Below are 44,476 nucleotides of genomic sequence, written 5' to 3' on the forward strand. Positions count from 1 at the left end.
GTCCGCGAACTCCACTGGAAAGGAGTGGACTGTAGCGAATGGAATATCCAAACCAACAAAGTTAGAATTCCATATTAGTCTAATACACTTATTTTCAGAGTAGACTCCATAGTATCTCAGTAATCTCTAATGACAACGGCGCTATGGTCATGATGTTGCATGTTTGCGTCAATAAAGGGAGGATGCCAAATAAATAAAACAGTAACCCCTAGTAAATAGCACATGGTTATGAAATGGAAAAAAATAACTTTACTTGTTTTATCATACAAGTATCCTTTCCTCCAAAAATGAAGACTCCAAAATGCCCCTAATCCAATTAAAAGAAAGAATAATAACAAGACAATCCGGAGCTCTGGAATGGATAACATCTCTGCAGTCATTGCACCCATTAGCCCTGCCATTCCTCCTGTAAACAACCCTTCCACTATTTCTATGTTTCCATGAGGAATTCCAATATAAATTCCGACAACGGTGGATAATATCACACTGAGTATCAATGAAGTTAAAAATGATCCGTGGAAAATCCCACCGATAAATAAACCTAATGTAAATCCAACTAGCATGGAACCTCCCATGGCTAACATCATTTTCTCCATTTTCGTTCTATCCTTGTTGCTATTTTTCATGCCAATATAATAAAGAAGTAATGGGATAATAAATAATAAGCTATAGCTGAGCACGCAAAAACCTCCAACGTATGACTTAATCAAGGTGTAACTCTTCTAAAGCATATTCTATTTGGACAAGAGTTAGAAGTTTAATTTTACTCATTTATTTGTCACATGTTATGCGTTACGATCATTTACAAGGAAACCCATATTTGGTATTCTTAAAAAAGTGTATTTAATTAGGGTTTCGAAGGATTACAGGAGGCTAGTATGAAAAACACACAACTACCGTTAAAAGTACCATTTTTCTATGGTTGGGTAATTGTCTTTATCTCAGCAATGACTGTGTTTTTCTCTGGACCAGGTCAGACTTATTCTATTTCAATATTTATTGATGCGTATATAAAAGATTTTGGCTGGAGTAGTACGCTTGTATCTACAATGTATATGTTTGCTACAGTAGCTGCAGGTTTTTTATTGTTTCTCGTTGGCCGTGCTGTAGATAAATATGGTCCAAGAAAAATGGTAGTGATTGTTTCTAGTTTATTAGGTTTCGCTAGTTTATTTAATAGTTTCATAACAGGGCCTGTTATGCTCTTCCTCGGCTTTTTTATGTTACGGTTGTTTGGTCAAGGGTCTATGACGCTAATTCCAGGCACCCTAGTGCCACAATGGTTTCTCCAAATGAGAGGAAGAGCGTTAAGTTTTATGGCTATTGGTGGCTTCGCCAGTTCAGCACTTTTGCCTCCCTTAAACGCATGGATGATTGATACATTTACATGGCCAGTAGCGTGGAGAATATGGGCAGCGTTATTATTACTTTTTTTCGTACCAACAGCTTTATTTTTTGTTCGCAATAAACCTGAAGATGTGGGGCTGTTGCCTGATGGGGTTTCAGAAAATAGTGACAGTGATTCATCAAAGGAATCCGATGTGCAGGAAACAGTAAAGGAAGATAACTGGACGTTAAAAGAAGCAATGAGAACAAAGTCTTTTTGGTTTATTTTATTCTGTGTCGGTGTTCCATCGATGGTGAATACTGGCATTGTTTTTCATTTCATTAGTATTATGGGTGACCAAGGGATTTCGAGACAAACTGCAGCATTTATTTTAAGTTTGATGGCATTTATCTCCTTCCCAATTTCGTTAGTTGCGGGAGTTGTGGTGGACAAAGTAAAAGTAAATTATGTTCTTGGGTGTACGTTTATTGGTCAAATTCTCATTATGGTATTATTGGCATTCACGGTTAATGAGGGGATGGCTATTGCATTTGGAATTGCGCGAGGGTTGGTAGGCGGATTTGAAATGATCTGCTTAAACATGATCTGGCCAACCTATTTTGGCCGTAAGCATTTAGGTAGTATAAAAGGTATTGCTGTTACATTAACAGTTTTAGGGTCAGCCTTTGGCCCACTCCCGTTAGCATTAGCTTTTGACTACTTGGGTGGATTTAAAGAAATGATCTTGTTAATGATGATTTTTCCGGTAATTGCAATGTTTTTAGCTTTTTTCTCCTCTAAGCCAGACCGAGACTCTTTGAAAACAAGAGTAGAGGGAACTTCAAAGTAAAAAGTATTAGGGATCAGGTATGTTAACTGACTCCTAATACTTTTATGTGTAACTCCAGTGCCGACTTATTCGAAAGAAGTTAGTGCTGGAGTTTATTTGTAGTTATTTTTTCAATTCAACTTGTTCAATTGTACATGTTTTATCACCGATTAAGTATTTGGACTGACCTAAATAAAGTGGAATTTTCAACTCATTAAAATTAGGTAATCTGTCATCTCCAAACTTACTTTCATCTTTATGAAATTTCGTTATTTTTCCTACAATCCAATCATGATCACCGTAGGTTTGGATGTCCATAACTTCACATTCATATGCTACATATGCTACATCTAAAATTGGAGCAGAGACAGTTTCTCCCTTTTTCCAAGTAGCTTTCAGTTGTTCGAACTTATTCCCATTAGCTCCTGTTAACTTACCGGAACCTTCGATTAAGTAGGCGTGTTCTGCAGCTACAAAATTAATGGCGAATGACTTACTTTTTTCAATTAAATGATGCGTAAAACGTTCTTTTGCTACAGCAACTCCATATATAGCTGGACTGTATGAAATATAGGAATGCCATCCTGCAGCCATAATATTCTGTGTATCCCCATCGTTTGCTGTGACTAATGCAACTAACCCTGGATAACTATGCATAACTGTTTGATCAGTACTTTTTAACATAATGTAAAACCCCTTTCAAAACTTGTAGCTTCATTCCCTATATAAGTATAAAGGAAAAGTGGAGTAATGGACATGTTTGCGTGTGATAGGTTTGTGTCGATGAGGAGCTCCCCTCCAAAAATGGAAAGTGCACATATATTTGAAGAATTCGCACATAAAAGTGGGCAACCCGCACATATATTCTTGGAATTCGCACATAAAATCGACCAACCCGCACATATATTCCCCCAACCCGCACATATAAACAAAAACTAATTAGCTAACATGTTTTTTAATGACACAGATCATGGTGAAGGACGAATGGATTAAGATAAAACCATAAATGATCAAAACTGTATCCAAATTCAGTAGAAAAATGTGTTAAAGTTAAATTGGAATTACATGGTTTATTCGCATATATAGAATAAATATAGACAACTAGTTGATGTGACTTAGTGGAGGGGGATATGAAAAAGAAAAATATAGATAAATCGTTGTTAGAAATAGTTTACGAAAGTGCCATGTTTGTTTTAGCATTTATTGCAGTAGCTACTATTTGGTATCAAACACAGCATGATTCTCTTATCGTATGGGGAACGTGGGTAATCTTCTTTGTAGACTTCCTCTATCGTTTTATAAATACAAAAAGGAAATGGCAGTTTATAAGATCAAACCCATTTATGGTAATTGCCATTGTTCCTTTAGATGCCATATTTCAGTTAGCTCGTATAGCAAGGCTACTACATTTTATGAGATTGAAGGTAATAACAAAGTATTATGCAGAGCCTATTATTGAAAAGCTCGAGAAACAACGGGTTATTTTATTAGTTCCTATCAGTTTTCTCGTAATATTCATAAGTGTCGTGCCTTTGTATCTGTTAGAACCGAAACTACAAACATACTATGATGCTTTTATAGGGGGAATGGCATCCATCGTCTTTTTCGGCTATACGAAAATTTCGCCAGTGACAACAACAGGAACGGTAATTATTACGATGCTTACTATATTAGGAGTTATTATTCATGGGTTAATTATTCGATTTTTATTATTAACTTTTCTAGATTTACAGTTTGTAAAAAGTGTACGAAAGAAGTGGGGAAAACAACGGAGTCACCACGATGCATAAGCATTTGAAAAAATTAAAAGAAAGAAGCGTGTAAGAATGGAAAAAATTGGTAGGTGGACTGCTGGTATCTTCTTTATTTTGATTGGCGTTTTGTTCATTTTTCAAAGCTGGCTCAATATCTCTATCTTGAGCATGCTATCTTTTCTATGGCCAATTATCTTATTCTCATTAGGTGTGGAATTTATCTATCAATATCGTATAAAAGAGGTCGGAGAATCGCTTAAGTTTGATCGACTAGCAATGACACTTTTGGTTAGTATAGTGTTGATCAGTAGTGCACTACATTCCTTCCAAAACTCAGGGCTTGCTAATGCCATCCCTTTTTTTGGAGAGAATACTTCAATGGAGGTAAATGAAATCTATTCTGCGAAAAATATAGATAGCTTTTCCTTTGAAACAGTTAATGGAGCAATTGAACTGGAAGGTACTGATACAGATGAAATTCAAATTATTGGAACAGTTAAATCGAGACACAGAAATGAAAAAGAATTAAAAAAAGCATTTGAATCTGCTTTGGAAGTGAAGGATTCTCAGCATGAGTTTCAATATAATTTAAAGGGGAACTCGTCCTTTTTTTCCAAAACTAATAATTTCACTGTTGATTTAAAGATTTTTGTTCCAAAAGAGTTGGACAATGTAAAGATGAGGGTAACGAACGGGGCTTTACAAACTACTTCCGTTGATGGAAACGTTGAGTTAACTTCTGTAAATGGAAAAATTTCAATGGATCAAATCAGCGGTAATGTGCATGCCCGTACCACCAATGGTGCCATTAATCTTACTGATATCGGTGGTAGCGGTGAAATTACCACAACTAATGGGAAAATGAAACTGAAAAATATGAAATCCGACCTTATGGTGAAAGGAACAAATGGAGCTATTGAAATTAATAGTGAAGTGGCAGGGAATTGGGATATTCGGACAACGAACGGAAGGATTTCCATTGATATTCCTACAAATTCAGACGCTGCCATACAAGGGAAGACAACCAATGGGTCGGTTGATGGAAATGTGCAGTGGGTGAGAAGTGGTGATGGTGCAAGAAGAAATAAGGAAGGCACTGCTATGTTGAATACTGGTTCGTTTACCATAGATGTGAATAATACGAATGGATCTATACATGTGAATACTAGATAATGAAGTGAAAAAAAGCTACTCACAATAATTCGTGAGTAGCTCGTATTTATTGATAGCGAGGGGTAGTCGCGAATCAAAAAATTAATAAATTATTACTCTACACCAGCTGTCCATTCAGATACTCTATCTGCATTCGCTTCAACCCAAGCAGCAGCAGCGTCAGCAGCAGATGTACCTTCTTGAACGTTTAGCATTACTTCTTCCATATCAGCAGAAGTCCAGTTGAACCGGTCTAATACTGTATAAGCATCTAGATCATCTTCCTGTAATCCTTGACGAACCATTGTTGAAATATGTTGTGCTTCACCAAATGTTCCTTCTGGATCATCAAGATATTTTAAGTCATAAGAAGCAAATTTCCAGTGTGGATCCCAACCTGTGACAACGATTGGCTCTTCATTGTTAATAGCTTCTCCTAAAGCTGTAGCCATTGCACCACTTGATGAAGGAACTACATCCCATCCAGCTAGGTTTGCGTAATCAGTATCTACTGCAGCTTCTGCAGCAGTAACAACTCCAGATCCAGCTTCAATACCAGTAATTGTCGCTCCAAGCTCATCAGCATATGCATCTAAATCTGCAATGGAGTCAACAGTCATATAAGCTGGAACAACTAAACCAGTTTTTGCACCTTCTAAGTTTGGACCTAAATCAACAACACTATCACCATACTCAGCTATCTGCTCAGCATGCGTGGCAGGTAACCATGCAGCAACCATTCCGTCTGCTTCACCATTAGCGACTGCGCCCCACATTGGTGCGTTGTCAATAGGTGTTAATGTAACATCGTAGCCAAGATCTTCAAAAACCTTACCAATAACATGAGTAGAAGCAATTTCTGAATCCCACTCAACGTATACTAATTCAATAGACTTTCCGTCATTTCCACCACAAGCAGCTAGTAGCATTGTTAATGAAAGTACCGCAGCGAGCGATAGATTTTTCCAGTTAAGTTTAGACATAACGTAAATCTCCCCTTTATTTTGTTTGATTATTTATGGAAACTTTTCGAAAAGAAAAGATACCAACTTAATTAAAAGCTTTCTAACTCTAGTAATTTACTTCTTTGTGTTCATGCTTTGAGTAAATCGGTCAATAATAATTGCTAAAATTACGATAGATAAACCAGCAACGAATCCAGGTCCAACTTGAGACCGTTGTAATGCGGAAACAACTTCTCGACCTAGTCCAGGCGCACCAATCATGGATGCGATAACTACCATTGATAAAGCAAGCATTACTGTTTGATTAATACCAGCCATGATGGTGGTTTTCGCCATTGGTAGTTCTACTTTAAATAGTTTTTGAGTAGGAGTACTTCCGAATGCATCAGAAGCTTCTACCAATTCATTTGGAACTTGGCGAATACCTAAATTCGTAAGCCTTACTGTTGGTGGTATCGCAAAAATAAGTGATGCGAATACACCTGGTACCATACCAATTCCAAAAAACGCTACAGCAGGAATTAAGTATACAAACGCTGGCATTGTCTGCATAAAGTCAAGAACGGGTTTCATAATTGCTTCTGCTGTTTTACTCTTCGACATTAAAATACCTAATGGTACACCGATTGCTATAGATAGTAAACTACCAATTAAAACTAAGACAAATGTTTCAATTAATCGATCCCATAAACCTTGGTTGTAAATTAACCAAAGTCCAACTAGAGAAAATGCTGCAAGACCTAATTTTTTCCCGGTTATAAAAAAGGCAAGTATTGCAACAAATAGAATAACAACCATTGGTGGTATAAATTCGATAGCGTCAATACTAAAATCCATGAACATCCCAAGATACGTACGGATTGGTTGAAATATAAATGAGAATGTATCTGTTATCCAACGGATGAACCAACTCATTGCTTCGGCAATCTGTATTCTAGGAATAAAACCTAATTGAATATTAAACATCTAATTTCACCTCGCCATCTCGAGCAAGAGCACCAATAACAGCACCACGAACGATAACGCCTACCAGTTTATTATTATCAATAACGGCAACTGGTACAGGAGAATTATAAATGATGTTAAATATATCATGCATCGGTGTATCTTTTTCGACTTTAGGTATGTTGTTTTGCATTATTTCATTAAGATTTTTAATATCATTTTTTCGTGCCTCGGATGCATCATCAGCGGTAATATAACCTTTTAATACACGGTTACTATCTACCACGAAAATACTGGATAAGCCTTCTTTCTGCATTCTTTCCAGTGCAACACGTGGACCGTGTTTCTCGATATTAACTGTTTCCGGTCGTTTCATAATGTGTTGAGCTGTTAGGACCTTCGAGCGATCTACGTCTTCTACGAATCTTTCAACATATTCGTTTGCAGGATTTACCAAAATATCCTCTGGAGTACCAATTTGAACAATAGATCCATCCTTCATTAATGCAATACGATCACCAATTCTTAGTGCTTCATCTAAATCATGTGTAATAAAGATGATTGTCTTCTTCATTGTCGTCTGCAAATCTAGTAATTCATCCTGCATATCTTTACGAATAAGAGGATCGAGTGCAGAGAAAGCTTCATCCATTAATAAAACCTCAGGATCATTTGCTAATGCTCTCGCTAATCCAACACGTTGTTGCATACCACCAGATAATTGATCAGGATATTGATCTTCATATCCTTTTAAACCAACTAGATTTAATGATGTTAATGCTTTTTCTGTACGTTCCTCTTTCTCCATGTCTTGTACCTCTAGACCATATTCTACGTTCTGTAAAATAGTACGGAATGGAAAAAGTCCGAATTTTTGAAATACCATACTCATTTTCTTTCTACGGACTTCTCTCAGTTGAATAGGGTTCATTTGAGATAAGTCTTCACCATCAATCCAAATGTTCCCGGATGTTGGTTCTATCAGTCTATTTAATAATCTTACGAGAGTGGATTTACCACTACCGGACAACCCCATAATGACGAAGATCTCGCCGTCTTCTACTTCAAAAGATGCTCTATTAACCCCAACCGTCATTCCAGTTTCTTTTAAAATTTCGTCCTTTGATTTTTTCTCTTCTAACATTTGTATCGCTATTTTTGGGCGTTTGCCAAATACTTTAGTTAAATTTTCAACTTTAATACTTGCCATTTAGTACACCTGCCTCTCTAAATAATACAGCTGTGTATAAACTAAATTTAATGATAATAAGCTGTTTCTAGAAGTAACGTAATCTATTGGTTTTTTTGTCGAATGAAAGCATTTATTTTGTAGTCTACCGATAAAGGTATTTTGTAAATAATAAAACATTGATTTGAGGTATGTTGTTGCAACAGCACTTGTTCGACTTATTAACTATATCCTTTTTATCAATTATGATCAAACTGTATATATCTGATAAATTGTATATAAAGTTTGTTCAGTAAAAACTGTACAAAGTTACCTGCGATAATACTATTAAATACTTCGTTTTACGTAAGATTAGGCATACATCCATTACTTTTCAATTAGAAGTTACATTGCTACTATTAATAATAGCGAGGATTGTTTAGGAGGTTTGCGATGCGTAGCGAAAGTAAGAAGGATATGGATAAACTTGAAGAAGCACGCAATCGGTTTATTTCAGAAATAGCTAAGAATATTCACCTTTACAATATAACTCCATCTGCTGGACGTCTCTATGGAACAGTGTTTTTCTCAAAAGAACCAATGACATTAGATGAGATGAGTAAAGAGATGGGAATGAGCAAAACAAGTATGAGTACAGGTATCCGGTCATTGCTTGAGGCAAATATGGTCGAACGTGTTTGGGAAAGAGGTATCAGAAAAGATCTTTATAAAGTGGAAGATGATTGGTATAAATCCTTTTCGAACGTGTTTATTAATCGCTGGCGAAACGCTACAGAGCTAAATATGGATGCCATACAGGAAACAAAAGAAATGTTACACAATCTAATTGAACAAACAGAAGATGAAGATGTAAAAGAGTTAGCAGAGCATGATTTAGAAAAACTTGTTTATGCGGAAAACTACTATAACTGGTTAACCGATGTAATAGCGTTGTTTGAAACAGGAGAAATATTTGATATTGTTCCCAAGAATACAGAGAAACATGAATAGTTTTTCAAGCCACTACAGGAATGTTTACGTGTTTACTTGTGAGGTGTAAAACGTCAAATCACAGACGAATTCCCACGCTAAATCACACAACTTTCACAACTAGATTCGCAGTTTAATTCGCATATTACAATGGCACGAAGGTCCTTCGTGCCATTGTTTTAATATTTGCTTATTTCACTAAATGAGATTTTCTTGGGAATTTATTAGATAAACTTAGCATATCGCCAAGTCCATGTATTCCTATCCTTACCAGTGAAATAAAATAAGCGGAGAATTTCCGTTTAAAATCAAAATTCACCTAATTTCGTGGAAAATAAGTGGAGTTTTTCCGCCTATGCAAAGGAAATTCCCCTTTTTTTAATAGATTTGAGTCAATAAGCGGAATTTCTCCGTTTATTCATACTATTTTCCGTGCTATTTATTAAATAAGGGAAAATTCTCCGTTTATTTATTCCATTGAGCATGTCTCCTCATTTCTTTCATTACATTGCTTGAAAAATTTTATATATCCTTTCATTTGCTTTAATATAAATATCCAAGTCCTTCCCTTTCACATTAGAATTCACTTGGAAATTCACATCGAAATCACAATAAGGATATATTTATTTCCACCTATGTGAATAGGCCTGTTAATTACTTTGTGATTTCACATATATTTATCAATAAAAAACTGATAGAAAAAGCAAAATCACATGTAATTTTGCTTGCGAATGGCTTGTTTGCACCTCTGAAGTAAACCCGTTACAGGGGTGTATAGTGGCTTTTTTCTGTTATAATTAGCTTACATACAATCGAAAAAGGATGAGTAATGTGAGAAATAAAAATATAAAGCTAGCATTATATCTACTAATTCTTGGTTTTATAGGCGCTTCCCTGTTTTGGTTCTTGCTCCTTATAAAATAATGAGATGAAGAAGTGACATACGTTGATGAGGAATTGGAAAAGAACAAAGTCATCTTTTTAATTTCCTTGAAAATGTTTGGCACTTTTTTTAAGGAAGTTACATTCTACTGTAACGAAACTAGTAAAAGATCGACAAATACTTTAGAGAAGGAGGGAAGAGCGTGAGAGAGGAATTTGATCGTCTATACGATACCTACCACAACACACTTTTCCAGTATTTATATTACATGGTTCGAAATCGTGAAGTGGCAGAGGAACTTGTTCAAGAGGTTTATATTAAAGTCCTTCACTCCTATCAATCCTTTGAAGGGAAAAGTAGTGAGAAAACGTGGCTCTATTCTGTGGCGAAACATGTTGGGATTGATTATATTCGTAGTCAAAGCCGAAAGAAAAGAAAGTGGGAAGGGCAAAAGTTTGAATGGAGCGAAAAAGAGTTTGAGATTCCTGATCATGCTCTTTTGCCGGAAGAAGTTCTTGTACAAAAAGATGAGCTCCAACAAATATATAACGTATTAAAACAGTGTTCAGAGGATCAGCAGCAAGTAATTATTCTTAGATATATTCAAGCACTAAGCATTACTGAAACCGCCGATGTTTTAGGTTGGACGGAAAGTAAAGTGAAAACAACACAACACCGTGCCATCAAAGCACTTAAACAACACCTGAACTATATAGACAGTTACCAGGTAAAGGAGGTTGGCGAATGACACGTTGGGATGACAAAAAGGTGGAGGACCATTTGCAACAACTTCCACCAATTAAGGATAGGCAATCAAAAGAAGAATTATTCCAAGCGATTCAGAAAAAGATGGCTGATCGAGGGGATCTAGACTCTAAGCCCATCAAGATAAAAAGAAGAAAAACATGGGTTTATCCTGCGATAGCATCTGTTGCTGCTTTATTCTTAATAGTTTTGCTTCTACCATCCATGTTAAATGGAGGAGGTCAACAACATTTAACAGGAGAAGATAACAATGGCGTAGATGAAGTAAATGGAAATATGGGGATAATGACGGAAAACGATGATCAAAATAATATGAATATAGCTGGAAGCAATGAGACAGATGAAGATCAAGCAGGAATGGCCGGGATAACTGGTATTCCAGATGAAGAGGCGTTTATATCTTTACCTGTGCCACATTTATTTCATGTAAATAAATTAACGGAAACAGGCACTGGAATCTTTCCGATAGCCACCATCATTAGTAAGCAATTTGATCCAGCTGCAATTGAAAAAGCTAGTTTGGAAGAAACTCTTTATTACACTTTAACGTCAGGGGAAGTTATTTGGGCATCTTTCCCATTAGAAGAAGTCATTCAATCTGTTGAAGTAAATGAAGAAGAAACTATCGTGACCTTAGATTTTGTTAACGAGAGAAGTATTGAGAGACTCGCTTCATCAGAATCTGACTATCTATGGCAAGCGTTTGAACAGTTTTTTGGATTCTATGGATTTGAAACATTACAATTTACAGCTAACGGCGATCCTGGGGTATATTGGGGGCAAAGTGGCATTCTCGAAACAGAGTGGTCGCTTCCTAATGAAAATAGAGGATACTATCGTTTCCGTGATGAGGATGGAGCACAGTATTTAGTAAGAGCTACTGTGGCAGAAGAGCCAATCGAAGAGAACGGGGATTTACTTTCGTTTTCTGAAACGATAGAAAAGATGAGAGTTGTAAGTGAAGGCGCGTGGTATGAATCCGTTATACCAGTAAGTGTTGTAATCGAAGATGTAGTTGTTCAAGGGGAGCATGCATTCGTTACGTTAACAGATGATAGCGAGTTTTCTGATGTAGAAGAGTATCATTTGTTTATAGAAGCTCTCTTATTAACAGCATCTGATTTTTCTATAGATTACTTAACAATAGAAGGTGGGCAGTCTGACAGCATCCGAGAAACCATATATACAGAAATGATGGATGTAATCGATGTACCAACTATTTATTAAATATGTAGGTGTCTCCTTGGTATAGTAACCAAAGGAGGCACTTTTTTTATACATGAGATGCTTGAAATCCCGAATGGGTGCGAGGAAGAAAGCAACGGGAATTGAAGAGTTTGAATTCTGTCACCTCAACCCCAAAGATTTTGCTATATACCTTATATAATTTGATTAACCATGAAAGAATTGGATATAGTAATGTTAGTATTTTTTGTACTTTAAGTTTACCTACGCTAAAGGGCTAAAGTGTAAGAAAACTAAGACTTTCGCCAATAAGAACATGGCGGTAACCCAATTTTTTCTAAAAAGGGTGTTACGAATGGATACAATAACACATACAGTATTTGGATTAGCATTATACGGAGCAGTAGATAAGCGGAATTTTTCAAAACAAGAAAAAAGAGCTCTTCTCTTTACTGCAATTGTTGGAAGTCAAATCCCAGATATTGATGTAGTCTCTCAATTTTGGGATACAGAAGGTCAATATCAAATGTGGCACCGTGGTTTAACTCATTCCATCTTCGTGGCACCGGTTTTTGCTGCCCTTATTTATTTCGTTAGTAAATGGATTTGGAAAGTGAAGAGTCCTTTCTATTATTGGATAGGGTTATTAGCTGTATTTATACATAGCACATCGGATTTATTTAATGCTTGGGGAACTGGATATTTGGAACCATTTTCCTCAGTTCGGATAACATTTGGCACGATCCCAATTGTTGATCTCGTTATTTGGACGATATTACTTGCCAGTTTTATTATAAGTAGACGGAGCAAACGATATCCGAAGCACGTGGTTTTCAAATTGGCGTGGGCACTTATCGTTCTACATATTGTCATTCAGACTACACAAGGCTATCTAATATATAATGATTACAGCGATCGGTATGAACAGGTTGCCTTATCTGCAGGGTTCATTCCAACACAGTATTCTGTTATTACAAAGGAAGATGATGTTGTCTCTATTTACAATGCATCATTATGGAGACAAGATGACTTACAATATACGATAGAAAGTCAGGTAAATGCAGATTTATCTACTTTGTTTGAGTATCGACCAGAAGCAGAGACCTTATATGAGTGGTCACCTTTTGTTGTAATTGTGGAGGACGATGAAAGAATTGGTATTTACGATCCCCGTTTTTACAGAAATGGACAATCTTTCTTATTTGAATACATTAAGTGGGAAGAATTAGAGGAAATCAGTTAGTAATTGGTATGATTCGTCGAGGATTGTTTCCCGGGAAATGAGATTTTGTTGAAAAATAATGTTTTATTAGTTAAATAAATCTAGGCTTTTATTTTGAAGAGTGAGCGGAAAACTGTATCACAGATTCCTATGGGGAATTGTAAAACAAAAGGAAATAAAGAGGGTGTATCTAACCAAAGCATGCGTCAGATACACCCTCAAACTTTATAAATAGTTGGATGTCTTCAAATGAAACTTCTTCATTCTGTACTGCAAACTCTGTCGACTAATTCCTAATGATTTCGCTGATGTTGTAATATTGCCGTTATAATGAGATAAAACCTCCTCTAAATACTTCTTTTCCACATTCTCCATGACGTTTTGTAGTGGTTGGTGAATGTTGTCTTCTACTGCTATTGAATCTACATGTATTGTTGGTTCACCATAAGAAGGGAATTTCGTTCTAACATGAGTTGGTAGGTGCGAATACTCTATTTTTTCGTCAAAATGTATTAAATTCATAGCTCCTTCAATCATATGTTCTAACTCTCTTATGTTTCCTGGCCAATCGTAGTGGAAAAATAAGTCCATTACTTCCTCGCTGATAGTTGGAACTTGTAACTGGAACAATTGATTGTATTTAGATATAAAATGCTCAATAAGATAAGGAATATCATCTTTCCTTTCCCGTAACGGTGGAACCACTATGGAAACTACACTTAATCGATAGTAAAGATCCTCTCGAAGTTCATTTTTTGAAATAGCTTTTAGAGGATCCTCATTCAAAGTAGCGATTATCCGAACATCAATTGGTCGGTCTTTTGAATCCCCAATTCTCCTAATTGTTTTTTCTTGTATCGCCCGTAATAATTTCGCTTGAAGTGGAGCGCTAAGGGAGTTTATCTCATCGAGCATTAACGTGCCTCCATTTGCTTGTTCAAATAAGCCGATATTATCTGTTGCTCCAGTAAATGCTCCCTTTACGGTACCAAATAAAATGCTTTCTATTAATGTTTCCGGAAGTGCGGCACAATTTTGACTAATAAAAGGTTTTGCAGAACGAGAACTTCCGTTGTGAATACTTTGAGCAAAAAGTTCTTTCCCAGTACCAGTTTCTCCATAAATTAAAACGGAGGAAATTGTTCTAGTAGCCCTTTGTGCATTTTCTTTCACTTCAAGAAGTGGTGTACTATTTCCTATAATATGCTCAAAGGTATATCGAGCTTTTTCACGAGTAGTTTCTCTTGTAAGGCGTTCCAATTTTGTGATATCTTTTGCGATCTCCACTGCACCAATAATGCTTCCATCATGGGTCAGTGGAAAGGTATCATTAATTGTTGTGATTTCTTGTCCTTTAAAATTAAAGTATGTTTGTCTTTCATTTTTTCTTGTTTTTCCACTTCGTAAAGCTTGAAGTAGACGACTTTCCTCTTCATTAGTAAAAAGGAATATTTCCATAATATTTTTGTGTATTACGTCTGATTTCTCCATGTCTTCCATTTCAGACATTTTCTTGTTATAGATTACAGACTTGCCTTCTTGATTTACTACGTGAATCCCCACATCTATTGAATCTAATAATTGATTATAAATGGTATGTAATTGAGGTAATGTAATAAATTGCTTCATTGAAACCTCTCCCTTAATAGATACTGTAAGAAAGTAATACGTGTTGTATGCGGTTACAAATGTGAAAAGGCTATCTATTTATGAAAATATACTGTTATTTTATCATAGGTGCAAAAGATTTTTGCGGATTAGCTGCAAAATATTTTTTCATGTGCAAAAATATTTTGCTTAGTTGAGTATTGAAACTAGTGTAGGAAAAGGTTTCGGTTTTTGGCATGAATCTTGCAACTATAAATAATGTAAATAAATATATTATTTAAGTTTATAAAAGGAGATGATCAGTCCATGGTAGTACCATACAAACACGAACCATTTACTGACTTTACGGTAGAGGAGAATCGTAAAGAATTTGAAACGGCATTAAAATTAGTCCAAGGTGAACTTGGTAAAGAATATCCTCTTATCATTGGTGGAGAAAAGATTATGACAGAAGACAAAATTGTCTCTGAAAACCCAGCTAATAAGTCAGAGATTGTCGGTTATGTATCAAAGGCTGATCAGGAACTTGCAGAAAAAGCTATGCAAGCAGCTGATAAGGCATTTCAAACTTGGAAAAAGTGGGATCCATCAGCACGAGCTAACATTCTTTTCAGAGCAGCAGCTATGATCCGTGCTCGTAAGCATGAATTCTCTGCTTATTTAGTATATGAAGCAGGTAAGCCGTGGAGAGAAGCGGATGCTGACACAGCGGAAGCTATCGACTTCTTAGAATACTACGCTCGTCAAATGATTCGTTTAAAAGACGGTATAGAAATTAACTCCCGTGAAATTGAACATAATTCATTTTCTTATATTCCTTTAGGCATTGGTATAACTATATCCCCATGGAACTTTGCCTTTGCTATTATGGCTGGAACTGTTATTGCACCAGTCGTTGCAGGAAATACAGTTTTACTTAAGCCAGCTAGTACGACACCAGTCGTTGCATATAAATATATGGAAGTATTAATGGATGCAGGTCTTCCGGATGGGGTAGTGAACTATGTTCCAGGAAGTGGTTCGGTTGTAGGTGATTATCTAGTTGATCATCCGAAAACTCGTTTTATTAATTTCACAGGTTCAAAGGAAGTAGGTCTTCGAATCTATGAAAGAGCTGCGAAAGTACATGAAGGTCAAATTTGGCTTAAGCGTGTTGTTGCAGAAATGGGCGGGAAAGATACAATCGTTGTTGATAACGATGCAGACTTAGAGCTTGCTGCAGATGCAATCACTCAATCCGCATTTGGTTTCTCAGGACAAAAGTGTTCAGCTTGTTCTCGCGCTGTCATTCATGAGGATGTGTATGATGAAGTTCTTGAAAAAGTAGTAGCTCGTACAAAAGAATTAACTGTTGGACCTACGTACAATGATAACTCTAATTTTATGGGGCCAGTGAATGACCAAGCGGCATTCGATAAAGTCTTAAGTTATGTAGAAATTGGTAAAGAAGAAGGACGTCTAATGACTGGTGGAGAAGGGGATTCTTCTCAAGGATATTTCGTTCAGCCTACAGTATTTGCTGACGTTGACCCTAATGCACGTTTAATGCAGCAAGAAATCTTTGGACCTGTTGTTGCCTTTTCAAAAGCAAAAGACTTCAATCATGCTCTAGAGATTGCAAACAACACAGAGTATGGATTAACAGGAGCAGTTATTTCGAAGAACCGTGCACATTTAGAACAGGCCCGTGAAGAATTCCATGTAGGAAATCTTTACTTTAACCGTGGATGTACAGCGGCAATTGTTGGGTATCAACCTTTTGGTGGATTTAATATGTCTGGTACAGATTCAAAAGCAGGTGGTCCAGATTATTTACTTCACTTCCTACAAGCGAAAACCGTAAGTGATATGTTTAAGCCTTCTATATAAGTCACTTTAATCTAGCGATGAGATTTAACTACGTGTATTAATAAGCTAAAATCCGCCACATTCTTTCTCATAAGGTGGGGCGGGTTTTAGCCAATATCAATACAATGATAGAAAGGGGATTTCACATGAGCGGTACAAAGGAAATAATCAGTCAAACAGAAAAATATGGTGCAAAGAATTATCATCCCCTACCTATTGTTATATCAAAGGCAGAAGGAGTTTGGGTGGAGGACCCTGAAGGCAATCGATACATTGATATGTTAAGCGCATATTCAGCGGTAAATCAAGGTCATCGTCATCCGAAAATAATTCAGGCACTTAAAGATCAAGCTGATCGAATTACGCTGACTTCTCGAGCTTTTCATAATGACCAACTAGGTGGGTTTTATGAAAGCGTTTCAAAATTAACTGGTAAAAATATGGTTCTTCCTATGAATACAGGTGCAGAAGCAGTGGAGACTGCAGTAAAAGCCGTAAGACGATGGGCGTATCGTGTAAAAGGTGTGCCAAAAGATCAGGCAGAAATTATTGTTTGTGAAGACAATTTTCATGGTCGGACTATGACTGCTGTTTCCTTATCTTCTAATGATGATTATAAAAATGATTTTGGTCCAATGTTACCTGGGATTAAGGTGATTCCGTTTGGCGATTTACATGCCTTAAAATCTGCAATTACCCCAAACACAGCTGCATTTCTTTTTGAACCCATTCAAGGAGAAGCGGGAATTAATATTCCTCCTACAGGATTTTTACAGGCTGCTTATGATGTATGTAAAGAAAATAACGTTCTATATGTTGCCGACGAAATTCAAGCAGGACTCGCACGCACTGGAAAATTATTTGCTTGTGATTGGGAAGATGTGACTCCAGATATGTTTATTCTCGGAAAAGCACTTGGTGGGGGTGTCATGCCAATATCGGTTGTTGCTGCAAATGATGATATTTTAGGTGTATTTGAACCTGGTTCACACGGATCTACATTTGGAGGAAACCCCCTTGCTTGTGCTGTATCAGTTGCAGCCCTTGCAGTCATTGAAGAAGAAGGGTTAGTTGAACGCTCTCGCTCTTTAGGAGATTATTTTATGAGCGAATTAAAGAGCATTAAAAACGATAAGATTAAAGAAGTTCGAGGGAGGGGCTTATTCATAGGTGTAGAAATGCGTGAACCAGCTCGCTCTTATTGTGAAAAGTTGAAACAGGAAGGGTTACTATGCAAAGAGACACATGAGAATGTGATTAGGTTTGCACCACCACTAGTTATATCAAAAGAAGACTTAGACTGGGCAATTGCAAAAGTGAAAAAAGTATTATCGAACTAAATGGTGGAATCCTCAAGAAAATATCCTAGTACTAGAAGACATCTCGCCAAAAGAGGAGACCTCGTGATAAACGAGTCTTCTCCTTTTTAACATAATGACCAAAAGAATAGCTATTACGGGGAAAAATAGGACGAAGGAGTGAAGAAGATGATAACAAGAAATTTTTTCCTGTTCTTATCTAATAATAAATTTATGAAAAGTAAGGCGATGAAGTGGGGTCCGAAGTTTGGAGCGAAGCATGTTATTGCTGGTGAAACAATGAAAGAAGCAATGGAAACGGTTCAAAAATTAAATGAAGACGGTCTTCTATGTACTGTGGACCATCTTGGGGAGTTCGTATATACCAAAGAAGAAGCAACTCAGGCTGCGGATCATTGTATTCGTGCATTAGAGGCAATTGCTAATACAGGAGTAAATTGTAATCTTTCAGTAAAATTAACATCTTTAGGACTAGATGTAGATAGAAATCTCTGCCGTGATAATATGGTTCGAATTTTAACAAAAGCGAAGGAATGTAATAATTTTGTTCGCATTGATATGGAAGATTACTCTCATTTAGATGCAACGCTAGATTTATTGAATGAATTAATGCAATCTTTCGATAATGTGGGAACGGCTATCCAATCCTATTTACATCGTGCAGAAGCGGATCTCAGAAGGTTAAAAGGTGTGAATTTACGCTTAATTAAGGGAGCATATAAAGAGTCTCCTGAGGTAGCTTTTCAAAAGCAAGAGGAAGTAGACGGAAATTATTTAAATATTATTAAAGTGCATTTATTGAATGGCAGCTATGCGGCAGTTGCAACACATGATCATCGGGTTATTGAAGAGGTTAAGAAATTTGCAAAAGAAAATGGAATTACAAAGGATCAATTCGAGTTTCAAATGCTGTATGGTTTTAGAACAGAGCTTCAGAAAGAGATTGCAGAGCAAGGGTATAAAATGCGTATCTATGTACCGTTCGGAGAAGATTGGTACGGCTTTTATATGAGACGACTAGCAGAACGCCCTCAAAATATTCGATTTGCATTACAAGGGTTGTTTTCAAAATAACCTAGATTCATATAATAAAGGGGGATCATCATGAAAAAGAAAATATCATTAATTGGAGTACCCATGGACCTTGGTCAAACACGTCGTGGTGTAGACATGGGACCAAGTGCCATGAGATATGCTGGACTTGTTCAACGACTAGAAAAATTAGGATACGAAGTAGAAGATCGTGGGGATATTGAAATAGGACGTCCTCCTAAGTTTGATATAAAAAATGAATCAAATTTGAAAGATTTAGAGGAAGTAGTAAAAGCTAATCAACTTTTAGCTGATAAGGTTTCTATTGTTATAAATGAAGGACACTTTCCTCTAGTATTGGGTGGAGATCATAGTATTGCTATAGGTTCATTAGCGGGAGTCGCAAACAAATATACTAATCTTGGTGTCATTTGGTATGATGCCCACGGTGATTTAAACACAGGTGAATCCTCTCCTTCTGGGAATATTCATGGAATGCCACTTGCTGTAAGCTTAGGAATAGGGCATCCTAGTTTGACGAAAATAGGTGGCTATGCTCCAAAAATAAAACCAGAAAATATTGTTCTTATCGGGGCTCGTTCCTTAGATGAAGGGGAAAAAGAGCTTATCCGAGAAATGGGAATAAAAGTGTACACAATGCATGAAATTGATCGATTAGGAATGACTAATGTGATGGAAGAAGCGATAGCTCATGTTAGTAAAAATACCGATGGAATCCATCTAAGCCTTGATTTAGATGCATTAGATCCACACGATGCTCCAGGAGTAGGTACACCAGTTATAGGAGGTACGACATATCGAGAAACACATTTGGCTATGGAGATGCTGGCAGAAAGAAAAATTATTACCTCTGCTGAATTTGTGGAAGTCAATCCTATTTTAGATATGAAAAATCAGACCGCAGAAGCTGCTGTTGGTTTGGTTGGCTCGTTATTTGGGGAAAAGTTATTATAATGAATAAAGTGGCTAGGTCATAATGAAAAGTGGAGAATGAGGAGACGAACGGTGTGTAAGCTTAGCGGAGGAAATATACGAAGACTTCGGCGGGATCAAAAGGCAAGGGTGAACCCCAGGAGTGCTTTAGCACTCGACGGCTCACCAGCCGCCCGCGAAAGCGGAGTATATTTCCGTAGCGAATACTATTTACAAGTATCATTTTGATCGGATTCCTTAGTACCGAAAACACTTTTGACCCAGCCAATTTGCCATTTAAATTAAGTAATGAATTAAGCTAGTTGCAATTCCAAAATAGATCAATAAAGAGAAAATGTCATTAAGGGTTGTAATAAGTGGCCCAGAAGCAACAGCAGGGTCAATTCCTATACGGTATAAAATCAATGGAATAATTGTTCCAGCCATTGTACCGATGATTAACGTTGCTAGTAAGGATACACCAACTACCATTCCTAACATGATATCTTGCCAAAACGTTGCAACTAAGAAAACAAGGAAACCACATACAAGACCAATAATAATACCTACCTTAAACTCACGCCAAACCAATTTAATTATTGTCCTTTTTTCTAGTGTGTTTGTTACTAAGCCTCTAACTACAACCGCAAGTGATTGTGTACCGGTATTCCCGGTCATACCAGCGATCATCGGCATAAAGAATATAAGGGCGACAACTTGGTCCAATGTTGCTTCGAATCCGTCTAGAATACTACCAGATATTAATCCAATGAAAAGTAGTAATACTAACCATGGTAGTCGCCTGAAAGAGGCTGTTGATGCCTTTGTATTAAAATCAATGGATTTACCTGTTGCAGAAAGTTTTTCAATATCTTCATTTGCCTCTTCAATGAAAACATCGATAATATCGTCTACTGTAACAATTCCTTTCAATATATCTTTTTCGTCTATTACAGGAACAGCTAAGAAATCGTAACGTTGAATTAACTGTGCTACTTCTTCTTGGTCCATATCAATTGGAACGGAAATGACACGGTGGAACATAATATCTCTAATTTTTTCATTTAAATCCGCTAATAGAAGATCTCGATAAGAAACTACTCCAACTAGCTTTTTATTTTCATCAATAACGTATAAATAGTAAATGTTTCTCGTTAATTCAGCAAAGCTCTTGAATTTATCTACAGCTTCCCGGACTGTATAATAATCCCGGATCCAGACAAATTCGTTTGTCATTATACCACCAGCAGTTTCAGGAGGATAGCTCATAAGCTGCTGAACGGATTTTGATTCGTCTTTATGCATTGCGGAAAAATATTCTTCTAGTTTTTCCTCAGAAATTTCACTAAGCATGTCTGCTAAATCGTCATTATCCATGATATCCATGACTTTTGAAGACTTCTCAATACCAAGTTTTTGTAAAACCTGCATCTGCAATTCTTGGTCAAGTTCCATCATTAAGTCTGCTATTTGCTTTGAATATAAATAGGACAAAAATTTAAAATGATGTTTTTCCGGTAGGTCGCGATAGAGTTCTGCTAGGTCATATGGATGAAGTTCATCCATGACATTTTGGAAGGAGTCTCTTTTGCCTTCTCGTAAGTATTTAATGGTTAAAACGGTAAGTTGATCGCTATTCATAGACATACCTCCAACGTACACTTTTTTCCTTATGTATCATTATTCTATGTTTCCCTAGTATATGTTAACACCCTATTAACATTATGGTAAGAGGGGAAATGGTAATGGACATATTATACTTTAATTATTTTAATTATGATTGTCTATCCTGAAAATACGTGTATCAGACTAACTAGTGATACTAACTTTGTTGGTTAATATTCCATTCGCTCCAGTCCACTCCTTTCCTGTGGGGAGTTGCCGAGCCCCCTCCACGACTACGTCGCTACGGGGTCTCGCCTCTACTCTACTTCCCACTGGAGTTCGTGGACTTCCGCTCATTGCATATAAGGTTTGTAGTACTAAAAGTACTCACAGCGTATTTTCATCCCCCATGGTGCGAATTATTTATTGGCTTGATTGTCTATCCTGAAAATACGTGTATCAGACTATCTAGTGATACTAACTTTGTTTGATGATATACCATTCGCTCCAGCCTGCTCGCTTTCCTGTGGGAGTTGCCGAGCTTCTCTTACAAAAGAAGTGTTATCCGTGTCAATAGCTTGGGTGTTTTCTCTTTAACCTATTCAAATGTTTATTCCCCATTTATTGTTTTTAAAAACGCAAAAAAGAGGTGAGTAAAAAGGATATATCCTTCTCACCCAACCTCTTATTAGTATGTGGTTATTTTATTAAGTTATTAAAAGTTGGTGATCCTGGTGGTGCATCTACTATCATTTCGTATATTGGAATCGTGTAAGCAAAGATAATTAATACCACCGCAATTCCGATCCACAACTTCCAGTTTTCCAAAAACTTTGGTGATTGTTGTGTATCTATAGGATCTGGTGTCATTGGGAATTCTGTTTCTCCTTTTGGTGCTAAGAAAGCTAAATAGATATAGTTGTAGAACGCTAATACTCCGGCAGCAGTTAACATAACTGCCCCTACTCCAACGGTAATATGACTAGTGAAAATCCCTTCGAACCATTGTAAAGCTTGAGGGTGATCACTATACGTAGCATAAGCTGTTCTACGTGGAGCACCTAAAAGTCCAAGTAAGTGCATAGCACCTGACATAAAGAACATTCCAATCGCCCACAGCCACGTTTGAACAATTCCACATCTGTTGGCGTGCCTTGTAAAACGTCGTCCTGTTAAAACTGGAATTAACCAATAGGACATCCCTAAGAAAGTTAGTACTACGGTTGACCCAACAGTTAAGTGAAAGTGACCTACAACCCATAAAGTATTATGAATCACTGCGTTTAATTGAAAACTAGCATTAATTAATCCACCAGCTCCAGCTGGAATAAAGATGATCATACCCATGAAAGGAGCAAAGAATCTAGCATCTCCCCAAGGTAGCTTCTTAATCCAATTGAAAACCCCTTTTCCACCTTGAGCACGACCAGTTTGCTCAAACGTAGCAAAGATAGAAAATGCGGTTAATAATGATGGTACCACTACTACAAACGTTAAAATAGTTTGCATGTACTTCCAAAATTCACTTATACCAGATTCCATTAATTGATGGTGGAATCCAACAGGGATAGAAAATAATAAGAACAATACAAATGCTAATCTTGCAAGAGAACCGCTAAATAAACGACCTCCTATTATTTTAGGTATGATTAAATACCAAACCATATAGGCTGGCATAATCCAGAAATAAACCAACGGATGTCCAAAATACCAAAACAAGGTTCTACTCAATACAACATTAATTTCGTTCGTTAATCCCAATGCCCAAGGTAGCATTTGTACAAGTACCGTTACTGCTACACCGATGGAAGCTACAATCCAAAGTAAAATTGTTGCAGTGGTCATAAATCCAAATAATGGTGTAGGTTGACCAGGGTTTGCTTTTTTCCATTTGAAGAAATGAGCTAATAATACTGCCCCCTCAATCCAGGTGCCTACAACGAATAAAGCTAAACCGATATAGAAAATCCAATGTGCTTGAAGTGGCGCATAAAATGTATATAATACAGAAGCTTCGTTTGTTAGTATCATAGCTGCTGCAAGCAGGGTACCTAATGTTAAAACAGAAAAACCTACCCAGCCTAGTTTTCGAAGACCGTCAGAAAACGCTCCATGAGTTCTACTCATACCTGCAAATAGAAAACCAAAAATGATAAAAGTAGTAAATACGAGTGCTAATAAAACTCCGTGAAGAGTTAGAATTTGATAGTATGTTACCCAAGAAGGTAGTTGCATCATTCCACCACGAGCTAATCCTTGAATTAATCCACCAAACACTCCTAATATGAAAGCAACAAATGCAATGGAAACATGGATCATACTTAGAGGTTTAATTTTTGGATCGACTCCCATTTCGAATTCTTCCTGATAGTCTTTTAATGCTAAATTTGATTGTCTCATTTAGGAGTCACCTCAATTCTCATCTGCATCATGTGGTGCATTGTGCCGCAATATTCATTACATAAAACTAAATACTCACCAGGTTCATTGAATGTGTGAGTTGCCATGTTTACATGTCCTGGTGTAACCATGAAGTTTACATTTGTTTCTGGAATAGTAAAGCTGTGAACTACATCTTTACTAGTTACTTGAAAAATCACTGTTGATCCTTCTGGAACTTCTACAACAGAAGGTTCGTATCCAAAAGCTTGAGCAATAATTGTTGCTTGATATGTTGTTTCGTTTATTTGTGTAACACCAGGGTTTGAAAAAACCGGATCCTGTGCTAAGTTTTGTGAATCAACTTTTCCCATGTGACTTGGTGGCTGATGTCCGAAGGCGAACGCGGAAACACCAAGTACTAGTAAGAACAATACAAGTGAACCCACCCCGAAAATTAACCATATTTTTTCATACTTGTGTAAATGCATTGCTATTCCCCCTATGAATTAAATACGTCCAACAAATATAAAAAAGACAATAAACCATGTAATTAAAATAAAGGAACCTATAGACATTACGAAAATGAATGTCCCTTTTAACGAAGAATTCTCTTCTTGTGTAGACAGATTACTTTGTTTTTTGCTAAGAATACTTTTGCTCATATTGTGTTCCCCCCTCTGAACATTGTTCAATTAAATAAGAACCCCACGGAATAATCATAAGGGAAGTTTCCGGTGTGATGAGAGTCATTTTGTGAAGAATTCGTGAAAATTTGTAAAAAACTTACATTTACACTATGCCTGTGTTGTTAACAAAAATTGGTTTACCTATATAGATAAGAAAATACACTCCAAAGGGTAGTATTTTTGGGGTGGTAATGATATGGAGGAGATACTAGAAAAGGGATAACACTATATTTGAACAGAAAAGTATGAAAATTATGTTAACAAAAGGGAACATACATTGACGTAAAAAAATCAGATGTGTTATACTTTTTTAGTAATGAAAATCATTCTCAATTAATTTTAAATTATTATTAAATGATAAAGATTATAATTAATTATCGGACCACCAACCGACATCATTGGGAGGTAAAGTAATGAGTTTTATTGAATTGAACAATTTAACTAAATATTACAGTGGTACAACTGAACCCGCAGTTCGTACTATAAATCTCTCGATACATAAAGGGGAGATTATTAGTTTATTAGGACCAAGTGGTTGTGGGAAGACTACTACGCTAAGAATGATAGCAGGATTTGAGCATCCAAGCGAAGGTTCTATTGTAATTGATGGAAATCAAGTATTTAGTAGCAATAATTCTGTTCCTCCTGAAAAGAGAGGGATTGGAATGGTCTTTCAGGATTATGCGCTATTTCCACATATGACTATTGAAAAAAATGTAATGTTTGGACTTAATAAATGGAATGCGCGAGAAAAGAAAAAACGCGCAAAAGAAGTACTTGAATTAGTAGGGTTAGAAGACTATGGAAAACGTTATCCTACACAATTATCAGGAGGTCAACAACAACGAGTTGCTTTAGCTCGTGCGTTAGCGCCAAAACCAAATGTAGTTTTGATGGATGAACCATTCAGTAACCTAGATGCAGGCTTACGTGAAAAAATGCGTTATGATGTTACAAACATCTTAAGAAAAGCAGAAACTACTGCAATTATTGTTACACATGATCAAAAGGACGCATTTGCTGTATCGGATCGAGTTGTTGTAATGAAAAACGGAGTTATTCAACAAATTGCAGCTCCGAAAGAAATGTATCGTTGCCCTAAAAACTGTTTCGTAGCACAGTTCGTTGGTAAAACAAATTTACTTACTGGTGTTATGGATGATGACTTACGACATATTCATACACATATTGGAAAAGTGTCTTTACCTGAACAGTGGAAAGAGCAGTTAGAAAATGTGAAGCTATCCATTCGTCCAGAAGGGTGTCAACTGGCTGAAGAAGGTGCTTACTGTGGTGAAGTGGAGCGAGTAACGTATGGTGGAGAATATCAAGAGTTATACGTGCGTCTTCACAATGAGCCAACCCTATCAAAAGAACCAATGCTAATTTATGCTCCAAATGAGCAAGATGTAGAAGTTGGTACAATTGTATCCTTTGATATTAAGCCGGAGCTAATAGCTCTTGTTGAATAGAAAAATAATAAAGAAATGTTAGCGACTAGTTCTTAAACTAGTCGCTTTTTTGATGCTCTTTTTTACTAGTGATTTGTATCACAACGATTGAGAAACAAGTGTGATAACATTTAATTGAAAGTAATTATCAATTAGTGTTAATGACGATAGAAGGTAGTAGTATACTGTTTTAAATTATGTATCAAATATACAAAAAATGGTATTGGTCAAAATGCTAGAAAAGGAGAATGGATCATGAGTGAAATTATTAATAACCGGGAACAAGGTAATGAACTGGATAACAATGCCCGAAAAGAGATGTTAAAGGAGATTATTAAAGATTTACACAACGGTAAGTCCGTTGAAGATGTGAAAGCAAGGTTTAACGAGGCTGTAGGGTCTGTATCGGTTAAGGAAATATCAGATATGGAACATTCACTAATGGAAGAAGAGGGTATATCAGTAGAAGAAGTTCAACGTCTTTGTTCGGTGCATGCGGATGTTTTTAAAGGATCTATTGAAGAAATCCATAATCAGGGAGAACCTGAACAGCAACTGGGCCATCCTGTTCACACATTTAAATTAGAAAACAAAGCAATTAACCAACATGTTAATTTCAAGTTGGAACTTCATACTGATCGTTTTGAAAAAGAAGTAAACGAAGAAAATAAGAGAAAGCTAATTGAAGATTTATCAGAACTGTTGGACATTGACAAACATTATAGCCGAAAGGAAAATTTGCTATTTCCATTTTTAGAAAAATACGGTATCTTTGGACCTACAAAAGTGATGTGGGGAGTAGATGATCGAATTAGAGCAGCTATCAAAAAAACAAGGATGGATTTAGTTCACGGGGAATTTCAACAAGAAGAAGTTGTGGATTCATTACGCTATATCATTCATGAAGTAAGTGAAATGATATATAAAGAAGAAAACATTCTTTTCCCAATGGCTTTGCAAACACTAACGGAAGACGAATGGATAAAAATTGCTCACGAAAGTGATGTGATTGGGTATTGTTTTGCAGAACCAGCAGGAAATTGGATGCCAGAACGTGCGGAATTAGAAAATGGGCAAACATTAACTGGTGGGTATATTAAACTAGAAACTGGTGTTCTAACTGTCGATCAATTGGAAAATATGATGAATCATCTACCAGTAGATATTACGTATATAGATAAAGACGACTTTGTTCGATATTTCTCTCATGGAAAAGAACGGATTTTTCATCGAACAAAATCAGTGATTGGACGAACGGTACAAAACTGCCACCCACCACAAAGCTCCCATATTGTTAATCAATTGTTAGATGATTTTAAATCAGGAAAGAAAGATACAGAAGACTTCTGGATAAAATTTAAAGATAAGTATGTTCTTATTCGTTACTTTGCAGTGAAGGATGCAGAAGGAAACTATGCTGGAACCTTGGAGTTTACACAAAATATTGGCCCAATTCAAGAAATTACAGGGGAAAAAAGGTTGATGTCTTAAAAAGTAGACGTGTCACACAAAGATGGTGTACCAAGAGTCGTTGCTTTTGGTAGCACCATTTTCTTTTGGAAGATAAGAAACTATCATAACTTGGAATTTGGGAGGTGTCTGTAGTAGGCGCTACCAGGGTAACGCCTACTAAAATCACTAGTTGGTAGAAGTTACTCCAATGTCTAAGCCTGTGCAACCCCGTTTTTTACCAAAATGAAAAATCGCTCCATTTGTATGTTCCACCAAAAGGAGCAATTTCTTTATGAGGTTTTGAATATATTTTATTGATTCATCATTCTCTAAATAAAAAACTGAAAAATAAATAAAAACACGAGAAGTATCCCACCCACAAGGAATATCGCCTTCATTCGCTTTTTATTTCGAGCATGATTTTGCCAGCGATTAGGATTAAAGCCAACTTCTTTAGGATCGGGAGCAGATCGGTATTGCCCATAGCTTGTGACGTTCCGTAAAATGATAGGAGCAAGCGCTGCCCCACTAATTAGACCAAACAAGTGGGCCATTTCATTAATCCCAGAACGAGTAAAAGTCATAACAAGTCCGATTATTAAGATAATGATGATTAGCTGAGAATTGGCTCGATCTATTAAGTCTTTTCTAACTAAAACCATATAAAGGTAAATACCAAATAGGCCGTATATAGCTCCGGATGCCCCTAAATGAAAATAATATAGATGTTCCATATAATAGGTTGCGATGTTTGCAATAATTCCCGTTGCGAAGTAAGCAAAAATAAATTTACCTTTCCCTAAAAGATTTTCTAAAGCAGGGCCAAATAATACTAATGAAAAGGAATTAAAGAGCATGTGAGTAAGGCTACCGTGCAAAAAAATAGGTGTAACTAAGCGCCAATATTCTCCCATAGCAATATAAAGATTACTTCCAATTCCATATCCACGAATGAAACTCCCACCTAATACCGGAAATAATGCTACCCAAATATAGAGAATGATGTTAATTGCTATTAATGTTGTAACTACTTTATACGAGCGAGTGAAGCTCCCAAACGTTTCGTTTCTAACAAACATAGACAAATACTCCTTTATAGAAGATTTCAATATTTCATTAACCATATACAGAATTGTTCTTATTTTATCATATGTCCATATTTCAAGCCTATTAATCTAAATTATTTTATTTTTATCTATTTTTAGCACGGGGTTTTCAAGTAAACTCCCATACAAGTAAATTTATGCACCATATCCGGTGAATAATACGTTGTGAAGTATCTTAGTACTCTTCACAGGAAAGGAGTGGACGAATGGAATACAACCCAACAAAGTTAGTACTTCAAGATAATCGGAGACACGTATTTTCAGGTTAGACTTCCTATAACTCGATCAATATAAGTAGCTTGTATGTCATGGAAAAAATTATAGTGCCACCTTATAGTAGATAGGAAATGGACATGCTTTTTGATAAAATGTACGAAAGGGTATATGGAGGGTATAAAGATGATTAGTGGAATCGGTCTGGATTTAGTAGAACTACCTAGAATTCGAGCTTTATATGAACGATCTCCTTCTTTTGCCAAGAGAATCCTCACAGAAGAAGAACTAGCTGTCTTTGAGACCTTGAAAAATAATAGAAAGATGGAGTATTTAGCGGGAAGATTTTCTGCAAAAGAAGCTTTTTCGAAAGCGATGGGAACAGGAATAGGAAAAACGGTATCCTTTCAAGATATACAAGTTCTTAATGATGAATCAGGAAAACCATTTTTTGTTACAAATATGATACATAATAAAATTCATCTATCTATTACTCATACAGAGCATTATGCCGCGGCTCAAGTCATCATAGAATCATAAAAAATTCAATTATTTTGTGGCTTGTCATGGCTAGTCTGCATAATGTCATGGACAGACTCATATAGTGTTAGTGCGGATGGGAGGGAATCTTTAATGTACGTGGTAACGGGTGATGAAATGCACCAAATTGACCGCTATACCATGAATGAAATTGGTTTGACTGAAGTAGCCCTAATGGAAAGTGCGGGGCAAGCCTTCTGTCGTCAGTTGGAGCCTACATTAAAAAAACAGGATAAAATCATTATATTAATTGGGTCTGGAAATAATGGGGGAGACGGTTTTGTTATTGGTCGTATTTTAAAAGAAGACTACAATGTGGACGTGTGGGTAATTCCGCCGGAACACAAAATCCGTGGTGCTGCACTAGCTCATATGAAAATTTATGAAAAGTCAGGCTATGATTGGTTTTCATATGCTAAACAGAGAGAGGAAACCATTGAGCTCAACTTAAATAACTATACTATTGTTATCGATTCTCTTTTAGGAACAGGAGTACAAGGTACACCGCGTTCCCCGTATCGAGAACTGATTACAAAAATGAATGAGACAAATGGAACAATTATTTCTGTTGATATTCCAAGTGGAATTCCAGCTCATGAAGGGGAAGTAAGGCCAATAGGTGTAAAGGCCCATGAGACATATACGTTTCAATCTGCAAAGATGAGTGCCTTTTGTTTTCCCACAGCGAATTACTACGGAAAAATATCTGTACTACCTATTGGAATACCGAACAAAGCTTTTACGCAAGTGAATGCTGCACGAAAAGTCATCTCAGAGGATACAGTGAAAAACACACTTGCAAAGCGGATGCCAGACGCCCATAAAGGATCGGTTGGAAAAGGACTAATCATAGGTGGAGCCAAGGAGATGGTGGGAGCTCCTGTATTAACAACCGAAGCAAGTCTCCGTTCTGGTGTAGGTTTAGTAACGTTGGCTGTTCCAGATGTCATTCATCCCATTGTTTCACAAAAAGTAACAGAAGCATTATTTTTGCCATTAGCAACGAAAAATGGACAAATATGTGCAAATGAATTTATAAGTAACATTTCTTTAAATAGGTTTGATTGTATTGCAATCGGCCCAGGCCTTGGCAGAAAAGAACGTTATAAATTTTATCCGATTTTCAGTAGTTTTCATGGCCCTATTATTATTGACGCAGATGGATTGTACCACCTTTCTAAGGAGTTAAGGGAATGGCGTAACGGTCGCCCTGAAGGTCCGACAATCATTACACCACACCCTGGGGAAATGGCTATGCTAACTGGTCTGTCCATACAGGAAGTGGAAAAACAAAGATTCAAAGTTTCAAAGGAATTTGCTATGAAGTTCCAAATGTATGTAGTTTTAAAAGGACCTTATACCATTGTTACGACTCCGAGTGGAGAACAGTGGGTTAACACAACAGGAAATGCCTCGTTAGCAAAAGGAGGCTCTGGTGATGTTTTAACAGGGATGATTGTAGCTTTCTTACTTCAGCACCATGATACTGTATCAGCTATAACGAATGCGGTTTACATTCATGGAAAAGCTGCAGATGAGTTGGTGAAAACATATGATATTTTTAGTGTGACTGCCACTGATCTCATTAATGAATTGCCTGTGGTAATTCGGTCAATTCGTTACCGGTAAATGATATCCCTCCTTTGTCGTCGAAATGACACAGAGGGGTTGAGTATATGAAAAGAGTTATTTCCTTACTAGTGGTATTTACAGCAGTGTTACTGCTTCTAGCTGCTTGTGGAGAGAAGAGTCAAGAGGATGTTATGAATGATCTTGATAAAACACTTGATGACTTAACTGGGTATAAGGCAGAAGCTGAAATGTCGATTCAAACTGGGGAAGAGCCACAAGTATATCAAGTTGAAGTTTGGTATAAGCATCCTTCCTATTATCGAGTGTCTTTAAGTAACGAAGGGGATGAACCGAGTCAGATCATTCTCCGAAATGATGAAGGTGTGTTTGTCTTAACACCAGCATTAAACAAGAGTTTCCGTTTTCAAAGTGATTGGCCAGAAAATAATAGCCAAGTATATCTCTATGAATCTTTACTGGGTGACATATTGCTAGATCCAGAACGATCTTTCTCGGCAACTGATGATCACTATGTTTTCCAAACGAATACGAACTATACAAACAAAAATTTAAATCAACAAGAAATTATGCTGAACAAGAAAGACCTATCTCCGGCTTCAGTAAAAATTATGGATGTTGATTTAGAAGTACTTGTTCAATTAGAGTTCTCCACCTTTGAGTTAAATCCTGAATTTAATGATGGTGACTTTGATATGGACCGAAACATGACTTACGCACAGTGGGGCATGGAAGTACCTACATTAGGAGATGGACAGACGGAAGAGGAAGAGGATGGATCTTTCACGGTGCTTTATCCAATGTACACTCCTCAAGGAACAGGGTATCCTGAAATTGAGGAAGTGGAAACTGCTAATGGAAAGAGAGTGATTATTTCCTACGAAGGAGATGAGCCTTTCCGACTTGTGCAACAAAAAAACCAAGTAATGGAAGCAAGTACGCCTGTTAGTATTTCAGAAGGAAAGCCTGTAGATTTAGGGTTCACGCAAGGTGCATTAAAAGTAGATGGTGAAACTACCTCCATATCTTGGTCTTACCAAGGCACTGACTTCTTCTTATCATCTCAGCATTTGGATGAAGAAAATATGGTGGCAGTAGCAAGAAGTGTATATGGAACAGAAGAAAAATAAGAAAAAGGGTCAGACCACGTTAATATAGTGGATCTGGCCTTTCTTTATAGCTTAGAGTATAACTTTCTTGACTTAGAAAGTTGTCTAGGTCCAGACACCATCATCTCGAGTCAAATAACTTGCCTGATTAAAAGTGAAAAGCTATTTCAACTGAAAGAACATTTTCTTCGCATATGGCAAGCGGAGTAAGCTTTTCGTTTGTCCAGAACATTTGCATTTCGTCGGGAGACAGGATATCGACATTACGATGTTACACACAGACCACAGGACGTGAGCAGTTCTTAGGCAGAATTGGGGAGCCCTGCGCTTTTCTTATGTTCCCTAACATTGACATAGTTATCTTAGGAGCTAATAATAGTAAATATGAAAATTTGGATTTAGGAGTGTGCAACATGGTTATGGAAGACACTTTTTATCGAGATACGTGGGCAGAAATAAACATAGATGCAATTCAAAACAATGTAAGGAATTTAAAAAGAATACTTCCACCCAATGTTCACATCATGGCGATAGTAAAAGCAAATGGGTATGGGCATGGCGCAGTGGATGTTGCTAAAGCAGCAATTGAGTCTGGTGCTGCATACTTAGGAGTGGCAATCTTAGATGAGGCTATCGCTTTAAGAAATGCGGGTTTTACGGAGCCAATTTTAGTACTAGGATACACTCGTCCTGAAGATGTGAAGATTGCAATAGAAAAAGATATAACTGTTACAATTTTCCAAAGTGAGTGGGTAGACAAAGCAGCAGCGTGTTTAAGTGAAGCAAATCCTGATTTTGTTCGATGTCATGTGAAAATAGATACTGGGATGGGAAGAATCGGTATAAGATCCAAGGAAGAAGGAAATGCTTTGATTAAAAGCTTGAAAAATAATCCTAATTTCCATGTTGATGGTATTTTTACACACTACGCTACTGCTGACGAGTTGGATACGACATATTTAGAACGACAACAGCTTCAATTTCAAATCATGATAGATTGGTTTGAGGAACAAATAGGAAGAGAAATTTCTATAAAGCACTGCGGTAATAGTGCAACTGCATTACGGTTTGGAGATAAGTGTTATAACATGGTTCGATTCGGAATATCTATGTATGGATTATCTCCTTCCGAAGAAATGAAAAATGTTGTTCCGTTTGAACTTTCCGAAGCATTTTCTTTGCATAGTAAAATTACCCATGTAAAACGAGTGCTGGAGGGTTCGGGGATTAGTTATGGTGCAACATACCGCACCGGAGGAAATGAATGGATAGGAACAGTGCCAATTGGGTATGCTGATGGATGGATTCGAGCAAATAGTGTAGGAGATGCCCTTGTAAATGGAGAAAGAGTACCAATTGTTGGAAGAATATGTATGGATCAGATGATGATTTCATTACCTAAGCCAGTATCCATTGGAACGAAGGTAACACTTATAGGTAGTCAAGGTAAAGAATCTATTTCAGTTGATGAAATAGCAAGACGTTTACAAACAATAAATTATGAGATTCCATGTGTGATAAGTTATCGTGTACCAAGAGTGATCATAAAGGCTGAAAATCCAATAAAGGTCCATAATAAAGTTTTTTAAAGAAAAAAGAGGTTTTCTAAGTATTTTTAGCGAAAATAGACTAGCAATGTAGAAAAGTAACTTTGCATTGGGCTATGTTAGATGATATGATTAGATAGGACAAAAAATTGGTGGATGCTGCGCTGGAGGTGTTTTGTGTGTCTGAAGAGAGCACAAAAAAGGTGATGTTAAACTTAAAAGAGCAGAAGAAACAACAAATTCGTGAAACGATGCAACAAGGCTACTTAGAAATGGCAAAAATTAATTTAAACATTGCGACGGAAGCCTTTCTTGCCGAGGAGGAAGCCGAACACACATTGGATCGCTTAGTTAGTGGGGTGTAAGGGATTGATAGTAAAACGTGGTGATGTTTACTTTGCAGACCTTTCACCCGTTGTTGGATCTGAGCAAGGTGGAATCAGACCAGTGTTAATTATCCAAAACGATATCGGTAATCGTTTCAGCCCTACTGTGATTGTGGCAGCGATTACAGCTCAAATCCAGAAAGCAAAGTTACCAACGCATGTGGAGATCAATGCGAAACGCTATGGATTTGATCGTGATTCGGTCATATTGCTAGAGCAAGTAAGAACAATTGATAAACAAAGATTAACAGACAAAATTACACATTTAGACGATGATATGATGGGGAAAGTGAATGAGGCCTTAAAAATCAGTTTAGGTCTAATTGACTTTTGACATCATTCTAAGCGTGTATAATTTTATTTAAACTGTATCAGTAAAGGGAAAGTTGCTTATTCTAAAGCAACTTTTTTTATGCGTTCATTACATAAAGAATGATTACAAATTTTTTTGTAATTTCCCTTAATTGTCCTAAGATAGAGGTTCAAATCAACCTGATTCATTGCATTCATGTACAATCAGTGGAATAATAGTAGTAACATTTTAAAAAGTGAGGGAAGCTTGAATGGACTCAAAAATTAGGGAAGTTATACTACAAAACAAAGAAGAAATTATTACACAATGGTTAAAAGAAATCCCCAAATTTAGAATGGAAGATTCCTTACAAAATATTACTGATACAATGTATGCTAACACGAACCGAGAGTTTGTAGATAAGTTATTATCTACTGTACAAAATAGTGATGGTGATGAACACGAATATGGCAGTTTAACACTTTTTACAGAACGCCTTATTCAATTAGGTTGGCCATTAAATTACATTACAAGAGGATTGCAAGAGTTTCGAAAAATAACTGTTCTAACTCTAGCAAAAAATGATACTGACTATTATCAAAGTGTTGAACTACTACAGCAAATTGAGAATTGGATTGATGAAATTGTTAACCTACTAGTTAACGAGTATTCAGGTTCTTGGGAAAACACAGTATTTTTACAGAAAATGGCATTAAAAGAACTTTCAGCGCCTCTTATACCAGTAGTAGATAGCATAAGTGTTATGCCTTTAATTGGTACTATCGATACAGAGCGTGCAAAACATATAATGGAAAATTTATTGCAAGGAGTTATTGAACATCGGTCCGAGGTTGTATTAATCGATATTACTGGTGTTCCAGTAGTTGATACGATGGTCGCCCATCATATTATTCAAGCTTCTGAAGCGGTTCGTTTAGTAGGGGCAACTTGTATTCTTGTAGGAATTAGACCAGAAATAGCGCAAACAATTGTTAACTTAGGGATTGATTTGAGCAAATTCCCTACAAAGAGTACGTTAAAGAAGGGGATTGAATCAGCTTTAGAAATGACGAAACGAAGAATCGTTGAATTGGAAGATTAGAGAGAGGGGGATTTATATTGCGTATTCCGATTTTAAAACTTCGAGATTATTTATTAATTTCAGTACAAGTAGAACTAGATGATCAAACAGCTCTTCAGTTTCAAGAAGATGTATTAAGTAAGATTCATGAAGAAGGATCTCGCGGAGTAGTAATTGATTTGACCTCTGTAGAAATGATCGATTCATTTATTGCAAAAGTATTAGGGGACGTTGTAGACATGTCCAATCTTATGGGGGCTAAAGTTGTACTAACGGGGATCCAACCAGCTGTTGCTATTACACTCATTGATATGGGGATTACGTTAGATGATGTACCAACTGCATTGGACCTTGAACAAGGGTTGGATAGACTCCAACTCGAATTGGAGGGTTGAACATGCAAGTCCAGACCCATGTTGATATAAATAGTGAGTGGGGAATAGTAGCGGCTCGTCAAGCCGGAAGAAAGCTTGCACGAGAGGTAGGTTTTGGTTCCGTTGACCAAGCGAGAATTACAACTGCCATATCAGAGCTTGCCAGAAATATTTATCTATATGCAAAAAAAGGACAGATCCATATTGAAGAGGTACACCGTTCTGGGAAAAAAGGGGTAAAGATTGCTGCAATTGATAATGGTCCTGGTATTAAAGATATTAGAAAAGTAATGGAAGATGGATATACAACCTCTGGAGGTTTGGGGGCTGGACTACCTGGTGTTAAACGATTGATGGATGAATTTGCAATTGATTCAGTATTAAATGAAGGAACAACTATTACCGCAATTAAATGGCTTCGATAGGAGGTGCCATATTTATTGGAGAAAACTAAACTATCTTTGTATCAATACTATCGTGAAATGTTAAAGAACTATATAAAGGACAAGAGTGAGCTTACCCTTTATTCAGCGCAGCAGTTTAGTAAAGAGATGATAGAAAAAGATATGTCACCTGAAGAAATGGTAAGTCTTCATTTGTCTGTATTAAAAGAACTAATTAAGGACCTCCCTCAAGAAGTGATAGATTCCTATGATTTACTTTTGGAGATAATGATTGGTTATGGATTAGCACATAGAGAACATTTGAGTTTGCGAGATCGTCAACGTCAACTAGATTCTGAGCTTACCGTAGCTGCAAGGATGCAAAAGTCTTTATTACCAAGTAAACCCATTACAGTCGATGAGTTAGACTTTGGGATTGTAAGTGTTCCGGCAGGAAAAATGAGCGGGGATTATTATCACTATATGGAAGATGATAATGGGAATATTGGAGTAGCTGTAGCAGATGTCATCGGTAAAGGTGTTCCTGCAGCAATGAGCATGTCCATGATAAAGTATGCGATGGACAGTCTGCCTGAACAACGATTACAGCCAGCAGGTCTCTTAGAGAATTTAAATCGAGTTGTGGAAAGAAATATTGATAGTGATATGTTTATAACGATGGTATATGGAACGTATGACCCTAAACTACATCATTTTTACTATTCCAGTGCAGGTCACGAACCTGGATTCGTTTATCGTGCTTCTCAAAACAAATTTGAGAATATGGATACAAAAGGACTTGTACTAGGTGTATCTTCAAAAGTGAACTATAAAGAGTACGTATTAGAGTTGAACCCAGGAGATTTTATTGTGCTTCTATCAGATGGGGTTACAGAATCGAGAATCGATGGAGAATTTATTGAAAGATACCAAATAACACAGCTTATAAAAAAATATATTCACTTACCGGCTCAAGCAATGGTGGAGCAAGTATATCGAGAGCTTGAGAAAATACAAGATTTTAAATTAAAAGATGATTTTACACTACTAATACTAAGAAGAAATGTTTAGTTTTCTATCAAAAGGGGTATTGAAAAAAAGTGTATCGAATCGTCAGGAGGGAAGATGATGAATTTACAAGTTGATGTGCAGGGGAATGGAAAAAAGAGTGTCGTTAAACTTAGTGGTGAAGTAGATGTATATACTGCTTCTGTTCTAAAAGAAAAACTAAATCCTATTGCTCAGGAAGCGGAACAGTTGATTATAATAGATTTATCAGATGTTCATTATATTGATAGTACAGGCCTAGGGATATTTATTGGTGCATTGAAAACAGCAGATAAATCAAATAGTAGTCTTAAAATAATTGGTGCAAATAGTCGAGTGAAACGCCTTTTTGAGATTACTGGGTTAAATGAAGTGATAGATATTAACGAAGATCAGAGGGAGGAAGTTTAGGTATGACACAAACATCCGATTTCATTGAATTAAAAATGCCAGCTAAACCGGAATATGTTGGTGTCGTTCGATTAACAGTCTCTGGAATTGCGAATAGATTGGGGTATTCGTATGACGATATAGAAGATATTAAAATAGCAGTAGCGGAAGCTTGTACGAATGTTGTGAATCATGCTTATAACGATACAGACAAAGAAGAAGCTCTTATGTTTATTGGGTGTAATGTTTTTTCTGATAGGCTAGAAGTTATGGTGGCTGATCGTGGTGGCGATATAGATGTAAACTCATTTATAAATGGAAAAGGACCAGTTGATGCAACGAAACCAATTGAGGAATTGAAGGAGGGAGGTCTCGGACTGTTTTTAATTGAGACATTGATGGACAAGGTTGAAATCAATAGTAATTCAGGTGTTATGATCGTAATGACGAAGTTCCTTCAAAGAGATGGGGTGGAACAAGATGACAACGGAATCTCAAAGGAAACTCCCAAACAGTAAGGATCGAATTTTGCAAATGATAGAAAAATTTCAAAAGACTGGGGATGAAGAGGTTCAAACAAAATTGGTTCTGGAATTTGAGAATCTTGTTCAGGCTCTTGCGCGTAAATTTTCAAAAGGGCAGCGGCATGACGAAGATTTAATTCAAGTTGGAATGATAGGCTTATTAGCGGCTTTTCGACGATTTGACCCGGAATTCGGCAGGAGTTTTGAGTCTTTTGCTGTTCCTACCATTGTTGGTGAAATAAAAAGATTTATTCGTGATAAAACATGGAGTGTCCATGTTCCGCGTCGAATTAAAGAATTAGGGCCGAAAATTAAAAATGCAGTGGAAGAGTTAACTACAGAGCTTCAAAGGTCCCCACGAGTAGAAGAAATAGCAAATCATATAGGAGTTACAGAAGAGGAAATTCTTGAAACAATGGAAATGGGCAAAAGCTACCAAGCGCTCTCAGTTGATAGGTCCATAGAAGCAGATGATGAAGGAAGTGCTGTTACTTTATTAGATCTTGTTGGGTCTACGGAGGAAGGGTACGAAAAGACAAATCAACAACTTTTATTAGGTAAAGCGTTCGGGGTTTTAACAGATAGGGAAAAGGAAATCCTGAATTTAACATACTTTGAAAATTTGAGTCAAAAAGAAACAGGAGATAAATTAGGGATTTCTCAAATGCATGTATCTCGTTTACAACGAAGAGCTTTACAAAAGCTAAGAGAATCAATAAAAGTAGAATCGACGGAGTGTCTTTAATGATAGAAAACCACCATTTGAATGGGGCAATAGTAAGTACGTACCAAACAGCTAAAAAAGGGAATTGGTGTTCAGGTGATTCTGTTTTTACTGTCAGCACGGAGGAATATGTGTTAATAGCAGTTGCTGATGGTTTAGGAAGTGGCGAGGAAGCGCTAGAAGCATCTTCCGCAGCTATCGAAGAAATAAAAAGCCATCATCATCTAGATGTATCAACAATTATGAAAATGTGCAATCAAGTATTAACGTCAAAAAGAGGGACGGTACTAGGGGTGCTTAAGATTTATTTAGCCGAAAAGGAAATGGAGTATTGCAATGTAGGGAATATTGGTTGTATTTTTTATACTCCGTCTGGGAAGCTAGACCGCCCCATCCCATCAAGAGGATATTTATCAGGAAAAAAACAAGTATTTCGCATACAAAGAACGAGTTTTGAAAAGGGAATGACTTTTCTTTTATATTCTGACGGGTTAAAGTTTAGTCCATCCTTTCATACCCATTTTGTTGAACTGAGTTCTCCGGAAGTAGCTATATCGCAGCTGACGGATGAAATGCAAGATACAAATGATGATACAACGATCGTGATTGGGAAAATTATATAAGGAACATTTAAAGCGAAGTAGTGGAGTCTCCTTACTTTGCTTTTTTATGTTATTAGGTGTGTTCACGACTACGATGTAAATAGAGTAGAGGTCGCAGCTCCCCACAGGTGAAATTTAGCACCGTGATGGGTGAAAACACCATATGAAGCATATTAGTACATTTAACTTTATATAAAGGGAACAGAAGCAATTGGAATAAATTCAACAAAGGTACCATTACTAGATAGTCAGATGTACGTATTTCAGGGGAGTTCCAATGATTAATATATGTTGGTTTAACATTGGTTATTAATTAGAGTATAATCGTAGAGGAAAAGAGCTAGTGTTTAGAAGAATATGGGAGGTCTGTTTTTAATGGATTGGACAGAACAACAAAGGTCAATTCTCTCACTTGTAACAAAACAAGTACAAATTAAAGAAGAGAAAGTAAAAAGCGTTATCTCATTATCAGAAGAAGGGAATACAGTTCCTTTCATTGCTCGTTACCGAAAAGAGTTTACAGGTGGTCTAGATGAAGAACAGATTAGAAGCATACTAGAAGCATGGACATATACCACAAACCTTGCAAATAGAAAAGAAGAAGTTATTAGAATCATTGAAGAGCAAGGAAAACTTACTCCTGATTTAAAAGAGAGTATAGAAAAGTCAACGAAACTTACCGAAGTAGAAGACTTGTATCGGCCATATAAGCAAAAACGTCGTACAAAAGCGACTGTAGCGAAAGAAAAAGGATTAGAGCCACTGGCACAGTGGATTTTTTCCCTACCTACATCAGGCTCAGTGGAACAAGAAGCTTCTATATATGTAAGTGAAGAACATGAAATACATACAGCAGAAGACGCAATTCAAGGTGCAAAGGATATTATAAGTGAATATTTATCAGATGATGCGGATATTCGTAAACAAGTTCGTCATATGACTTTTACAGAAGGAAAAATGTCTTCTGAGAAGAAAAGTAAGGCAGAAGATGAGAAAGCAATATTCGAAATGTATTATGAATACTCGGAAGAAGTAAAGAAAATTGTTCCTCATCGAGTGTTAGCATTAAATCGTGGAGAAAAAGAGGATGTTTTAAAGGTAGCGATAATACCTCCACGAGATCGAATTATAACTTGGTTAGAAAAGTTTGTGATAAAAGGAAAGCAGACAATTGCTAAAAAGGAAATATTAGAAGCAATAGAAGATGGATACAAGCGGTTAATTGAACCATCGATCGAAAGGGAAATACGGAATGAAGTAACAGAAAAAGCAGAAGAGCAAGCAATTCATATTTTTTCCGAAAACTTACGTAACTTATTACTTCAACCACCATTGAAAGATCGGATTATTCTTGGGCTAGACCCTGCATATCGAACTGGTTGTAAGCTTGCCGTTGTAAATGAGACTGGGAAAGTGTTAGCGATTGATGTCATCTATCCAACACCACCTCGTAACCAAGTAGAAGAAGCGAAGAAAAAAGTAAAGCAATATATAGAGCAATTTGATATCGAGATGGTCGCTATTGGGAATGGAACAGCATCTAGAGAATCAGAACAATTTATATCGGAAGTATTGAAAGAAGTAGACCGTAAAATGTTCTACTTAATTGTTAATGAAGCAGGGGCTAGTGTTTATTCTGCATCAAAGCTGGCCAAAGAAGAATTTCCAGATCTACAGGTAGAGGAAAGAAGTGCTGTTTCAATTGCTAGGAGAATCCAAGATCCATTAGCGGAACTAGTGAAGATTGATCCGAAATCTGTTGGGGTTGGACAATATCAGCACGATGTAACCCAGTCAAAGTTAAATGACTCGTTAACCTTTGTCGTGGAAACAGTTGTTAACAAAGTAGGGGTAAATGTGAATACTGCTTCGTCTTCTCTATTACAATATGTGTCCGGGCTTTCAAAAGCTGTTGCGAATAACATTGTGAAGCATCGAGAAGAGGAAGGGAAATATAAAAATCGTAGCCAATTGAAGAAAGTTCCAAGATTAGGTGCGAAAACGTACGAACAATGTATCGGATTTCTTCGGATAATTGATGGAAACCAAGCGTTAGATCGTACAAGCATTCATCCGGAAAGCTATCCTGTTACAAAGAAAATTATGGAGCACTTGTCCATTACTACAGAAGATTTAGGTACAGAAATAGTAAAAGAAAAAATTGATTCTGTGAATGTGGAGGAGTTAGCTTCTATGTTTGATGTAGGAGTTCCAACACTGAAGGATATATTAGATGCCTTATCAAGACCGGGGAGAGACCCACGTGATGACGTTCCTAAACCTATGTTAAAAACAGATGTCTTATCCATGGATGATCTTTCAGCGGGTATGGAACTCCAAGGTACGGTTCGGAATGTTGTTGATTTTGGGGCATTCATTGACATTGGTGTGAAACAAGATGGACTAGTTCATATATCTAAATTAGCTAATAAATTTGTGAAACATCCTATGGAAGTTGTGTCAGTAGGGGATGTTGTTACGGTTTGGGTAGATGAAGTAGATTCAAAAAAAGGGCGAGTTGCTTTAACGATGTTAAAGCCAGCCAATCAAACTGTTTCTTCATAATAAGAAACGTTTGCTAGTTATACTATAATGGAGGATAGGAAAGGTAACCTTTAACCTTATCACTATCCTCCATTTGTGTGTAACTTAAGTATCTATATTAAAAATACATATATTTACGTATTAAATCTTTGTTCTTTTTCGGAAGGTGCAGGTAGCGTTTCCTTATAATAAAACCAGCATTGATTTAATATGCGAACTTGCTCTAAATCTTTTCTTTGATAGGCTTCCTGCAGTTGTCGCTGAAGCCAAGATGGCATACAATTGTCCCCCTTTCCTTTTGTTGAAAATCGATGGTAGTAATACTATATGACGGACTGCTTGTCATTGTTATCCCAAAATTGTGCACAAAAGTTTTAAGTATAAATCAATATTTATTGTATTATCTTTTCCTATTTTTTTTTGTGATATTATGAAGTAAGAAAAGTGGTGAGGTGTAATTAATGAATGATTTTGAATTACAAAAGCTTGTAGAATTTATATCTGTTAATGATTTTGGAAAGCCGTTTAAGCATAAAGCCTACTTCAATCCTAGATTACGGACTACTGGTGGTAGATACTCCTTAACAACTCATAATATTGATATCAATCCTAAACAATTTGAGTATCATGGCCAAGGAGAGTTAGAAAAAATTATTAAACATGAGTTATGTCATTACCACCTTCATTTAGAAAAGAAGGGTTACATGCACAAGGATGATGATTTCAAATTGTTATTAAAGCAGGTGGGGGGAACTAGGTTTTGTAAAACGTTACCGAATACTCGGTCAAGTAGTTCGAAGGTACATATATATGAATGTAGGAAGTGTGGTGTCCAATTTAAAAGGAGAAGACAATTTGACACAAGTAAATATGTATGTGGAAAATGTAAAGGTAGGATAAAAAAGGTAGTTACAAATTTAGTGAGATAATATTGACGGTAATAAATTGATATGGTATATTATAAAAGTCGCTAATGAGACAAGAAGGTAATTATAAAAGATATTGACATGTCTTTTTAATTTGTTTAAAATGTAAAAAGTCCATTTGAAATATTACTATTCCACAGTAGCTCAGTTGGTAGAGCAATCGGCTGTTAACCGATCGGTCGTAGGTTCGAGTCCTACCTGTGGAGCCATTTTTTTTTGGAGAAGTACTCAAGTGGCTGAAGAGGCGCCCCTGCTAAGGGTGTAGGTCGTGTAAGCGGCGCGAGGGTTCAAATCCCTCCTTCTCCGCCATCGAAATATTCCGTAAATTAAGGCCCGTTGGTCAAGCGGTTAAGACACCGCCCTTTCACGGCGGTAACACGGGTTCGAATCCCGTACGGGTCACCACTTATATATCTTTTCCTTTTGTATAAAGACTATCTAAGGTAAAATTATGTTTAGTCGGAAGATATATAAGCGCTATCATTTAACTATTCCCTTATTGTCTACTTGATTGTAGCTAATAATTCTTTTATTAACGGAGGATTAGCTCAGCTGGGAGAGCACCTGCCTTACAAGCAGGGGGTCGGCGGTTCGAGCCCGTCATCCTCCACCATTAATTATTATCATTATTTTTTCAATTATAAAGTGGTCCCGTGGTGTAGCGGTTAACATGCCTGCCTGTCACGCAGGAGATCGCGGGTTCGATTCCCGTCGGGACCGCCATATCATGTGCGGGTGTGGCGGAATTGGCAGACGCGCTAGACTTAGGATCTAGTGCCTTCGGGCGTGGGGGTTCGACTCCCTTCACCCGCACCAACGTAATAATGTATTTTTTGTTGCAGAGTATTGACTTTTTATTGAGAAACGATTATGATGATATACCTGTCTTCCTATTCGATCTCAGACTATGAAAATATATTTTGCGGTCGTGGCGGAACGGCAGACGCGCTAGGTTGAGGGCCTAGTGGGGGTTAACCCCGTGGAGGTTCAAATCCTCTCGACCGCACCAATTATGTTTATTGAAAAACGTTGTAATTGTACTTGCACATTTAAGAGTAGAGGAAAATATAAATATTATTGTTCTAAGAGGCGCCCGTAGCTCATTTGGATAGACTGGTTGACTTACGGATCATAAGGTTAGGAATTCGATTCCTCTAAGGCTGCCCAATAATGAGAGCATATATCGGGAAGTGGCTCAGCTTGGTAGAGCACCTGGTTTGGGACCAGGGGGTCGCAGGTTCAAATCCTGTCTTCCCGACCATTTAAATGAATCAACTTTCTAATAGTTGATTTGATGACACAAATTTAGTCGAAGGAAAGACTTTTATGTAAGGAAATTAGAAAATACAGCTTTATACTTAATAATAAGAGTAATCTATCATATGCGGGTGTAGTTTAGTGGTAAAACCTCAGCCTTCCAAGCTGATGTCGTGAGTTCGATTCTCATCACCCGCTCCAAAATTTCCTCTTGCATCATGTAATTATAAATGGTATAGTTACAAATGTTGCTTGAGGGCCTGTAGCTCAGCTGGTTAGAGCGCACGCCTGATAAGCGTGAGGTCGGTGGTTCGAGTCCACTCAGGCCCACCAAATAATA

40 protein-coding genes, 10 tRNA genes and 1 pseudogene are annotated in these 44,476 nt (G+C 36.9%); 39 read left to right on the forward strand and 12 right to left on the reverse strand.

Going from position 1 to position 44,476, the window contains the following annotated elements:
* Nucleotides 1–116: 116 nt before the first annotated feature.
* Nucleotides 117–680, reverse strand: a complete 564-nt coding sequence (locus ACERII_RS04835; protein WP_373640472.1) for a hypothetical protein — start codon at nucleotides 678–680, stop codon at nucleotides 117–119.
* 198 nt (nucleotides 681–878) lie between these two features.
* On the opposite strand from ACERII_RS04835, the gene ACERII_RS04840 reads away from it, so the two are divergent.
* Nucleotides 879–2,177, forward strand: coding sequence for an MFS transporter (locus tag ACERII_RS04840; RefSeq protein WP_373640474.1), 1,299 nt, complete (start codon nucleotides 879–881; stop codon nucleotides 2,175–2,177).
* A gap of 102 nt (nucleotides 2,178–2,279) precedes the next feature.
* On the opposite strand, the gene ACERII_RS04845 is transcribed toward ACERII_RS04840, so the two are convergent.
* Nucleotides 2,280–2,840, reverse strand: coding sequence for a flavin reductase family protein (locus ACERII_RS04845; protein WP_373640475.1), 561 nt, complete (start codon nucleotides 2,838–2,840; stop codon nucleotides 2,280–2,282).
* A 446-nt stretch (nucleotides 2,841–3,286) separates the two neighbouring features.
* On the opposite strand from ACERII_RS04845, the gene ACERII_RS04850 reads away from it, so the two are divergent.
* Both ACERII_RS04850 and ACERII_RS04855 read left to right on the forward strand, forming a co-directional pair.
* Complete coding sequence (locus ACERII_RS04850; RefSeq protein ID WP_373640477.1) at nucleotides 3,287–3,946, forward strand: hypothetical protein; 660 nt, start codon at nucleotides 3,287–3,289, stop codon at nucleotides 3,944–3,946.
* Nucleotides 3,947–3,982: 36 nt separating this feature from the next.
* A complete protein-coding gene (locus ACERII_RS04855; RefSeq protein ID WP_373640478.1) occupies nucleotides 3,983–5,083 on the forward strand; it encodes a DUF4097 family beta strand repeat-containing protein in 1,101 nt (366 codons plus the stop codon).
* Between the two features lie 92 nt (nucleotides 5,084–5,175).
* Here the strand turns inward: ACERII_RS04855 and ACERII_RS04860 are convergent, their stop codons facing one another.
* The 3 genes from ACERII_RS04860 to ACERII_RS04870 form a co-directional block, all read right to left on the reverse strand.
* Nucleotides 5,176–6,045, reverse strand: a complete 870-nt coding sequence (locus ACERII_RS04860; RefSeq protein ID WP_373640479.1) for a glycine betaine ABC transporter substrate-binding protein — start codon at nucleotides 6,043–6,045, stop codon at nucleotides 5,176–5,178.
* A 96-nt stretch (nucleotides 6,046–6,141) separates the two neighbouring features.
* Nucleotides 6,142–6,993, reverse strand: coding sequence for an ABC transporter permease (locus ACERII_RS04865; RefSeq protein ID WP_373640480.1), 852 nt, complete (start codon nucleotides 6,991–6,993; stop codon nucleotides 6,142–6,144).
* Nucleotides 6,986–8,182 carry a quaternary amine ABC transporter ATP-binding protein gene (locus ACERII_RS04870; RefSeq protein ID WP_373640481.1) on the reverse strand — a complete coding sequence of 399 codons (1,197 nt, stop codon included), beginning with the start codon at nucleotides 8,180–8,182 and terminating at the stop codon, nucleotides 6,986–6,988. The genes ACERII_RS04865 and ACERII_RS04870 overlap by 8 nt, the downstream gene beginning before the upstream one ends.
* Nucleotides 8,183–8,593: 411 nt before the next feature.
* On the opposite strand from ACERII_RS04870, the gene ACERII_RS04875 reads away from it, so the two are divergent.
* From ACERII_RS04875 to ACERII_RS04890, 4 genes are all read left to right on the forward strand, one after another.
* Entirely contained in the window at nucleotides 8,594–9,151 is a 558-nt protein-coding gene (locus ACERII_RS04875; protein ID WP_373640483.1) for a GbsR/MarR family transcriptional regulator, read from the forward strand.
* A gap of 1,064 nt (nucleotides 9,152–10,215) precedes the next feature.
* Entirely contained in the window at nucleotides 10,216–10,761 is a 546-nt protein-coding gene (gene sigX / locus ACERII_RS04880; protein ID WP_373640484.1) for an RNA polymerase sigma factor SigX, read from the forward strand.
* Nucleotides 10,758–12,005: a hypothetical protein gene (locus ACERII_RS04885; protein WP_373640486.1), complete on the forward strand. Its 1,248-nt coding sequence runs from the start codon at nucleotides 10,758–10,760 to the stop codon at nucleotides 12,003–12,005. The genes sigX and ACERII_RS04885 overlap by 4 nt, the downstream gene beginning before the upstream one ends.
* Before the next feature lie 313 nt (nucleotides 12,006–12,318).
* Complete coding sequence (locus ACERII_RS04890) at nucleotides 12,319–13,206, forward strand: metal-dependent hydrolase (RefSeq protein ID WP_373640488.1); 888 nt, start codon at nucleotides 12,319–12,321, stop codon at nucleotides 13,204–13,206.
* 204 nt (nucleotides 13,207–13,410) lie between these two features.
* Here the strand turns inward: ACERII_RS04890 and ACERII_RS04895 are convergent, their stop codons facing one another.
* Entirely contained in the window at nucleotides 13,411–14,814 is a 1,404-nt protein-coding gene (locus ACERII_RS04895; protein ID WP_373640489.1) for a sigma-54 interaction domain-containing protein, read from the reverse strand.
* A gap of 285 nt (nucleotides 14,815–15,099) precedes the next feature.
* Between ACERII_RS04895 and pruA the strand changes: the two genes are divergently transcribed.
* From pruA to rocF, 4 genes are all read left to right on the forward strand, one after another.
* Nucleotides 15,100–16,662, forward strand: coding sequence for an L-glutamate gamma-semialdehyde dehydrogenase (gene pruA / locus ACERII_RS04900; RefSeq protein ID WP_373640491.1), 1,563 nt, complete (start codon nucleotides 15,100–15,102; stop codon nucleotides 16,660–16,662).
* Between the two features lie 125 nt (nucleotides 16,663–16,787).
* The gene (locus tag ACERII_RS04905; protein ID WP_373640493.1) at nucleotides 16,788–17,981 is read left to right on the forward strand and encodes an ornithine--oxo-acid transaminase; all 1,194 of its coding nucleotides are present in this window, start codon (nucleotides 16,788–16,790) and stop codon (nucleotides 17,979–17,981) included.
* 147 nt (nucleotides 17,982–18,128) lie between these two features.
* Entirely contained in the window at nucleotides 18,129–19,034 is a 906-nt protein-coding gene (locus ACERII_RS04910) for a proline dehydrogenase family protein (RefSeq protein WP_373640495.1), read from the forward strand.
* A 30-nt stretch (nucleotides 19,035–19,064) separates the two neighbouring features.
* Nucleotides 19,065–19,967 (forward strand): arginase, encoded by a 903-nt coding sequence (rocF, locus tag ACERII_RS04915; protein WP_373640496.1) that lies wholly within the window; start codon nucleotides 19,065–19,067, stop codon nucleotides 19,965–19,967.
* Nucleotides 19,968–20,222: 255 nt separating this feature from the next.
* On the opposite strand, the gene mgtE is transcribed toward rocF, so the two are convergent.
* The 4 genes from mgtE to ACERII_RS04935 form a co-directional block, all read right to left on the reverse strand.
* Nucleotides 20,223–21,572, reverse strand: a complete 1,350-nt coding sequence (mgtE, locus tag ACERII_RS04920; RefSeq protein ID WP_373640497.1) for a magnesium transporter — start codon at nucleotides 21,570–21,572, stop codon at nucleotides 20,223–20,225.
* A 657-nt stretch (nucleotides 21,573–22,229) separates the two neighbouring features.
* On the reverse strand, nucleotides 22,230–23,930 hold the full coding sequence (locus ACERII_RS04925; protein WP_373640498.1) for a b(o/a)3-type cytochrome-c oxidase subunit 1: 1,701 nt from the start codon (nucleotides 23,928–23,930) through the stop codon (nucleotides 22,230–22,232).
* Nucleotides 23,927–24,400: a cytochrome c oxidase subunit II gene (locus ACERII_RS04930; RefSeq protein ID WP_373640499.1), complete on the reverse strand. Its 474-nt coding sequence runs from the start codon at nucleotides 24,398–24,400 to the stop codon at nucleotides 23,927–23,929. The genes ACERII_RS04925 and ACERII_RS04930 overlap by 4 nt, the downstream gene beginning before the upstream one ends.
* A gap of 18 nt (nucleotides 24,401–24,418) precedes the next feature.
* The gene (locus tag ACERII_RS04935; RefSeq protein ID WP_373640501.1) at nucleotides 24,419–24,574 is read right to left on the reverse strand and encodes a cytochrome c oxidase subunit 2A; all 156 of its coding nucleotides are present in this window, start codon (nucleotides 24,572–24,574) and stop codon (nucleotides 24,419–24,421) included.
* A gap of 437 nt (nucleotides 24,575–25,011) precedes the next feature.
* Here ACERII_RS04935 and ACERII_RS04940 point away from each other — a divergent pair, with 437 nt between their 5' ends.
* Both ACERII_RS04940 and ACERII_RS04945 read left to right on the forward strand, forming a co-directional pair.
* Nucleotides 25,012–26,070, forward strand: a complete 1,059-nt coding sequence (locus tag ACERII_RS04940; RefSeq protein WP_373640502.1) for an ABC transporter ATP-binding protein — start codon at nucleotides 25,012–25,014, stop codon at nucleotides 26,068–26,070.
* A 234-nt stretch (nucleotides 26,071–26,304) separates the two neighbouring features.
* Nucleotides 26,305–27,540, forward strand: coding sequence for a DUF438 domain-containing protein (locus tag ACERII_RS04945; protein ID WP_373640503.1), 1,236 nt, complete (start codon nucleotides 26,305–26,307; stop codon nucleotides 27,538–27,540).
* A gap of 290 nt (nucleotides 27,541–27,830) precedes the next feature.
* Here the strand turns inward: ACERII_RS04945 and ACERII_RS04950 are convergent, their stop codons facing one another.
* Nucleotides 27,831–28,580 carry a rhomboid family intramembrane serine protease gene (locus tag ACERII_RS04950; RefSeq protein WP_373640504.1) on the reverse strand — a complete coding sequence of 250 codons (750 nt, stop codon included), beginning with the start codon at nucleotides 28,578–28,580 and terminating at the stop codon, nucleotides 27,831–27,833.
* Nucleotides 28,581–29,006: 426 nt separating this feature from the next.
* Between ACERII_RS04950 and acpS the strand changes: the two genes are divergently transcribed.
* From acpS to ACERII_RS05025, 15 genes and pseudogenes are all read left to right on the forward strand, one after another.
* Nucleotides 29,007–29,360, forward strand: a complete 354-nt coding sequence (gene acpS, locus ACERII_RS04955) for a holo-ACP synthase (RefSeq protein WP_373640505.1) — start codon at nucleotides 29,007–29,009, stop codon at nucleotides 29,358–29,360.
* A gap of 93 nt (nucleotides 29,361–29,453) precedes the next feature.
* Nucleotides 29,454–30,989 carry an NAD(P)H-hydrate dehydratase gene (locus tag ACERII_RS04960; RefSeq protein ID WP_373640506.1) on the forward strand — a complete coding sequence of 512 codons (1,536 nt, stop codon included), beginning with the start codon at nucleotides 29,454–29,456 and terminating at the stop codon, nucleotides 30,987–30,989.
* 47 nt (nucleotides 30,990–31,036) lie between these two features.
* On the forward strand, nucleotides 31,037–32,080 hold the full coding sequence (locus ACERII_RS04965; RefSeq protein ID WP_373640509.1) for a LolA family protein: 1,044 nt from the start codon (nucleotides 31,037–31,039) through the stop codon (nucleotides 32,078–32,080).
* Nucleotides 32,081–32,478: 398 nt separating this feature from the next.
* On the forward strand, nucleotides 32,479–33,648 hold the full coding sequence (gene alr / locus ACERII_RS04970) for an alanine racemase (RefSeq protein WP_373640537.1): 1,170 nt from the start codon (nucleotides 32,479–32,481) through the stop codon (nucleotides 33,646–33,648).
* A 167-nt stretch (nucleotides 33,649–33,815) separates the two neighbouring features.
* Nucleotides 33,816–33,971, forward strand: a pseudogene (locus tag ACERII_RS04975) (antitoxin); the annotation flags it as partial.
* Between the two features lie 4 nt (nucleotides 33,972–33,975).
* Nucleotides 33,976–34,326, forward strand: coding sequence for a type II toxin-antitoxin system PemK/MazF family toxin (locus tag ACERII_RS04980; protein WP_373640510.1), 351 nt, complete (start codon nucleotides 33,976–33,978; stop codon nucleotides 34,324–34,326).
* A 229-nt stretch (nucleotides 34,327–34,555) separates the two neighbouring features.
* Nucleotides 34,556–35,386 carry an RsbT co-antagonist protein RsbRA gene (locus tag ACERII_RS04985; RefSeq protein ID WP_373640513.1) on the forward strand — a complete coding sequence of 277 codons (831 nt, stop codon included), beginning with the start codon at nucleotides 34,556–34,558 and terminating at the stop codon, nucleotides 35,384–35,386.
* 17 nt (nucleotides 35,387–35,403) lie between these two features.
* Nucleotides 35,404–35,760, forward strand: coding sequence for an STAS domain-containing protein (locus tag ACERII_RS04990; RefSeq protein ID WP_373640515.1), 357 nt, complete (start codon nucleotides 35,404–35,406; stop codon nucleotides 35,758–35,760).
* 2 nt (nucleotides 35,761–35,762) lie between these two features.
* The gene (locus tag ACERII_RS04995; protein ID WP_373640516.1) at nucleotides 35,763–36,164 is read left to right on the forward strand and encodes an anti-sigma regulatory factor; all 402 of its coding nucleotides are present in this window, start codon (nucleotides 35,763–35,765) and stop codon (nucleotides 36,162–36,164) included.
* Nucleotides 36,165–36,179: 15 nt separating this feature from the next.
* A complete protein-coding gene (locus ACERII_RS05000) occupies nucleotides 36,180–37,193 on the forward strand; it encodes a PP2C family protein-serine/threonine phosphatase (RefSeq protein WP_373640518.1) in 1,014 nt (337 codons plus the stop codon).
* Between the two features lie 57 nt (nucleotides 37,194–37,250).
* Nucleotides 37,251–37,580 carry an STAS domain-containing protein gene (locus tag ACERII_RS05005; protein ID WP_373640520.1) on the forward strand — a complete coding sequence of 110 codons (330 nt, stop codon included), beginning with the start codon at nucleotides 37,251–37,253 and terminating at the stop codon, nucleotides 37,578–37,580.
* Nucleotides 37,581–37,582: 2 nt separating this feature from the next.
* Nucleotides 37,583–38,077 carry an anti-sigma B factor RsbW gene (gene rsbW / locus ACERII_RS05010; RefSeq protein ID WP_373640521.1) on the forward strand — a complete coding sequence of 165 codons (495 nt, stop codon included), beginning with the start codon at nucleotides 37,583–37,585 and terminating at the stop codon, nucleotides 38,075–38,077.
* Complete coding sequence (sigB, locus tag ACERII_RS05015) at nucleotides 38,040–38,828, forward strand: RNA polymerase sigma factor SigB (protein WP_373640522.1); 789 nt, start codon at nucleotides 38,040–38,042, stop codon at nucleotides 38,826–38,828. The genes rsbW and sigB overlap by 38 nt, the downstream gene beginning before the upstream one ends.
* The gene (locus ACERII_RS05020; RefSeq protein ID WP_373640523.1) at nucleotides 38,828–39,430 is read left to right on the forward strand and encodes a PP2C family serine/threonine-protein phosphatase; all 603 of its coding nucleotides are present in this window, start codon (nucleotides 38,828–38,830) and stop codon (nucleotides 39,428–39,430) included. The genes sigB and ACERII_RS05020 overlap by 1 nt, the downstream gene beginning before the upstream one ends.
* A gap of 354 nt (nucleotides 39,431–39,784) precedes the next feature.
* The gene (locus ACERII_RS05025) at nucleotides 39,785–41,974 is read left to right on the forward strand and encodes a Tex family protein (protein ID WP_373640524.1); all 2,190 of its coding nucleotides are present in this window, start codon (nucleotides 39,785–39,787) and stop codon (nucleotides 41,972–41,974) included.
* Between the two features lie 113 nt (nucleotides 41,975–42,087).
* On the opposite strand, the gene cmpA is transcribed toward ACERII_RS05025, so the two are convergent.
* Nucleotides 42,088–42,231, reverse strand: coding sequence for a cortex morphogenetic protein CmpA (cmpA, locus tag ACERII_RS05030; RefSeq protein ID WP_373640526.1), 144 nt, complete (start codon nucleotides 42,229–42,231; stop codon nucleotides 42,088–42,090).
* 183 nt (nucleotides 42,232–42,414) lie between these two features.
* Here cmpA and ACERII_RS05035 point away from each other — a divergent pair, with 183 nt between their 5' ends.
* From ACERII_RS05035 to ACERII_RS05085, 11 genes are all read left to right on the forward strand, one after another.
* Nucleotides 42,415–42,882, forward strand: a complete 468-nt coding sequence (locus tag ACERII_RS05035; RefSeq protein ID WP_373640528.1) for a SprT family protein — start codon at nucleotides 42,415–42,417, stop codon at nucleotides 42,880–42,882.
* A 130-nt stretch (nucleotides 42,883–43,012) separates the two neighbouring features.
* Nucleotides 43,013–43,088 (forward strand) — tRNA-Asn (locus ACERII_RS05040).
* 9 nt (nucleotides 43,089–43,097) lie between these two features.
* Nucleotides 43,098–43,188, forward strand: a tRNA-Ser gene (locus ACERII_RS05045).
* A gap of 21 nt (nucleotides 43,189–43,209) precedes the next feature.
* A tRNA-Glu gene (locus ACERII_RS05050) sits at nucleotides 43,210–43,284 on the forward strand.
* Nucleotides 43,285–43,416: 132 nt separating this feature from the next.
* A tRNA-Val gene (locus tag ACERII_RS05055) sits at nucleotides 43,417–43,492 on the forward strand.
* Nucleotides 43,493–43,526: 34 nt separating this feature from the next.
* Nucleotides 43,527–43,602, forward strand: a tRNA-Asp gene (locus tag ACERII_RS05060).
* Nucleotides 43,603–43,610: 8 nt separating this feature from the next.
* Nucleotides 43,611–43,695 (forward strand) — tRNA-Leu (locus tag ACERII_RS05065).
* Between the two features lie 106 nt (nucleotides 43,696–43,801).
* Nucleotides 43,802–43,888 (forward strand) — tRNA-Leu (locus ACERII_RS05070).
* Between the two features lie 175 nt (nucleotides 43,889–44,063).
* Nucleotides 44,064–44,140 (forward strand) — tRNA-Pro (locus tag ACERII_RS05075).
* 123 nt (nucleotides 44,141–44,263) lie between these two features.
* Nucleotides 44,264–44,337: transfer RNA gene (locus tag ACERII_RS05080), tRNA-Gly, on the forward strand.
* A gap of 55 nt (nucleotides 44,338–44,392) precedes the next feature.
* A tRNA-Ile gene (locus tag ACERII_RS05085) sits at nucleotides 44,393–44,469 on the forward strand.
* Nucleotides 44,470–44,476 lie beyond the last annotated feature (7 nt).

It is taken from the genome of Evansella sp. AB-rgal1, assembly GCF_041820985.1.
Taxonomy (GTDB): domain Bacteria; phylum Bacillota; class Bacilli; order Bacillales; family Salisediminibacteriaceae; genus Evansella.

Coding starts and splice junctions, on each gene's coding strand:
- ACERII_RS04910 (WP_373640495.1), top strand. CDS start 18,129: ATGATAACAAGAAATTTTTTCCTGTTCTTATCTAATAATAAATTTATG.
- ACERII_RS05035 (WP_373640528.1), top strand. CDS start 42,415: ATGAATGATTTTGAATTACAAAAGCTTGTAGAATTTATATCTGTTAAT.
- ACERII_RS04850 (WP_373640477.1), top strand. CDS start 3,287: ATGAAAAAGAAAAATATAGATAAATCGTTGTTAGAAATAGTTTACGAA.
- ACERII_RS04965 (WP_373640509.1), top strand. CDS start 31,037: ATGAAAAGAGTTATTTCCTTACTAGTGGTATTTACAGCAGTGTTACTG.
- ACERII_RS04860 (WP_373640479.1), bottom strand. CDS start 6,045: ATGTCTAAACTTAACTGGAAAAATCTATCGCTCGCTGCGGTACTTTCA.
- ACERII_RS04945 (WP_373640503.1), top strand. CDS start 26,305: ATGAGTGAAATTATTAATAACCGGGAACAAGGTAATGAACTGGATAAC.
- ACERII_RS04995 (WP_373640516.1), top strand. CDS start 35,763: ATGCAAGTCCAGACCCATGTTGATATAAATAGTGAGTGGGGAATAGTA.
- ACERII_RS04870 (WP_373640481.1), bottom strand. CDS start 8,182: ATGGCAAGTATTAAAGTTGAAAATTTAACTAAAGTATTTGGCAAACGC.
- ACERII_RS04985 (WP_373640513.1), top strand. CDS start 34,556: ATGGACTCAAAAATTAGGGAAGTTATACTACAAAACAAAGAAGAAATT.
- ACERII_RS04895 (WP_373640489.1), bottom strand. CDS start 14,814: ATGAAGCAATTTATTACATTACCTCAATTACATACCATTTATAATCAA.
- ACERII_RS05005 (WP_373640520.1), top strand. CDS start 37,251: ATGAATTTACAAGTTGATGTGCAGGGGAATGGAAAAAAGAGTGTCGTT.
- ACERII_RS04845 (WP_373640475.1), bottom strand. CDS start 2,840: ATGTTAAAAAGTACTGATCAAACAGTTATGCATAGTTATCCAGGGTTA.
- ACERII_RS04925 (WP_373640498.1), bottom strand. CDS start 23,930: ATGAGACAATCAAATTTAGCATTAAAAGACTATCAGGAAGAATTCGAA.
- ACERII_RS04935 (WP_373640501.1), bottom strand. CDS start 24,574: ATGAGCAAAAGTATTCTTAGCAAAAAACAAAGTAATCTGTCTACACAA.
- sigB (WP_373640522.1), top strand. CDS start 38,040: ATGACAACGGAATCTCAAAGGAAACTCCCAAACAGTAAGGATCGAATT.
- ACERII_RS04905 (WP_373640493.1), top strand. CDS start 16,788: ATGAGCGGTACAAAGGAAATAATCAGTCAAACAGAAAAATATGGTGCA.
- cmpA (WP_373640526.1), bottom strand. CDS start 42,231: ATGCCATCTTGGCTTCAGCGACAACTGCAGGAAGCCTATCAAAGAAAA.
- ACERII_RS04940 (WP_373640502.1), top strand. CDS start 25,012: ATGAGTTTTATTGAATTGAACAATTTAACTAAATATTACAGTGGTACA.
- ACERII_RS04840 (WP_373640474.1), top strand. CDS start 879: ATGAAAAACACACAACTACCGTTAAAAGTACCATTTTTCTATGGTTGG.
- ACERII_RS04930 (WP_373640499.1), bottom strand. CDS start 24,400: ATGCATTTACACAAGTATGAAAAAATATGGTTAATTTTCGGGGTGGGT.
- pruA (WP_373640491.1), top strand. CDS start 15,100: ATGGTAGTACCATACAAACACGAACCATTTACTGACTTTACGGTAGAG.
- ACERII_RS04865 (WP_373640480.1), bottom strand. CDS start 6,993: ATGTTTAATATTCAATTAGGTTTTATTCCTAGAATACAGATTGCCGAA.
- ACERII_RS04960 (WP_373640506.1), top strand. CDS start 29,454: ATGTACGTGGTAACGGGTGATGAAATGCACCAAATTGACCGCTATACC.
- ACERII_RS04885 (WP_373640486.1), top strand. CDS start 10,758: ATGACACGTTGGGATGACAAAAAGGTGGAGGACCATTTGCAACAACTT.
- rsbW (WP_373640521.1), top strand. CDS start 37,583: ATGACACAAACATCCGATTTCATTGAATTAAAAATGCCAGCTAAACCG.
- mgtE (WP_373640497.1), bottom strand. CDS start 21,572: ATGTCTATGAATAGCGATCAACTTACCGTTTTAACCATTAAATACTTA.
- ACERII_RS05020 (WP_373640523.1), top strand. CDS start 38,828: ATGATAGAAAACCACCATTTGAATGGGGCAATAGTAAGTACGTACCAA.
- alr (WP_373640537.1), top strand. CDS start 32,479: ATGGAAGACACTTTTTATCGAGATACGTGGGCAGAAATAAACATAGAT.
- rocF (WP_373640496.1), top strand. CDS start 19,065: ATGAAAAAGAAAATATCATTAATTGGAGTACCCATGGACCTTGGTCAA.
- ACERII_RS04875 (WP_373640483.1), top strand. CDS start 8,594: ATGCGTAGCGAAAGTAAGAAGGATATGGATAAACTTGAAGAAGCACGC.
- ACERII_RS04950 (WP_373640504.1), bottom strand. CDS start 28,580: ATGTTTGTTAGAAACGAAACGTTTGGGAGCTTCACTCGCTCGTATAAA.
- ACERII_RS04855 (WP_373640478.1), top strand. CDS start 3,983: ATGGAAAAAATTGGTAGGTGGACTGCTGGTATCTTCTTTATTTTGATT.
- ACERII_RS04890 (WP_373640488.1), top strand. CDS start 12,319: ATGGATACAATAACACATACAGTATTTGGATTAGCATTATACGGAGCA.
- acpS (WP_373640505.1), top strand. CDS start 29,007: ATGATTAGTGGAATCGGTCTGGATTTAGTAGAACTACCTAGAATTCGA.
- ACERII_RS05025 (WP_373640524.1), top strand. CDS start 39,785: ATGGATTGGACAGAACAACAAAGGTCAATTCTCTCACTTGTAACAAAA.